54 protein-coding genes (1 of these 54 running past the window's edge) are annotated in these 57,671 nt (G+C 35.2%); 30 read left to right on the top strand and 24 right to left on the bottom strand.

Features of this window, described 5'->3' with window-relative positions; all coding sequences use genetic code 11:
* Nucleotides 1-337: 337 nt before the first annotated feature.
* The gene (locus tag A9G11_RS03230; protein WP_081298390.1) at nucleotides 338-601 is read right to left on the bottom strand and encodes a SemiSWEET family transporter; all 264 of its coding nucleotides are present in this window, start codon (nucleotides 599-601) and stop codon (nucleotides 338-340) included.
* A 345-nt stretch (nucleotides 602-946) separates the two neighbouring features.
* Nucleotides 947-2,350: an aminotransferase-like domain-containing protein gene (locus tag A9G11_RS03235; RefSeq protein ID WP_065618100.1), complete on the bottom strand. Its 1,404-nt coding sequence runs from the start codon at nucleotides 2,348-2,350 to the stop codon at nucleotides 947-949.
* A 793-nt stretch (nucleotides 2,351-3,143) separates the two neighbouring features.
* Here A9G11_RS03235 and pdxS point away from each other — a divergent pair.
* Both pdxS and pdxT read left to right on the top strand, forming a co-directional pair.
* On the top strand, nucleotides 3,144-4,031 hold the full coding sequence (gene pdxS, locus A9G11_RS03240; RefSeq protein WP_065618101.1) for a pyridoxal 5'-phosphate synthase lyase subunit PdxS: 888 nt from the start codon (nucleotides 3,144-3,146) through the stop codon (nucleotides 4,029-4,031).
* A complete protein-coding gene (gene pdxT / locus A9G11_RS03245; protein ID WP_065618102.1) occupies nucleotides 4,031-4,624 on the top strand; it encodes a pyridoxal 5'-phosphate synthase glutaminase subunit PdxT in 594 nt (197 codons plus the stop codon). The genes pdxS and pdxT overlap by 1 nt, the downstream gene beginning before the upstream one ends.
* 138 nt (nucleotides 4,625-4,762) lie before the next feature.
* Here pdxT and A9G11_RS03250 read toward each other — a convergent pair whose 3' ends face one another.
* The 6 genes from A9G11_RS03250 to nlpD all read right to left on the bottom strand — a co-directional run bounded on the left by A9G11_RS03250 (nucleotide 4,763) and on the right by nlpD (nucleotide 10,606).
* Nucleotides 4,763-5,179 (bottom strand): hypothetical protein, encoded by a 417-nt coding sequence (locus A9G11_RS03250; RefSeq protein WP_141674336.1) that lies wholly within the window; start codon nucleotides 5,177-5,179, stop codon nucleotides 4,763-4,765.
* Nucleotides 5,180-5,220: 41 nt separating this feature from the next.
* Nucleotides 5,221-5,808: a UbiX family flavin prenyltransferase gene (locus tag A9G11_RS03255; RefSeq protein WP_065618104.1), complete on the bottom strand. Its 588-nt coding sequence runs from the start codon at nucleotides 5,806-5,808 to the stop codon at nucleotides 5,221-5,223.
* A gap of 871 nt (nucleotides 5,809-6,679) precedes the next feature.
* The gene (locus A9G11_RS03260; RefSeq protein WP_065618105.1) at nucleotides 6,680-7,888 is read right to left on the bottom strand and encodes an aldose 1-epimerase family protein; all 1,209 of its coding nucleotides are present in this window, start codon (nucleotides 7,886-7,888) and stop codon (nucleotides 6,680-6,682) included.
* A gap of 187 nt (nucleotides 7,889-8,075) precedes the next feature.
* Complete coding sequence (locus A9G11_RS03265) at nucleotides 8,076-8,651, bottom strand: thymidine kinase (RefSeq protein WP_065618106.1); 576 nt, start codon at nucleotides 8,649-8,651, stop codon at nucleotides 8,076-8,078.
* Nucleotides 8,652-8,732: 81 nt separating this feature from the next.
* Nucleotides 8,733-9,485 carry a 2,3-diphosphoglycerate-dependent phosphoglycerate mutase gene (gene gpmA, locus A9G11_RS03270; RefSeq protein ID WP_065618107.1) on the bottom strand — a complete coding sequence of 251 codons (753 nt, stop codon included), beginning with the start codon at nucleotides 9,483-9,485 and terminating at the stop codon, nucleotides 8,733-8,735.
* Between the two features lie 122 nt (nucleotides 9,486-9,607).
* Entirely contained in the window at nucleotides 9,608-10,606 is a 999-nt protein-coding gene (gene nlpD / locus A9G11_RS03275) for a murein hydrolase activator NlpD (protein ID WP_081298399.1), read from the bottom strand.
* 406 nt (nucleotides 10,607-11,012) lie between these two features.
* Between nlpD and rsmI the strand changes: the two genes are divergently transcribed.
* The 3 genes from rsmI (at nucleotide 11,013) to moeA (ending at nucleotide 14,552) form a co-directional block, all read left to right on the top strand.
* Nucleotides 11,013-11,840 carry a 16S rRNA (cytidine(1402)-2'-O)-methyltransferase gene (gene rsmI, locus A9G11_RS03280; RefSeq protein WP_065618109.1) on the top strand — a complete coding sequence of 276 codons (828 nt, stop codon included), beginning with the start codon at nucleotides 11,013-11,015 and terminating at the stop codon, nucleotides 11,838-11,840.
* A gap of 195 nt (nucleotides 11,841-12,035) precedes the next feature.
* Nucleotides 12,036-13,127: a redox-regulated ATPase YchF gene (gene ychF / locus A9G11_RS03285; RefSeq protein ID WP_065618110.1), complete on the top strand. Its 1,092-nt coding sequence runs from the start codon at nucleotides 12,036-12,038 to the stop codon at nucleotides 13,125-13,127.
* 195 nt (nucleotides 13,128-13,322) lie between these two features.
* Nucleotides 13,323-14,552 carry a molybdopterin molybdotransferase MoeA gene (gene moeA / locus A9G11_RS03290; protein WP_065618111.1) on the top strand — a complete coding sequence of 410 codons (1,230 nt, stop codon included), beginning with the start codon at nucleotides 13,323-13,325 and terminating at the stop codon, nucleotides 14,550-14,552.
* On the opposite strand, the gene A9G11_RS03295 is transcribed toward moeA, so the two are convergent.
* Genes A9G11_RS03295 through folB form a run of 4 tightly spaced genes read right to left on the bottom strand, consistent with a single transcriptional unit; the run spans nucleotide 14,544 to nucleotide 16,631 of the window.
* Nucleotides 14,544-14,972 (bottom strand): EamA family transporter, encoded by a 429-nt coding sequence (locus tag A9G11_RS03295; protein WP_065618112.1) that lies wholly within the window; start codon nucleotides 14,970-14,972, stop codon nucleotides 14,544-14,546. The genes moeA and A9G11_RS03295 overlap by 9 nt on opposite strands.
* 2 nt (nucleotides 14,973-14,974) lie before the next feature.
* Nucleotides 14,975-15,181, bottom strand: a complete 207-nt coding sequence (locus A9G11_RS03300; RefSeq protein ID WP_065618113.1) for a hypothetical protein — start codon at nucleotides 15,179-15,181, stop codon at nucleotides 14,975-14,977.
* A gap of 60 nt (nucleotides 15,182-15,241) precedes the next feature.
* Complete coding sequence (locus A9G11_RS03305; RefSeq protein ID WP_065618114.1) at nucleotides 15,242-16,240, bottom strand: MBL fold metallo-hydrolase; 999 nt, start codon at nucleotides 16,238-16,240, stop codon at nucleotides 15,242-15,244.
* Nucleotides 16,241-16,262: 22 nt separating this feature from the next.
* Nucleotides 16,263-16,631 carry a dihydroneopterin aldolase gene (gene folB / locus A9G11_RS03310; RefSeq protein WP_065618115.1) on the bottom strand — a complete coding sequence of 123 codons (369 nt, stop codon included), beginning with the start codon at nucleotides 16,629-16,631 and terminating at the stop codon, nucleotides 16,263-16,265.
* 97 nt (nucleotides 16,632-16,728) lie between these two features.
* On the opposite strand from folB, the gene rsmE reads away from it, so the two are divergent.
* The 8 genes from rsmE to A9G11_RS03350 all read left to right on the top strand — a co-directional run bounded on the left by rsmE (nucleotide 16,729) and on the right by A9G11_RS03350 (nucleotide 26,663).
* The gene (gene rsmE, locus A9G11_RS03315) at nucleotides 16,729-17,454 is read left to right on the top strand and encodes a 16S rRNA (uracil(1498)-N(3))-methyltransferase (protein WP_065618116.1); all 726 of its coding nucleotides are present in this window, start codon (nucleotides 16,729-16,731) and stop codon (nucleotides 17,452-17,454) included.
* Between the two features lie 200 nt (nucleotides 17,455-17,654).
* Nucleotides 17,655-18,605 carry a glutathione synthase gene (gene gshB / locus A9G11_RS03320; protein ID WP_065618117.1) on the top strand — a complete coding sequence of 317 codons (951 nt, stop codon included), beginning with the start codon at nucleotides 17,655-17,657 and terminating at the stop codon, nucleotides 18,603-18,605.
* A gap of 10 nt (nucleotides 18,606-18,615) precedes the next feature.
* Nucleotides 18,616-19,068, top strand: a complete 453-nt coding sequence (locus A9G11_RS03325) for a GNAT family N-acetyltransferase (RefSeq protein ID WP_065618118.1) — start codon at nucleotides 18,616-18,618, stop codon at nucleotides 19,066-19,068.
* A 35-nt stretch (nucleotides 19,069-19,103) separates the two neighbouring features.
* Nucleotides 19,104-19,661 carry a YqgE/AlgH family protein gene (locus A9G11_RS03330; RefSeq protein ID WP_065618119.1) on the top strand — a complete coding sequence of 186 codons (558 nt, stop codon included), beginning with the start codon at nucleotides 19,104-19,106 and terminating at the stop codon, nucleotides 19,659-19,661.
* A 3-nt stretch (nucleotides 19,662-19,664) separates the two neighbouring features.
* On the top strand, nucleotides 19,665-20,075 hold the full coding sequence (ruvX, locus tag A9G11_RS03335) for a Holliday junction resolvase RuvX (protein ID WP_065618120.1): 411 nt from the start codon (nucleotides 19,665-19,667) through the stop codon (nucleotides 20,073-20,075).
* Between the two features lie 99 nt (nucleotides 20,076-20,174).
* Entirely contained in the window at nucleotides 20,175-21,212 is a 1,038-nt protein-coding gene (gene purM / locus A9G11_RS03340; RefSeq protein WP_065618121.1) for a phosphoribosylformylglycinamidine cyclo-ligase, read from the top strand.
* A 452-nt stretch (nucleotides 21,213-21,664) separates the two neighbouring features.
* A complete protein-coding gene (nifJ, locus tag A9G11_RS03345) occupies nucleotides 21,665-25,207 on the top strand; it encodes a pyruvate:ferredoxin (flavodoxin) oxidoreductase (RefSeq protein WP_065618122.1) in 3,543 nt (1,180 codons plus the stop codon).
* 268 nt (nucleotides 25,208-25,475) lie between these two features.
* Entirely contained in the window at nucleotides 25,476-26,663 is a 1,188-nt protein-coding gene (locus A9G11_RS03350; RefSeq protein ID WP_065618123.1) for a pyridoxal phosphate-dependent aminotransferase, read from the top strand.
* Between the two features lie 115 nt (nucleotides 26,664-26,778).
* Here the strand turns inward: A9G11_RS03350 and A9G11_RS03355 are convergent, their stop codons facing one another.
* The 4 genes from A9G11_RS03355 to zapB form a co-directional block, all read right to left on the bottom strand.
* The gene (locus A9G11_RS03355) at nucleotides 26,779-27,144 is read right to left on the bottom strand and encodes a C40 family peptidase (RefSeq protein ID WP_218056029.1); all 366 of its coding nucleotides are present in this window, start codon (nucleotides 27,142-27,144) and stop codon (nucleotides 26,779-26,781) included.
* A gap of 112 nt (nucleotides 27,145-27,256) precedes the next feature.
* A complete protein-coding gene (locus tag A9G11_RS03360) occupies nucleotides 27,257-28,615 on the bottom strand; it encodes a GTPase/DUF3482 domain-containing protein (RefSeq protein ID WP_065618124.1) in 1,359 nt (452 codons plus the stop codon).
* 1 nt (nucleotide 28,616) lies between these two features.
* A complete protein-coding gene (locus A9G11_RS03365) occupies nucleotides 28,617-29,921 on the bottom strand; it encodes a DUF2868 domain-containing protein (RefSeq protein ID WP_065618125.1) in 1,305 nt (434 codons plus the stop codon).
* 78 nt (nucleotides 29,922-29,999) lie between these two features.
* Nucleotides 30,000-30,245, bottom strand: a complete 246-nt coding sequence (gene zapB, locus A9G11_RS03370) for a cell division protein ZapB (protein ID WP_065618126.1) — start codon at nucleotides 30,243-30,245, stop codon at nucleotides 30,000-30,002.
* A gap of 100 nt (nucleotides 30,246-30,345) precedes the next feature.
* Here zapB and tpiA point away from each other — a divergent pair, with 100 nt between their 5' ends.
* Entirely contained in the window at nucleotides 30,346-31,116 is a 771-nt protein-coding gene (gene tpiA, locus A9G11_RS03375) for a triose-phosphate isomerase (RefSeq protein WP_065618127.1), read from the top strand.
* Nucleotides 31,117-31,186: 70 nt separating this feature from the next.
* Here the strand turns inward: tpiA and A9G11_RS03380 are convergent, their stop codons facing one another.
* Entirely contained in the window at nucleotides 31,187-31,414 is a 228-nt protein-coding gene (locus tag A9G11_RS03380; protein WP_065618128.1) for a helix-turn-helix domain-containing protein, read from the bottom strand.
* 153 nt (nucleotides 31,415-31,567) lie between these two features.
* Here A9G11_RS03380 and A9G11_RS03385 point away from each other — a divergent pair, with 153 nt between their 5' ends.
* From A9G11_RS03385 to A9G11_RS03420, 8 genes are all read left to right on the top strand, one after another.
* Complete coding sequence (locus A9G11_RS03385) at nucleotides 31,568-32,257, top strand: LexA family transcriptional regulator (RefSeq protein WP_065618129.1); 690 nt, start codon at nucleotides 31,568-31,570, stop codon at nucleotides 32,255-32,257.
* 331 nt (nucleotides 32,258-32,588) lie between these two features.
* Complete coding sequence (gene mnmA / locus A9G11_RS03390; protein ID WP_065618130.1) at nucleotides 32,589-33,716, top strand: tRNA 2-thiouridine(34) synthase MnmA; 1,128 nt, start codon at nucleotides 32,589-32,591, stop codon at nucleotides 33,714-33,716.
* Nucleotides 33,709-34,356 (top strand): high frequency lysogenization protein HflD, encoded by a 648-nt coding sequence (gene hflD, locus A9G11_RS03395; protein ID WP_081298396.1) that lies wholly within the window; start codon nucleotides 33,709-33,711, stop codon nucleotides 34,354-34,356. The genes mnmA and hflD overlap by 8 nt, the downstream gene beginning before the upstream one ends.
* A gap of 43 nt (nucleotides 34,357-34,399) precedes the next feature.
* Entirely contained in the window at nucleotides 34,400-35,767 is a 1,368-nt protein-coding gene (gene purB, locus A9G11_RS03400; RefSeq protein ID WP_065618131.1) for an adenylosuccinate lyase, read from the top strand.
* Between the two features lie 154 nt (nucleotides 35,768-35,921).
* Nucleotides 35,922-36,842, top strand: a complete 921-nt coding sequence (gene hemC, locus A9G11_RS03405; protein WP_065618132.1) for a hydroxymethylbilane synthase — start codon at nucleotides 35,922-35,924, stop codon at nucleotides 36,840-36,842.
* Complete coding sequence (locus tag A9G11_RS03410; RefSeq protein WP_065618133.1) at nucleotides 36,839-37,582, top strand: uroporphyrinogen-III synthase; 744 nt, start codon at nucleotides 36,839-36,841, stop codon at nucleotides 37,580-37,582. Before hemC ends, A9G11_RS03410 begins: the two co-directional genes overlap by 4 nt.
* Nucleotides 37,583-37,746: 164 nt before the next feature.
* Nucleotides 37,747-39,195, top strand: coding sequence for a uroporphyrinogen-III C-methyltransferase (locus A9G11_RS03415; protein ID WP_065618134.1), 1,449 nt, complete (start codon nucleotides 37,747-37,749; stop codon nucleotides 39,193-39,195).
* A gap of 10 nt (nucleotides 39,196-39,205) precedes the next feature.
* The gene (locus A9G11_RS03420) at nucleotides 39,206-40,105 is read left to right on the top strand and encodes a heme biosynthesis HemY N-terminal domain-containing protein (RefSeq protein WP_065618135.1); all 900 of its coding nucleotides are present in this window, start codon (nucleotides 39,206-39,208) and stop codon (nucleotides 40,103-40,105) included.
* A gap of 48 nt (nucleotides 40,106-40,153) precedes the next feature.
* Here A9G11_RS03420 and A9G11_RS03425 read toward each other — a convergent pair whose 3' ends face one another.
* The gene (locus tag A9G11_RS03425) at nucleotides 40,154-40,477 is read right to left on the bottom strand and encodes an AzlD domain-containing protein (RefSeq protein WP_065618136.1); all 324 of its coding nucleotides are present in this window, start codon (nucleotides 40,475-40,477) and stop codon (nucleotides 40,154-40,156) included.
* On the bottom strand, nucleotides 40,474-41,169 hold the full coding sequence (locus tag A9G11_RS03430) for an AzlC family ABC transporter permease (protein WP_065618137.1): 696 nt from the start codon (nucleotides 41,167-41,169) through the stop codon (nucleotides 40,474-40,476). Before A9G11_RS03430 ends, A9G11_RS03425 begins: the two co-directional genes overlap by 4 nt.
* Nucleotides 41,170-41,425: 256 nt before the next feature.
* Here A9G11_RS03430 and gmk point away from each other — a divergent pair, with 256 nt between their 5' ends.
* A complete protein-coding gene (gene gmk / locus A9G11_RS03435; protein ID WP_065618138.1) occupies nucleotides 41,426-42,055 on the top strand; it encodes a guanylate kinase in 630 nt (209 codons plus the stop codon).
* A 156-nt stretch (nucleotides 42,056-42,211) separates the two neighbouring features.
* Here gmk and gloA read toward each other — a convergent pair whose 3' ends face one another.
* A complete protein-coding gene (gene gloA / locus A9G11_RS03440; RefSeq protein WP_065618139.1) occupies nucleotides 42,212-42,616 on the bottom strand; it encodes a lactoylglutathione lyase in 405 nt (134 codons plus the stop codon).
* A 271-nt stretch (nucleotides 42,617-42,887) separates the two neighbouring features.
* Entirely contained in the window at nucleotides 42,888-43,388 is a 501-nt protein-coding gene (locus A9G11_RS03445) for a glycine zipper 2TM domain-containing protein (RefSeq protein ID WP_065618140.1), read from the bottom strand.
* Between the two features lie 384 nt (nucleotides 43,389-43,772).
* On the opposite strand from A9G11_RS03445, the gene A9G11_RS03450 reads away from it, so the two are divergent.
* Both A9G11_RS03450 and pgm read left to right on the top strand, forming a co-directional pair.
* Nucleotides 43,773-44,285, top strand: coding sequence for a hypothetical protein (locus tag A9G11_RS03450; protein ID WP_065618141.1), 513 nt, complete (start codon nucleotides 43,773-43,775; stop codon nucleotides 44,283-44,285).
* 78 nt (nucleotides 44,286-44,363) lie between these two features.
* Nucleotides 44,364-46,001 (top strand): phosphoglucomutase (alpha-D-glucose-1,6-bisphosphate-dependent), encoded by a 1,638-nt coding sequence (gene pgm / locus A9G11_RS03455; RefSeq protein ID WP_065618142.1) that lies wholly within the window; start codon nucleotides 44,364-44,366, stop codon nucleotides 45,999-46,001.
* Nucleotides 46,002-46,165: 164 nt separating this feature from the next.
* On the opposite strand, the gene guaB is transcribed toward pgm, so the two are convergent.
* The 3 genes from guaB to ubiG form a co-directional block, all read right to left on the bottom strand.
* Entirely contained in the window at nucleotides 46,166-47,632 is a 1,467-nt protein-coding gene (gene guaB / locus A9G11_RS03460; protein WP_065618143.1) for an IMP dehydrogenase, read from the bottom strand.
* A gap of 228 nt (nucleotides 47,633-47,860) precedes the next feature.
* Nucleotides 47,861-49,183: a gluconate transporter gene (gntT, locus tag A9G11_RS03465; RefSeq protein WP_065618144.1), complete on the bottom strand. Its 1,323-nt coding sequence runs from the start codon at nucleotides 49,181-49,183 to the stop codon at nucleotides 47,861-47,863.
* Between the two features lie 250 nt (nucleotides 49,184-49,433).
* The gene (gene ubiG, locus A9G11_RS03470; protein WP_065618145.1) at nucleotides 49,434-50,144 is read right to left on the bottom strand and encodes a bifunctional 2-polyprenyl-6-hydroxyphenol methylase/3-demethylubiquinol 3-O-methyltransferase UbiG; all 711 of its coding nucleotides are present in this window, start codon (nucleotides 50,142-50,144) and stop codon (nucleotides 49,434-49,436) included.
* A 614-nt stretch (nucleotides 50,145-50,758) separates the two neighbouring features.
* On the opposite strand from ubiG, the gene A9G11_RS03475 reads away from it, so the two are divergent.
* From A9G11_RS03475 to A9G11_RS03495, 5 genes are all read left to right on the top strand, one after another.
* Nucleotides 50,759-52,126 carry a sodium-dependent transporter gene (locus tag A9G11_RS03475; RefSeq protein WP_218056030.1) on the top strand — a complete coding sequence of 456 codons (1,368 nt, stop codon included), beginning with the start codon at nucleotides 50,759-50,761 and terminating at the stop codon, nucleotides 52,124-52,126.
* Between the two features lie 351 nt (nucleotides 52,127-52,477).
* Nucleotides 52,478-54,352, top strand: coding sequence for a molecular chaperone HtpG (gene htpG / locus A9G11_RS03480; protein WP_065618146.1), 1,875 nt, complete (start codon nucleotides 52,478-52,480; stop codon nucleotides 54,350-54,352).
* A 178-nt stretch (nucleotides 54,353-54,530) separates the two neighbouring features.
* Nucleotides 54,531-55,397 (top strand): BglG family transcription antiterminator LicT, encoded by an 867-nt coding sequence (gene licT, locus A9G11_RS03485; RefSeq protein ID WP_065618147.1) that lies wholly within the window; start codon nucleotides 54,531-54,533, stop codon nucleotides 55,395-55,397.
* A gap of 171 nt (nucleotides 55,398-55,568) precedes the next feature.
* Entirely contained in the window at nucleotides 55,569-57,464 is a 1,896-nt protein-coding gene (locus tag A9G11_RS03490) for a beta-glucoside-specific PTS transporter subunit IIABC (RefSeq protein WP_065618148.1), read from the top strand.
* A gap of 10 nt (nucleotides 57,465-57,474) precedes the next feature.
* Nucleotides 57,475-57,671, top strand: partial view of a glycoside hydrolase family 1 protein gene (locus A9G11_RS03495; RefSeq protein ID WP_065618149.1) — the start only. Its footprint extends 1,198 nt past the window's final position; 197 of the gene's 1,395 nt are visible here — the first part of the coding sequence; the start codon lies at nucleotides 57,475-57,477; its stop codon lies beyond the right edge, outside the window.

Raw genomic sequence — 57,671 nt, forward strand, 5'->3', positions numbered from 1 at the left:
CACTATAATATGATATTAGCGCTATTACAATGGAGGAAATGCTCATCTCAATCGGTAATGTTGTGATGATGAATAAAATAAATTATTCACTGCATTATTTGATAACTATTTAACAAACCTGTTGATAACTTTCTATCAATTTGATTATTAACATAATTATCACAAGATTAAATATTAAACTCCCTTTGTGGTTATTTTATTCTTTTGAAATTTCACGCCAAAATATAACCGTAAAACAGTATTGGAAGATTTAAATAATTATAGCGATAAGTAAGAATGATTAACTATAAGGGGGAGTTAATTCTACCCCTTTATAGCTAAAATAACGTTAATTAAATTATAAAGCGGTAAAAAATGCTATTAATCCAAAAATAACACCGGGAGAATTGGCAATAGCGATTGGCCAATCCTTTTTTTCACGTAAAAGGCCATAACTGACCCAAAGAGAACAATTAATTGCAGCTGCTAATGGTTGTGTCGGATTTGATTTAAATCCCTGTAGATTATCGATAATTTGTGGAATATAAGAGACATACATCCCTAATGAAGCTATAGTCGCGACAATTCCTAAATAATGAAACGCTCTTGTTGAAAGATGCAAAAAATCGCCTCCTGATTAAATATTGAACTGTTTTTCAATTATAAGCATTGACGATGTTCATTACAAGAAACCTGCAATGCATGGTAAGTGATTGTGTCGACTTAACACCTTAGTATTTAACCTATCTTAGATATGAAGCACCTCCTAAAATCTATTTAAATCATATGATTAGTTATCATAGACTTAAACTCAACCTTTAAATACTTCAACGTGACTAATTACAATAATTGGCTAATTATATTAGTTTTATAAGTCATCCAATGACTATTTCAATTGAGTCTACGTATTTTTAGATCACAAGTAATAGTAATCATCTCGAATAGAAAATAGCGATTTTAATTACGGTTATGCGATCAAATCCACATTGAAATGTCCATAACTTAATCGGATTGTACCTCGTTTATCGCCAAAATCAGTGCCTTGAGCCACAATAATACCATTTGATAAAAGTTGGTTTAAAAGTACTGTTTCTTGCTGTAGTGTTGTCACAGGTAAATGAACATAAAGATGAAAACCCCCTAAGGGCTTTTGATAAGTTACTGCCCCGGAAAAATAATTGTCGAGCCAATTGATAAGTTGGTTGGCTTTTATTTGTAACTTCTCACGCAGAAATTTTTGATGGGTGAGTTGATGATTTTTCAAATATTCTTGGGCTAACAACTGAGGTAAAATGCTTAAACCTGAATCGATATGTTGACGAATTTCCGCCAAATTTTGAATAATTTCACGAGGAGCAATCATCCAACCGATACGGATATTACGTCCAATATATTTAGAAAGTGATCCTAGATAGATCACTTGGTTATCTCGATCAAACTTTTTAATCGGTGATAAGGGCAAATTATCGCTAAACGCTAAACCGCTATATGCATCATCTTCAACCATACCGATACAATGCGATCGACAAAAAGCTAATACCGCTTGCTTTCGTTCGTCACTCATCACAAATCCCGTTGGATTTTGAAAAATTGGATTTAAAAATAACCATTTGATGTTATGTTGTGATACGGCATTTTGTAAACTCTCAATTTTTATCCCTTGATTGTCACACTCAATGCCGTAAAGACGTAAACCCGCTGCTTGGAAAAGTGGAAGCGAGTAAAAGTAGGACGGAGATTCAATCCCTATAGCATCGCCGGGTTTGAGTAGCCCTTGACTAATAAGAAATAATGACTGTTGGGTACCTGAAGTTATAAGAATTTCATCGGGATCAATTGTCATGCCAAACCATGTTTGCATAGACTGGGCAATTTGCTGTTTAAGTGACGGTAAGCCTAATTGTAATTTATCACTATTCTTTTCATGCATAATTAGTTCATGGGATGAGATATCTGGTAGCAGAAGTTTTGGTATCATTTTGGTTGGTAAATCACCATTAGCTAAATCGCAAACGATATGTTGTTGTAGTCGAATCTGTTCAACCTTTTGTTGATAAAAGGATTTTTTGTTTTGATAAAAATGGGCAGGTAAACGCCAATTGATGGTAGAACAGGCTTGAACGCCCCACTTCTGATCATTAACAAACGTTCCACTACCTTGCCGGCGAACTAATAAGCCCCGTTCTGTTAGAATATCTAACGCATGCACAACCGTTGAGCGATTCATCTGCAAATTTTTGGCTAAATCACGCTCAGACGGTAATCGTTCACCGGAAATCAAGACCCCTTGCTCAATATATTGTTCAATTAGGGACGATAATTGTGTAAACAACGAACCGCCAAATGGTATTAATTTTTGCCTATTCCACATATTTCCTGCTCTTTATATACTAAAACATATAGTTAACCTGAAACTTCTTTACAACCAGCCAAATTGGGTGATGTTTTATAGTCCAATTCGTTAGCTATCAAGGGATTGAAATTGAATGGACAAATAAGCAATATATAAAGCGTTGTTTGTTACCATTCTAAAAAACGGTTAGCTTAAAATAATAGCTCATGTGTTATTCAGTATTCCATTAGGCATAGATAATTAGGTAAACGGCAAACCCTTAAATGGTATTAATTTCTGCTTATTTCATAAAATTACTACTTTTTATACTCAAACATATAGCTAACCTAAAACATTTTTACATCCAACTAACTAAAAAGCGTTAGCTTAAAATAATACCTCATGTGTTATTTAGTATTCCATTCGGTATAGATAATTAAGTAAACGGCAAACCCTTAAATGGTATTAATTTCTGCTTATTTCATAAAATTACTACTTTTTATACTCAAACATATAGCTAACCTGAAACATTTTTACATTCAACTAACTAAAAAAGCGTTAGCTTAAAATAATACCTCATGTGTTATTTAGTATTCCATTCGGCATAGATAATTAGATAAACGGCAAACCCTTAAATGGTATTAATTTCTGCTTATTTCATAAAATTACTGCTTTTTTATACTCAAACATATAGCTAACCTGAAACATCTTTACATTCAAGTAAATTGGATGGTTTTATTATAGTCCAATTGGCTGTTTATCAGTGCAATTTATTTCTGAATAATAGTGATCACTCAATTTCAGTATCACTATTTCAATCAGGAGTAAAAAAATGAATCAAGTAACAGGAACCCAAACTGTTAAACGAGGTATGGCACAAATGCAAAAAGGCGGCGTCATTATGGACGTGGTTAATGCGGAACAAGCTAAGATTGCTGAGCAAGCTGGTGCTGTAGCAGTAATGGCGTTAGAGCGAGTCCCGTCTGATATTCGTACAGCTGGTGGCGTAGCCAGAATGGCAGATCCAACAATCGTCGAACAAGTTATGCAAGCGGTAACCATTCCTGTTATGGCTAAAGCGCGTATTGGACATATCGTTGAAGCACGTATTTTAGAAGCAATGGGCGTTGATTATATTGATGAAAGTGAAGTCCTAACCCCGGCGGATGAACAGTATCATTTGCTTAAAGATGAATTTATCGTCCCTTTTGTGTGTGGTTGCCGTGATTTGGGTGAAGCTTTACGTCGCATTGGTGAAGGAGCTTCAATGCTTCGAACCAAAGGGGAACCGGGTACAGGCAATATTGTTGAAGCAGTTCGTCATATGCGAAAAGTCAATGAACAAATCCGTCTTGTAGTGAGTAAATCAAAAGATGAATTGATGACTTTGGCTAGGGAGATCGGCGCACCTTATGAATTAGTTTTACAAGTTAAACAATTGGGTAAATTACCGGTAGTTAATTTTGCTGCTGGGGGCGTTGCAACCCCTGCTGATGCTGCGCTTATGATGCAACTTGGTGCCGACGGAGTGTTCGTTGGTTCGGGGATCTTTAAATCGCAACAACCAGAAAAGTTTGCAAAAGCAATTGTCCAAGCAACCACTTATTTTGATGATTATCCACGCTTAGCAGAATTATCTAAAGGACTTGGTCAAGCAATGAAAGGAATTGAAATTAACAAGCTTACTGAGTCAGAAAGAATGCAAGAAAGAGGTTGGTAATGACACAGTTAACCAAACTTGCCGCTTTAAAAAAAATTGGTGTCCTAAACTTACAAGGTGCAATAAGTGAACATCTTTCAGTACTACAACATATTGAGAATGTACAAGCTATTGCAGTTAAAAAAGCTGAGCAACTTGATGAATTAGCGGGCTTAATTATTCCCGGTGGTGAATCAACGGCGATTAGTCGTTTAATCAGGCAAAATCATCTTTTTGATCCAATTATTCAATTTGCTAAACAAGGTAAAGGGATCTTTGGTACATGTGCTGGATTAGTATTGTGTGGTAAAACAACCACACATAATGAAGTTGAACAGCTTAAACTCATTGATATTGAGGTAGAGCGTAATGGTTTTGGACGACAAATTGCTAGTTTTGAAACAGTATTAGATATTGAAACAATTGGTCAACAAATTCCTGCAGTTTTTATTCGCGCACCTTATATAACTAAAGTTGGTAGTCAAGTTAAGCCATTAGCTTTTGTTAATCATCATTGTGTTATGGCGCAGAAAGACAATATCCTTGTTTGCTCTTTCCACCCAGAATTAACATCAGATGATCGAATTATCAAATATTTTGTGCAGTTGTGTTGAGGTTACTTAGCAAGTGAGTTTCTATCATTCCGTCTATTTATTCGGACGCAATAGATAGTGACTGTTTACAAAGAACCTCGTGCTAATATTTATGATGACTAAAATAGCTTTTCTAATAAGATACCAAGATTTTGTCATTTAACACTCTTCACGCACCCAATGTGTTTTATGGGCAAATCCTAATAAATTGTTGGTCATTTTAAGTTGTTGTAACTGTAACGACCAAATCGGTGCTTTGATGACTCTGGCAAAGGGAAATGCTTGATAATAATATTTATAAGCATGATCTGCTTTGCTATTGGTTAGAAGTGTTGCAATGGCTTGAAATTGGATCCCTTGAATTTGTGCTATCGTTTTGGGTGTGATGCAAATAGTGCCGGCAACTTTTGGGTTAATTATCATCGCTTTTGCATGTTCAGTCTTTAATTCGGAAAGTATATAGAAACAGAGTAATTCTTCATCAAAAACATAAAAAGCATTGCATGCCCAAGGTTGATTATTTTGCGATAAAACACTCAGGGAAAGTACATGTTGCTCTTTAATGAATTTAATCATTTTGTGATTGGGTTGCATAGTTTGTCGGATTGGTAGTTTGCTTATTTTTGGTGTAAATGCATATCTTCTCCCCAACGAGGTAAGGAAGGTATATCAATATCAAACAGATCCAATGCCCTTGCTACACTATGAGTTATCATATCATCAATGGTTTCAATATGTTGGTATAAAGCAGGAACCGGCGGTAAAATAACGCCGCCCATTAACGTTACTGCTTCCATATTTTTAATATGGGCTAAATTTAAAGGTGTTTCTCTTACCATTAAGACCAATCGGCGTCGCTCTTTTAATACTACATCGGCAGCCCGAGTCAAAAGATTATCGGATAAACTATTGGCTATAGCTGCCAAAGATCGCATAGAGCAAGGCGCTACCAGCATTCCCATTGTTTTAAATGACCCGCTCGCGATTGATGCACCAATATCTTTAATAGAATGAACTTTGTCCGCTAATGATTCGATTTGTACTAAGCTGACTTTAGGTTGTTCATACGCTTTAGTTATCTGAGCTGCTTGGGAAATAACAAGATGAGTTTCAATATCTAGGGGTTGCAAAAGTTCTAATGCCTTTAAGCCATAAGCAAAGCCCGTTGCTCCACTGATACCAATCACTATGCGTCTTACTGTCATGTTAGTTCCTATTGTTTATCAAAATCCGGCAAAAGCATGTTTCATTATGTTATTTAAAACAAGCCTATATAACACTGTTTTAATCGTTAGAGTTATAGTGATTAAATTAACTCAATTAATCAATATAATAGCCAATTGAAATGTTATTACTTATCTTAAATCCGCCAATCAAAATAACCTTAATTAACAAAAAATTGTTGTGATGAGAAGGTTTTTCTTACTTACCATTTGATCTAAAATTAGCTTAAATTGTCTTTAGTTGCATAGTGATCTTACTGCTTGATGTTTTGGCACATGGTTACTGTGTTGTTTTATCTAGTATAGAGCAATTATCACTTAAACTGCATTAGCTAATTTTGTTACCAATAATACTCATATCAGTATGACCTTTCAAGCGAGTATCAAATTATGATAGCGAATTGAGAGTGAGTTGATAAAAGATAACCTATTTAATTAATAAAGTTATTAATAAATTGGTAGCGCAAATGTAGTTTAGCACAGCAAAAATGTGATTAAACATAAACAAGGTATTCGGGATTAACTTGCTTTTTAAGATCTGAGTTAACCAAAATTTGGCATTTTAATCGTTTAACTATTTAAATTGATCGATCCGATAACCGCTTATTGGGACTAAAAGCAGATTATTCCATTTTGTCGTTTGTAAAGATGTTTCAGGTTAGCTATATGTTTAAGTATAAAAATGGTGCTGAATTCAAAGTTCAATTTATTTAGCAAAATCAAAATTGATGCTATGTACTATTTGCTTGTTATAAATAAGCAATTTTTATTAAACTTCATATAAAAAAGTACAAAAGAACTTTAAAACTCGTTTTCTACTACCAACCGCTAAGTTGGTAGTAATTGAGCAAATTTACTCTTTCGCCATTGGTTGATTGACAACTTTAGTTTCTTGTTCACCTTGTATGGTTTTGATTTTATTTGCATACTCTGCTACTGCGTCTTTACCTGACAGTAAACTATAAGTTAGAGTAAATTCAGTACTTTGTCCCGGCGCTAATTGACGTACGCGTTTTTGTTCACGTTCTATGGTAACAGGATAAGCAAAACTTGTTCCTGGCTCTAATCCAGTTACATAACCTTGTTTTAAGGTATCTGTATTTTTCCATAATGACAATACCGGTAATTGCTTGGTATCAAAAGCAATACCTGCACCTTTATCACCCGTTTTATTAGCTACCATAACTTGTGTTTTACCGTTTTCATCCGCGTAAGGATAGACATTAAAAACCATTTCATCAAAATTCTTAGTTGGACCTAAATAGGTTCGCCAATCATCTAACCCATTTATAGCGTAATCATTAAAAGGAGAGATCTCTTTAACCGGTGCGACAAATTTTGCACCTTCTTCAAGAATTGGCGTACCGAAATTGCTATGATAAATAATTTGATAATCGCGGGTATAATCACTCTTATTGGTAAGGACATCATGGATAGTAAAATCTTTTGTTCCCGGAACATAGCTTAAAGAAACCCAAGTTTCTAAGTTACTTTTTTTGAATGTGTTCTCTTTAATTAAGCCTTTTATGGTAATGGTGTAAGGAGCTTTATCTAACACATCAACAATTAGTTTAGATACAGGTGTATTTTCAGCTCGACCATGCAAAGTGTACATCATTCCGTCGGCTTGCACGGCATGCCCTGTCCACTCGAAACCGCAACGAACCATCATTTCATTAAAACCGTCTAACCAACCAATTCCTCCGCGACTTTCTAAATTGATATATCGCGGGTTAACCACTTCATTGACTGGTGAATCCCACCCCATACGAATACCGTCACCCATTACAGATAAAATGCCTAAACCACGGGTTGGACTTAATTTGATTGTCAAATTATCGCTGGTAATGGTCAACAGTTCACTACCTTCTTGTTTACCACCTTTAAGAACAGTATTTTGAATAGTAAATTTTTCACTTTTTATCCCTAAGTCTTTGCTTGAGATAGACCAGTCCCCTTTAGCAATCCCTTTTTCATTATCGATTAATACAAACTCTTTTGCACTGGCAGCAAATGAAGTCAAACTTAATGCTACAGCTAATGGAACAATTTTACTTTTCATATAGAACCCTTTTTAGTTAGTGAAATGAAAACCTGAATCGCTTCAGCTAATATGGCATAAAAAGTTACGAATAAACAAAAAGAAAATATCAAATTTGCGAACTCATTCACACTTTTTATCAAAGTGTGAACTACCTTATGAAGGTTACTGAGTTTCATTTATTAATTGTTGAGTGATTAGTATTTTATCAATCGGCTTTGATCTTCCCTTCCTTCCAATGTTTACGACAAACTGAGTGAAACTCGCTATCACCCAGACGGAAAGAATTACCAGATTTAACAATTTGTCCATCTTGACCTTCTAATAGGTTCATTGTGGCTTTCCTACCACACCAACAGACGGTTTTAAGTTCTCTGAAATTATCAGCAATCTCTAATAAAGTTTTAGAGCCTTCAAACAGATGTCCCATATAATCTGTTTTTAAACCAAAAAACATCATAGGTACACCATATTCATCACAAGCATCGGATAATTTCAATATTGTGTTTTTGGTTAAAAAGTGCGTTTCATCAATAAGTACGCAAGCATAATTACTTTGTTTGATATGTTCAATGATCGCATCAACACTGTCATCATCTAATAACATCGCCTTTTTGCGTAATCCTAATCGTGAAGTAATTTCAACATCGGAAAAACGAGTATCGAACGAGGATTTAAGTAATAGCGTTGGCAAATTATTACTTAAATAGTTGTGGTCGATTTGCAATAGCTCAGTAGATTTCCCAGCATTCATTACTGCATAGATAAAATATATTTTAGACAAAATAAAACTCTCAAAAAAATTAGATAATAAAAAAGGTAAGTTAATAAATAACCTACCTTTTTTGTAAAGGTCAAACGGTAATTATTTAGCTTTACCTTGATTTGCAACTGCGGCTTGTTTTGCTGCGATTTCTTCAGCATTACCTAAATAATAGTGTTTGATTACTTTCATATTATCATCAAATTCATATACCAAAGGTACACCTGTTGGAATATTAAGTTCGATAATATCATCATCACTAATATTATCTAAATGTTTAACTAATGCACGAAGTGAATTACCATGAGCAGCAATAATAACTCGTTCACCTTTGGCAACACGAGGCGCAATAGAGGATTCCCAATAAGGAAGAACACGTTTAATGGTTAAAGCTAAACTTTCAGTTACTGGCAGCTCTGATTCAGGTAATTTACTATAACGTGAATCATGTCCAGGGAAACGTTCATCAGATTTTTCTAAAGCTGGAGGAGTAATAGCAAAACCACGACGCCATAATTTAACTTGTTCATCGCCATATTTAGCAGCTGTTTCTGCTTTATTTAAACCTTGTAATGCGCCATAATGACGTTCATTTAATTTCCAGCATTTTTCAACCGGTAACCATGCTTGATCAACCGCATCTAAAACATGCCATAAGGTGTGAATAGCACGTTTTAAAACGGATGTGTAAGCAAAATCAAATTGAAAACCTTCTTGTTTTAGTAATTGACCTGCTTCAGCTGCTTCTTTATTACCTTTGTCAGATAAATCAACATCAGTCCAACCACAAAAACGATTTTCTTGATTCCAAACACTTTCTCCGTGTCGAATAAGAACTAATTTTTTTACTGCCATGAATATAACTCCTTTGTTACGTAGAATAAAAACGGTTTTTTATATTTTGTAAATATAGGAATACACGTTAAGTTCGTGCAAGTCCGTTATTTTGAGCGAACTTGAGTCGCTCAAAACACACATTAATTTGATAAGTATTTTAATGGATCTACTGATTGCGCTTTATAACGAATTTCAAAATGTAATCTTACTGATGAAGTACCTGTCGCTCCCATAGTTGCGATTTGTTCACCTGCGCGTACAGATTGTTGCTCTTTTACTAAAATAGATTGGTTATGTGCATAAGCGGTTAAGTAGTCATCATTATGTTTTACAATAATTAAATTACCATAACCCGGCAAAGCGTTACCAGAATACACCACCCGACCATCAGCGGCAGCCATTACTTTATCACCTAATGATCCTGAAATATCGATACCTTTACTTGCACTAGAGAATTTTTCAATAATCTTACCTTTAGCTGGCCAATGCCACGATATATTAGCAGAATTGGTACGAGGTGTATTATCAATCTGACCCGGATCAGTGATTACTGTTTCTGTGGTTTCAGTAGTTTTTGACGCTTGATTTTTACCTTCCAACGTGGTGGTAGTCGTTGTGGTGGTCGTCATAACTGGTTTAGTATTCGTGTGGGCTGTTGAACTTGAATCTGTTGCATTTTTGGCAGTTGAACTATGACTGGTGGTTGTTTTTTGTGTCACAACCACTGTTCCACCACTTACATCTAATACTTGACCAACATTTACGGCGAAAGGTTCTTTAATATTATTTTTCGCTGCTAATGAACGGTAATCATTACCTGTTACCCAAGCAATATAAAATAGTGTGTCGCCTCGCTTAACAGTATAAGTGTCACCTTTATACCCGCCTTTTGGAATATCTTCATAGTTACGATTATAAACAATACGTTCGTTAGTCGTAACCGTTCCATTATTGTTAGTGCTACTAACCGTTGACGATCCTGTCGATGGGGTGGAATAAGTCGTTGATGAAGTATTATTCATTCCACCTGTTGAAATATTTGAAGGCGGTCGAGTATAAGCTGATGTTCTTGAACCACCAGAAGAATCAGAGATATCTTCAATCTCAGCCGAGTCAGTTTGAGTACATGCAACTATCATCAAACTTAAACAACTTAATGTTAAAATTTTTTTCAAAGCAACACCTTTAATTAGTAAACATTGTCCCTAAATGCACATTTTATCGCTTTTAAAAGATAAAGGCATTATATTAATTTCAGTTTTTTAAACCAATTAAAAGCACTGAAAATAGCGTGTTCTCAGTGCAAATTATCATTAATAATCAGTATAATTGTGTCCATTATACCTTAAAAAACACATTGAGCATAAATATACACTCATTGGGGTTACAATAAAATAAAAAGGACAGAAAAATTACATTTTAAAACGATTATTACTGTCTTATTAACACTAGTTAATAGGATTTATTTTGAATGTGATGAGTATATACAATAAAATACTAGTTCGTATAGTATATTCTATGAAATTTTAATGTGATTTAAAAATAATGAGCCTATATATCGTTGCCACACCAATCGGAAATTTAGATGACATCACACTTAGAGCTATTGAGACACTAAAAACTGTTGATCTTATTGCCGCAGAAGACACTCGCTATAGTGGTCTACTTTTACAACATCTTGGTATTAAAGCTAAACTCTTTGCTTTACATGATCATAATGAGCAAGAAAAATCTCAACTCTTAATCGAAAAACTCAAATCAGGACAATCAATTGCTTTAATTTCAGATGCAGGAACACCATTAATTAACGATCCCGGATTCCATTTAGTTAAAGCGTGTCGAGAAAATCAAATCAAAGTAATACCAATTCCCGGTGCTTGTGCTGCAATCACGGCGTTATCGGTTGCTGGTTTACCTTCCGATAAATTTAGTTATGAAGGTTTTTTACCTGCTAAAAGTAAAGCCCGTCAAGATTGCCTCTCAAAGTTAATCGACGAAACTCGCACAATGATTTTTTATGAATCAACTCACCGTTTATTAGATACACTCAATGATATGCAGACAATCTTCGGCAGCGATAAACAAATTGTACTGGCTAAAGAATTAACTAAAACTTGGGAAACGATTGTTAGCTATCGAGTGAATGAACTTATAACATGGCTCAAAGAGGATCCAAACAGACAAAAAGGAGAATTTGTTCTGATTGTTGAAGGGCATACTAAAAATGATAGTGATATCGATCCCAATGCACTTAATACCCTTAAATTATTACTAAAAGAGTTACCATTAAAAAAAGCAGCAGCAATAACTGCTGAAATTTATGGACTTAAAAAAAACCTCCTATACCAATTGGGATTATCCATGGAGAATTAAAGAAAGAGTCAATTTCATTATTCAGACTATATTCAGATTATTTTTTACCTTAATTTCAACATTAAATTGGTCAATATGATCACTTTATTAATACAAAACGAAAACAGAGTAAGAACATTGGCACAAACATTGCGATTTAGTATATAATTACTCCTTATTTTTAAGATATTTTAATTAGAAAAGGTAACAAACAATATGGGATTTAAATGTGGGATCGTCGGACTACCAAATGTTGGGAAGTCTACGCTTTTTAACGCGCTAACTAAAGCAGGCATTGAGGCAGCTAACTTTCCGTTTTGTACAATTGAACCAAATACTGGCGTTGTACCAATGCCAGATCCACGTTTAGATCAGCTTGCTGAAATTGTCAAACCACAACGCATTTTGCCTACAACAATGGAGTTTGTCGATATTGCTGGATTAGTAAAAGGCGCATCGAAAGGAGAAGGTCTTGGCAATCAATTTTTAGCCAACATCCGCGAAACTGAAGCGATCGGTCATGTTGTCCGCTGTTTTGAAAATGAAAATATCATTCATGTGGCAGGTAAAATCGATCCTGCGGAAGATATCGAAATTATTAATACTGAACTGGCATTAGCAGATCTTGAGGCTTGTGAACGCGCTATCAATCGTGTGCAGAAAAAAGCTAAAGGTGGAGACAAAGAGGCAAAATTTGAATTAGAGATCCTCGAAAAGTGTTTACCTCATTTAGAACAAGGTAAAAAACTATTGTTATTGGATCTAAGTAAAGAAGAATTAGAAGCCATTAAATATCTTAGCTTTTTAACCTTAAAACCAACCATGTATATCGCTAATGTTAACGAAGATGGTTTTGAAAATAACCCTTATCTGGATAAAGTCAAAGCGATTGCCGAACAAGAAAAATCGGTTGTTGTGCCGGTTTGTGCTGCAATCGAAGCTGAATTAGCTGAACTTGACGATAATGATCGTGATGAGTTTATGCAAGATTTAGGTTTAACTGAACCGGGATTAAACCGGGTAATTCGCGCCGGTTATAGCTTGCTTAATCTTCAAACATATTTTACAGCAGGCGTTAAAGAAGTCCGAGCTTGGACAATTTCAGTGGGTGATACCGCACCGCAAGCTGCTGGAAAAATTCATACGGATTTTGAGAAAGGATTTATCCGAGCGCAAACTATTGCTTTTGATGATTTTATTAAATATGGCGGTGAGCAAGGAGCCAAAGAAGCAGGTAAAATGCGTTCAGAAGGTAAAGACTATGTTGTTCAAGATGGCGACATTATGAACTTCTTATTTAATGTATAGCAGTTTTAATGTATAGCAGTAAACTGGCTATCTTTACGCCACCAGCTTAGGTGGCGTTATTAATGTCGATCATAATTTTAACTATCAACGAAAGGATTCAAACTTTCGTTTATTTATACTAAAACATATAGTTGACCTGAAACTTCTTGACACTTAATTATTAATGGATTGATAACAATAAGGAAAGAATATTCTATGTTACTGACTTTTGAGCAAGCAAAACAGAAAATACTTCAAGAAGCATTAACCGCAAAACCACTAGCGCGTGAAAAAGTTTCCTTACATGATGCGCTTAAACGGATCTCTGCTGAACCTATTATTTCACCAATCAATGTTCCTGGTTTTAATAATTCAGCTATGGATGGTTATGCAGTTAGATTATCTGATATTCCAACTTCTAAAGTGTTACCTCAAGCAGGAACTGTTTTGGCTGGTGATGATATTTCCGACCTTAACTGGCCAAATGGTACGTGTTTACGAATTATGACTGGTGCGCCTGTCCCTGCTGAAGCTGATGCGGTTGTTATGCAAGAAGAGACTGAAAAAACCCCAGCAGGAATACTTTTTTTGAATGATATCAAAATGGGGAATAATATTCGTCGTGTAGGTGAAGATGTTAAAAAAGATTCAGTTGTGTTTCCACAAGGAAAACAGCTAACTATACCAACCTTATCGACACTTGCAACACTAGGAATTAGCGAGCTGGTTGTATTTAAAAAATTGCGCGTCGCCCTCTTTTCAACCGGAAATGAATTAACACCTATTGGTCAACCAATAGCCAATAGTGGCGCAATTTATGACAGTAATCGTTTTACATTAATATTATTGTTAACACAACTTAATTGTGAAATTATTGATTTAGGTATTATCCCTGATGACCCAATGAAAATCAAACAAGCACTTGAAACTGCCGCTTCACAAGCTGATTTAATCATAACTAGTGGCGGGGTTTCTGTCGGAGATGCTGATTATACTAAAACAGCCTTGGAAGAGCTTGGTGAGATCAATTTTTGGAAAATCGCAATGAAACCAGGTAAACCGTTTGCATTTGGGAAAATCGGCCATGCGCTATTTTGTGGTTTACCCGGTAATCCGGTTTCAACATTAGTCACATTTTATCAACTCGTTCAACCTTTAATTTTAGCACTTTCAACACATAACCAAGCCACTTTAATACCGTTATCTTTCAAAGTTAAAACGGCAACGCCGTTAAAGAAAAGCATTGGTCGGTTAGATTTTCAGCGAGGTATACTGCAAACTGATATTAATGGAGAACTTGAAGTAGCAACCACGGGCAAACAAGGATCGCATATTACGCAATCATTTAATTATGCCAACTGTTTTATCGTGTTAGAACAACATCGAGGTGACATTAAAAAAGGGGAACTGGTTACGGTTGAACCGTTTAACGCACTATTAAAATAGTGCGACTAGCACCGCACCAGCAGCTATCATTACCACACCAATTCCTGAAAGGAAAGAGATCTTTTCACCAAATAAGATAGCTGCAAATACTACTGCAAAAACTACACTGAGTTTATCAATAGGGGCGACTTGTGATACTTTGCCCTCTTTAATGGCCATAAAATAAAAAAGCCAAGACATTGCCCCCGCAATACCACTTAGGGCAATAATAAATAATGCTTTTTTATCATTTAAAAAAGAATTGATTAAATTCAATTTACCTTGTACGACCACTACGCCTACTAAAAAAATGGCCATGACAATGGCGCGAATTGCTGTTGCGGTATTGGCATCTAATTGCTGTAACCCTATTTTTCCTAAAATTGCCACAAAGGCTGCAGAAATAGCTGAAAGTAACGCATAAATGAGCCAAGTACTCATCGCTAATTCCTGTCAATTTGAATCATATACTGCTGATTATTCATATTTTTTTCACATTGTTGTGAATTACTCATCACTCCTTGACACCCTTCTAATACACCATGTGCTTTTGACCAACGATACTCTTTTCCTTCGTCATTTTTACCGCCACAGCCACTTAAACCTAAACCAAGTGTAATGCATGCTAATGCAATCATCATCATTTTCATGATTGTTCTCCTTTTTTCAATACAGGATCAAATAAATTTTCAATATAATCTAAATAATATCTATTTTAATCCATTCTGCAAGTGATTGATAGCTAGAGAATGACCTATTTTTAACAGGTGAAAACTACGTTCTCCTTTTAATTCATTTAATAATTCGGGTGGCTCATCTATTGGCTCATCAGCTAATTCAAATACGCCCCAATGAATTGCAATCGCGGACTGGCAGTGTAATTCATCATACAATTGTACTGCTTGCTTTGGATCGATGTGTTGTGAGTGCATAAACCAACGAGGTGCATAGGCACCTATAGGAATCAATGCCAAATCAATAGAGAAACGTTCACCAATCTCCTGCAAACGAGGACTATAGCCGGTATCACCCATAAAATAAATTGTCTTTCCAGTAGTTTGACTATTGCCAGCTGATTGGATCACCCAACCACACCACAACGATTTATTTTCATCAAATATACCACGTTTACTCCAATGCTTAGCGGGTACTGCTGAAAAGGTAATGCCTTCATGAGTCGTACAATCCCACCAATCTAACTCAATAACCCGCTTTACTCCCCATTTTGATAACGTTGCTTTTAAACCTAAAGGAACAACAACCAACAGCTGAGGAAAACGAGCAACTAACTTACATATACTCTGGTAATCGAGGTGATCATAATGATTATGCGAAATGACAATAAAATCAATTTGTGGTAGTTGATCTATCTCTAAAGCTGGCGGTGTTCGACGTTTAGGTCCAAACCACTGTGTAGGAGATACACGTTTAGAAAATACAGGATCAGTTAATATAAATTTATCCGCTAATCGAATTAAGGTGGTTGCATGACCTATCCACCAAACTCTATCGTCTGGTAATGTTAAATCAATTTTATCAAACCAAGTTTGTTTAAATGAGTCATAACCAGCTTTTGGGGGAAGTATTTTTCGGGAAAAATACCAACGAAAAATATCACGAAATTGAAATTTACTCGGTTCATAACTTTCAAATTTTTTGGTAATTTGTTGCGTTTTGGTAGGGATCAAATCCTTTTTATTTTTAGTCATCTTTGCAAACTTCCATTTTTTATCAAACCTTACTTCGTTCTATCACAACTGCTACATTACTTGCATTAACAATCGCGCTTGGTTTTGACACTTTAACTTTAAGCCAATCGACCGAAAATTGTTGAATAATAAGTTCAGCAACTTGCTCTGCGACACTTTCAATTAATTCAAATTGGCTATTTTCAATAAATGTGGTTATGGCTTGGCTTACTAAAAAATAATCCAAACAAAGCGATACATCATCACTACTACCGGCGGGCTGATTATCCCATGCCATTTCAAGATCAACAATCAACTTTTGTTTTATCGTCTTTTCCCAATCATAAACGCCAATTGTCGTTAAAACAGTCAATCCTTCAATCAATACTCTGTCTTTGCTCGCTTTTTTCATATATTATTCCAAACTATTATTTGTATTAACTAGAGATTACCGAATCTGGATAAATTACGCTATAATTTATTTCAATTTATGTACAAAAGTAGCTACTATGACTCGAATTTTTCAACCTTTTACCATTAATCAAAACAGTCTGATCACATTAGATGATAATGCCTTTAATCACCTAATTCGTGTGCTACGCATGAAAGTTGGTGAACAGATTATCTTATTCAATGGTACGAATCAAATCACACCAGCTGTAATACAGCAAATCGATAAAAAAAGCGTCATAGTAAAAACGTCTACCACAATATTCGACAACCGTGAATCACCTTTAAATATTCATTTAGGTCAAGTGATTTCACGAGGCGAAAAAATGGAATTTACTATTCAAAAATCAGTAGAATTAGGTGTGACAAATATCACGCCACTACTCTCTGAACGGTGTGGCGTCAAACTTGATGAGACAAGGCTTGATAAAAAGGTGCAGCAATGGCAAAAAATCGTCATTTCAGCATGTGAACAGTGTGGGCGAAATGTCATTCCAATTATCAATCCAGTAACTAAGTTAGAAAACTGGTGTGCTAATTTAACAGACAGCTTAAAACTTAATTTACACCCTAAAGCGAGGCATGGTATCAATCAGCTGTCCACCACTCATCATAATATTAGTTTATTGGTGGGGCCAGAGGGTGGATTGTCCGAAGATGAAATCAATATGACCAGTAACTATGATTTTACCGATATACTATTAGGTCCACGAGTGTTACGCACCGAAACAGCAGCCCTTACGGCATTAACCGCACTACAACTTCGTTTTGGAGATTTAGGCTAGTGTAATTAAAATCATTTGTTAAGCAATGTTTGCTTTGCATCTTAACCAGTAACGAGTATGATAGTGCCAGCATCATTTAATAGTGAATTAAACCACTACCTGTCAAAAGATATCAGACAAAATACAAAAGCAGGTATAGGATATACAACTTGTCTACACGTATTTCAATATAACCATATAAAAGTCAGTAAGGAGTTACCATGATCAAACTTGGTATTGTTATGGATCCGATTAATCATATCAAAATAAAAAAAGACACAAGTTTTGCTATGCTACTTGAAGCACAAAAACGTGGTTATCAACTCTTTTATATGGAGATGAATGATCTTTTCTTACGTAATGGCCAAGCTTATGCAACTACGCGTACTTTAACGGTTCACCAAGACCAAACCCATTGGTTTGATTTGGCGGATGAACAAACCCTTCCTCTTTGTGAACTTGATGCAATATTGATGCGTAAAGATCCGCCATTTGATACCGAATATATTTATGCAACCTATATTTTGGAACGTGCGGAAGCTAGTGGTGTTCTCGTAGTAAATAAACCACAAAGTTTACGTGATTGTAACGAAAAACTTTTCACTGCTTGGTTTGCAAAATTTACACCGGACACACTAGTCACTCGCCAAACGCAACAGATTAAAGCCTTTTATCAAGAACATGGTGATATTATCTTAAAACCACTTGATGGTATGGGTGGATCATCTATTTTCCGAATTAAACAAGATGATCCTAATGTTTCAGTTATTATAGAAACGTTAACCGAACATAACACCCGATATTGCATGGCACAAAATTTCATCCCTGCAATAAAAGAGGGTGACAAACGCGTTTTAGTGGTGGACGGTGAACCCGTACCTTATTGTTTAGCAAGGATACCGCCAAAAGGAGAAACTCGAGGAAATCTTGCCGCTGGTGGTCATGGTGAAGTTAGGCCTCTAAGTGAAAGTGATTGGAACATCGCCAGAAGTATTGCTCCTACCCTGAAACAAAAGGGTCTATTATTTGTAGGTTTAGATATTATTGGTGATAAATTGACTGAAATTAATGTCACCAGTCCAACCTGTGTTCGTGAAATTGAAGCACAAAACCCAGAACTATCCATTACAGGTATGTTAATGGATGCGATTGAACGTCGAATTAACAAATAGAGTAAAAACAATGATTAGAGAATATCAAGCTAAAGATCTCGATAAGATCATGGAAATATGGTTACAAGGTAATGAACAAGCGCATAGTTTTATTGATCCTCAATATTTCAAACAAAATTATGAAATGGTTAAAATGCTCATACCTATGTCAACGGTATATGTACAAGATCTTGATGGTGTAAAAGGCTTTATCGGTCTAACTGAAAATTACATTTCAGGACTCTTTGTTGACCAAAATTTCCGTCGCCAAGGAACCGGTAAAGCACTTGTTGAAAAGGCAAAACAACGGCATGATGAATTACTTGTTCAGGTATATAAAAAAAATACTTCTGCCATTGATTTTTACCTTGCTCAACATTTTGACATTGTTTCGGAATCAATCAATGAAGAAACTAATGAACATGAATTATTAATGCGCTGTAATGTAGAACATAAAGTTAAAATCGGTAAATGTGCATTATAATCAATAAAAGTCGTCAAATATAAAACTGTAAACATATGAATTTAAAAAATCATTTTATTATTGCTATGCCAACTATGAACGATGCAATTTTTAGTCGTTCGGTTGTCTATATTTGTGAACATAATCGTGATGGTGCTATGGGTATCGTCATCAATAAACCTATTTTTGAACTTAATGTTGCCGCTGTTTTAGCTCGTTTGGAAATCACTGCGACCAAAAATTGTGCTGAACTTGAACATCCCGTTTTTGCTGGAGGACCACTTGCGGAAGAACAAGGATTTATTCTACATACTCCACAAGCAGGCTTTTCATCTAGCATAAATATTTCGGACGACGTGATGATAACCACATCCCTCGATCTGCTCAAAGCAATCGGAACACCTGAACAACCTAAAGATATGTTTCTGGCGTTAGGTTATTCAAGCTGGCAATCACTTCAACTTGAAGCTGAAGTTGCACATAATGATTGGCTGGTAACAGAGGCTGATCCCCGAATTATATTTGAAGTCGCGATAGAAGATCGTTGGCGGAAAGCCGCTGAATCACTGGGCATTAATATTAACAATATTTCACACCAGATGGGTAATGCATAATTCATGGCAACAATTATTGCATTTGATTATGGTACAGCTAGCATTGGTGCTGCTATTGGTCAGGATATTACCAAAACAGCCAATCCACTTTGTTCATTTAAAGCACGAGATGGCATTCCAAATTGGCAAGCAATTGAAAAAGTACTAAATGAATGGAAACCAGATTTATTAGTAGTTGGTTTACCGTTAAATATGGACGGAACAGAACAGCCACTGACCGTCCGAGCGCGTAAATTTGCCAATCGATTACATGGTATGTTTGGTTATCAAGTTCAGTTACAAGACGAACGATTATCGACAGTTGAAGCTAAATCTCATATTTTTGCTTCACGAGGTTATCGCGCACTTGAAAAAGGTCATGTAGACGCTACCTCGGCAATCATTATTTTGGAAAGCTGGTTTGAAAATAATTGATGACTTTAATTTATTGGTTATTTTACAAATAATTCATCGCAAAAAATTTTAACCTTGCTAAAATAACCAGCATCTTTTTTATTGTAAGGATCCCCCCCTGTGTCAAACCAAAACTCCCTCAGTTATAAAGATGCTGGTGTCGATATTGATGCCGGTAATGAACTTGTTAATCGCATTAAATCAGTAGTAAAAGAGACCAAAAGACCCGAAGTTATGGGTGGTCTTGGTGGGTTTGGTGCATTATGTGCTATACCACAAAAATATAAAGAGCCGATTTTAGTCTCTGGTACCGACGGTGTAGGAACTAAACTTCGCCTTGCTATGGATTTGCATCGCCATGAATCAATTGGGATTGATTTGGTGGCAATGTGTGTTAATGATCTCATTGTGCAAGGTGCTGAACCTCTATTCTTCCTTGATTATTACGCAACCGGCAAACTTAACGTCGATGTTGCAACGACTGTTGTCACCGGAATCGCCGAAGGTTGTAAACAATCGGGTTGTGCATTAGTTGGAGGTGAAACTGCCGAAATGCCGGGCATGTATCATGGTAATGATTACGATCTAGCTGGATTTTGTGTAGGCGTCGTTGAAAAGTCTGCAATGATAGACGGAAGTAAAGTGCAAAATGGTGATGCATTAATCGCTTTAGCATCCAGTGGCGCTCATTCAAATGGTTATTCGTTAGTACGCAAAATTATTGAAGTAAGTGGTGTAAATCCAGCCATTGAGCAGCTTGATGGTAAATCACTTGCCGATCATTTACTTGCACCAACAAAAATCTATGTCAAATCAGTACTCAATTTAATATCACAAATTGAAGTTCATGCCATAGCGCATATTACCGGTGGAGGTTTTTGGGAAAACATTCCGCGAGTACTACCAGATAATACACAAGCTATTATTGATGAAGCAAGTTGGCAATGGCCTGCGATATTTAACTGGTTACAACAAGCAGGTAATGTCAGTCGTCATGAAATGTACCGAACTTTCAATTGTGGTGTAGGGCTAATTATTGCGTTACCTAAATCCTTAGCAAGTAAAGCGATTACATTACTCAATAATCATGGTGAAACCGCTTGGCTATTAGGTGAAATTAAACAATCAACCTCAACAGATCGCGTTATTATTGAATAATTTTCTGTTTTTATTTATTATCCATTCCAATGCCATATTGGGTGGATAATATACAAACTGATATCAATACATAACCAAATTAATCTATTGAATTATTTATAGTTAAATTTAATCATTAATTTTAAACTGATAACCTATTTAAGAAATAGTTAAAAACTAGAAAATAGTTTCTCCTTTCTTCAATTCATTGTTTTTCCTTTGGTTATACTAGGGCCTTGTTCTTTAATAATTAAATTTTGATAAAGGTAAATTTTTTAACTCATTAAAGATATTTAATTTTTTTAATTTATAACCATTTATTGTCTGAATTACCAAATTAGTTAATTAACAAACCTATATCATGTAGAAAATTAAACACAAAAATAACTAAAAGCTATGCTACTTTCTGGTACAATAGCGCAAATTATTATAACTAAGTAATGTCGTAACACTTTAGAATACAAGGTTTTTTAATGATCATATCAGATGCTAATAGTGCGGTTTCATCCGTCGCTTATCGTGCAAACGAAGTCATTGCTATCTATCCAATTACACCTAGCTCTACCATGGCTGAGCAGGCCAGTACATGGGCTGAATTTAACAAACCAAATGTTTTTGGTGATGTACCCAAAGTTGTGGAAATGCAGTCAGAAGCTGGAGCTATTTCAACCGTTCATGGTTCACTAATGACTGGCGCACTTGCTACCTCTTTTACATCTTCACAAGGTTTACTGTTAATGATCCCTTCGCTATATAAAATAGCTGGAGAATTAACCCCTTTTGTTTTACATGTTGCTGCAAGAACTGTGGCAACACATGCTTTATCTATTTTTGGCGATCATTCTGACGTAATGGCGATTAGACAAACCGGTTTTGCAATGCTGTGTTCAAGTTCTGTACAAGAAGCACAGGATTTTGCATTAATTGCACAAATTGCATCACTTAATAGTCGAGTGCCTTTTGTCCATTTTTTTGACGGGTTTAGAACTTCTCATGAAGTGAATAAAATCCACCCAATAAGTGATGAGCAGATTCATAATCTATTACCGCAAGAAGCCATTCATGCTTATCGTACCCGCGCATTAACACCCGATAAACCAGTTATACGAGGTACCTCAGCTAATCCAGATACTTTTTTTCAATGTCGGGAAGCCATTAATCCCTACTATGATAATGCTTATCAACATGTGGTTGATGCAATGGATGCTTTTGAAAAAGAGACAGGAAGGAAATACCGACCATTTGAGTATCATGGCGCTTATGATGCTGAGCGAGTTATGATTATTATGGGGTCTGCCGTCAGTACCAGTAAAGAAGTGGTCGATTATTTGCTACAAAAAGAAGAGAAAGTCGGTGTGGTGATTGTTAGATTATACCGCCCTTTTTCCGCTAAACATTTACTTGAAGTCATACCTGATACAGTTAAAAAAATAGCTGTATTAGATAGAACCAAAGAGCCTGGCGCACAAGCTGAACCGCTTTATTTAGATGTAATGACTGCTTTTGCTGAAAGTTTCTCACGAGGTGAACGAACCTATTTTCCGCAAATCATTGGCGGTCGTTATGGCTTATCATCTAAAGAGTTTGACCCGCGCTGTGTACTTGCAATTTTTGCAGAATTAGCACTTTCAGCTCCTCGTCCACGTTTTACTGTTGGAATTTATGATGATATCACAGGCTTATCTTTACCATTACCAGAAAAATCCATTCCACAAAAATCTGAACTTGAGGCTTTATTCTATGGTCTTGGTAGCGACGGTACGGTTTCAGCTACCAAAAATAATATTAAAATTATTGGCGATGGCTCCCCTTTCTATGTTCAGGGATTTTTTGTCTATGATTCCAAAAAGGCCGGTGGTTTAACCACCTCCCATTTACGAGTAAGTCTAGAGCCTATTGATTCAGCTTATTTAATTACTAGCGCTCATTTTATTGGTTGTCACCAAGATCAATTTATCGATAAATATCAAATTGTCGAAAAACTCAAAGACGACGGGATCTTCTTACTTAATACACCTTATAATAAAGATGAAATTTGGCATCGACTGCCAAAAGAAGTACAAGTCCAATTAATTAAGAAACGCGCTCATTTTTATATTATTAATGCGGCTAAAATTGCTCGTGAATGTAATTTAGGTGCAAGAATTAATACGGTGATGCAAGCCGCATTTTTCCACCTGTCTGAAATATTTAAAAATGACTTCAGTATAACCCAGTTAAAAGAAGTAATCGCTAAAAGCTATAGTAGCAAAGGTCAAGATTTAGTCGAAAACAACTGGAAAGCGCTTGACTTAGCGATCACTTCACTTGAACAGATCCCATTGACTTGTGTTGATCAAAGTAGTGTTTCCAGACCTCCTGTTGTACCTAATAATGCTCCAGATTTTGTCAAAATGGTTACTGCTACTATGTTAGCTGGATTAGGTGATAGTTTACCTGTATCAGCCTTTCCACCTGACGGTACTTGGCCTACTGGAACAACGAAATGGGAAAAGCGTAACATTGCCGAAGCGATCCCTATCTGGCAACCAGAACTGTGTACTCAATGTAATCACTGTGTTGTGGCTTGTCCCCATGCAGCTATTCGAGCCAAAGTAGTTGAACCTGATGAAATGCTTAATGCTCCAGATTCATTAAGTTCACTTGAAGTAAAAGCTCGCGATATGAAAGGTCAACGCTATGTATTACAAGTTGCACCTGAAGATTGTACCGGCTGCAAATTATGTGTTGAGGTTTGTCCGTCTCGCGATCGTAATAACTTTGATATTAAAGCAATTAATATGCAACCTCGTATTGATAACCTTAATACTCAACGCGCGAATTATGAATATTTTACGGCTTTACCAGATCGTGATATCAAAACTCTTGAACGTATTGATATTCGAACTTCACAGTTATTAACACCACTCTTTGAATATTCTGGTGCATGTGCTGGTTGTGGAGAAACACCTTATATTAAATTATTGACACAGCTTTATGGTGACCATTTAGCCATTGCTAACGCTACTGGCTGTTCATCAATTTATGGTGGTAATCTTCCTTCAACACCTTATACCACAGATCGTAACGGTCGTGGCCCAGCTTGGGCAAACTCGCTGTTTGAAAATAATGCTGAATTTGCCTTAGGTTATCGTATTACATACAATCAACATAAGAAACGTGTTTTACGGCTACTTGAACATGTAGCTGGTGAAATCTCACCTGAAATCGTTCTTTGTTTACAATCAACTGAAACCTCAATTGATGAAAAACGTACCAATGTTGCACTGTTACGTCAGCAGTTAGAACATATTAATTCACCAGAAGCCAATGAGTTAATGCAAGATGCAGATTACTTAATCGATAAATCAGTTTGGGCTATTGGCGGTGATGGTTGGGCTTATGATATTGGGTTTGGTGGACTCGATCATGTTATGAGTTTAACCGATAACGTCAATATATTAGTGTTAGATACCCAATGCTATTCAAATACTGGTGGTCAACAATCAAAAGCGACACCAATGGGTGCTGTGTCTAAATTTGCCGATTTAGGTAAACATAAAGCGCGTAAAGATTTAGGTGTTAGTGTGATGATGTATGGTCATGTTTATGTAGCACAAGTTGCTTTAGGTTCACAACTTAATCAAACACTTAAAGCTTTACAAGAAGCAGAAGCGTATGACGGGCCATCATTGGTGATTGCTTATAGCCCTTGTGAAGAACATGGCTATGATCTTTCTAAATCACATGAACAGATGAAAGATTTAGTCAAATCAGGATTCTGGCCTCTTTACCGTTATGATCCTCGTCGTATGAGTGAAGGTAAACCAGGTTTAGTATTAGATTCTAAATCTCCAAATAGTGAGACCTTATCAGGTATATTACTAAAAGAACAACGATTCCGCCGTTTAGAAACATTAGAGCCAGTGATTGCCAATACTTTGCATGAACGTTCTACAAAAATGGTCGATTCTAAGTATAAATTTTTACAGATGTTATCAACTTTTTCGGATATCGAAACGCCAGCAGATAGTTAACATCGTTAAATAGTATTATCTGTAATGTGATGATAGTTAAAAAAGATCGGCTTTGATTAATTACTTATCAAGGCTGATCTTTTTTTGCGCAAAAAGCACTGAAAAAGTGCATGTTAGAACCAAAAAGATCTTACCTTGAAACCTTACTTGGTTAATTCATTTTTTACCTAATTGATCTATATAACCTTTTTAACTTTTTTAGATTGGTACATTTTTTGCAAAATCAATAATTAACCTGATAAGCGTTAACTAAATTGTGAGGTGAATAATGGTATCTAATCTAAATATAAGTCGGAGAAAATTATTAACAGTTTCTAGCGTAGCTTTAGCAGGTTTATCAGTTAATCAACTGCTCTCTAAAGCTCATGCCCAAGAAATACAAAAATCGGTTGCATTTTCACTGCCAATGATTGATACGGTAGTGACACCGGATCAAGGAAACCCAATTAGGCTCAATTTTAACGAAAATGCACTTGGTATGTCCCCTTCAGCTAAACAAGTGGCAATTGACGCTATCCCAAAAGCCAATCGATATGCTAAAGCCGAAATGCCACTTTTAAATAAGCGGTTAGGCCAACATCACAGTGTGAATGAAGATCAGATTTTATTAACTGCCGGATCATCAGAAGGTATTCGTAGTGCAATTGCTGCATTTGTTAAACCTGATACTCAATTCGTAATACCTGAACTTACTTATGGAGACGGTGAACACTTTGCCAAAATCTTTAATTTAAAAATTAACAAAGTACCTTGTTTACCTGACTGGCAAATTGATCTCAATGGTATTAAAAAAGCGGTTGAAAGTCATCAAGGCTTTTCTATTGTCTATCTGGTTAATCCTAATAATCCAACATCAACCGTATTTAAAACCAATGAGCTTGAATTATGGGTAACGAGTAAACCGAAAAATACCATTTTTATCATTGATGAGGCTTACGCAGAATTTGTGAATAATCCCGAATTCTATTCGGTTGATAGTTTCATCAATAAAGGCTGTGATAATGTTATCTTGCTTAAAACGTTCTCAAAGATTCATGCAATGGCTGGTTTACGTGTCGGTTATGTAGTGAGTTCACCGGATAATATTAAAAATATTGCTCAATATGTTGCCGGTGAAAAACTGAACTATTGTGGCGTCTGTGCTGCGCTCACTTCAATGAATGATACTCACTTTTTAGCTTACTCAAAAAAAGCGGTAGATGTTTCACGCAATATTATGGAACAAGCTCTATCAGAACTTGGATTACATTATTTAAAATCAGAAACTAATTTTATGTTTCATAAAAGTCCGATTGATTTGAAACAGTACAGAGAATTGATGAAGCAAAACTTTATCTTGATAGGGCGAGATTTTGAACCTGCAACAGAGTGGTGCAGAATATCACTAGGTACGCCGGGTGAAATGCTTTATGTTGCTAATGTAATGCGAGAATTACGCCAGAAATCAGCTATTTAAAATAAAAACAAAACGAATTTTAAAATAAAAACAGAACGAATTAACTAAAAATAACTTGACTCTCTACATTGATGAAATATAGAGAGTCACATTTTTAACTAAAATCTATTTAGTATTATTTAGTAAGGCGTCGGGTCATCCAGTAGTGTTTTTTCCAATAATCTTCATTTAAATTGGAATAAATTACACCTTTGGATGTTGAAGCATGTAAAAATTTACCGTCAGCATAATAAATACCTACGTGTAAACCATTTCCACCACGACCTGTTTTGAAAAATACTAAATCACCTGCTTTTGGTTGGGTTACTTTATAACCTAATTGTGCTTGAGCGGCGGTACTTCTTGGAAGGGTTTGAGATAATTTACTTTTGAAGAAATTCATTACCAGCCCAGAACAATCACTTCCAGCTAAAGTCGTTCCACCATAACGATATGGTGTTTTTTGCCATTTTTTATAATGTGCATCAATTTTAGCTATCATGTGTGGATCTGCTTTAGATTTTTTAACCGCTAGCTGCCCTTGACTGTTACTACAACCATACAACATAAAGAAGGAAATGAGCAATGTAGTTATTAAAAAACGCTTCCTTATATTAATATAATTGTTCAGCAACTTCCCTAATAGCCGATTGTCTTTTTTTGTCATGCCTTTTTGTTCCTTTATTTAAAGTCGACCACTGCGAATAACGTCTTGCCACTTTAAGACTTTTGGGTAACACGCCCGTTTGCCATTTATTTTTATCCAGTTTAGATAACCTTATAGGACTGGTATTCGCATGGCTCCGATGATTTAAACTTTCTTTAAGACACATTAATCGTAAAGAAAGAAAACAAATAACAACATCATCAACGCTTAATTTACTATATCCAGAAAGCCGATATCGCATTCTAGAACCATAATGTTTTGCTGTTTGCATCAAACTACCAACCGCAGCACCTATTAATGCTGCTGAGCCTAATGAAATCCCACCAGTAGCAAGATCTATACTTGCTCCAATAGTTGCACCAGACACAAAACCTTTAGTCAAATGTACTCCCATCATTTTTAATGCATCTACATTAAAAAGATCGGACTTATAACGCCCTTCGATTAAAGGTAAACTTTCCTCACTTTCTTGAGCAAAGTTGAACTGGTAAAGCCTTAATAATTCATTTATCGCTTTTTGCTCGCGTTTTCTAACATTATTTTGCATATCGGTAATGGCTTGTTTGTCATCAGGCTTTGCCATTTCATAATATGCAGTAACATCAACCAATGTTTCAGCAATAATTAAGTTAGCTGTATGGTTGCGATATTCTCTTAATTCGGTTATTTTAGTTAACCACTCATCTAATATCGCTTTCGCAGGCTCAATCAATAAAGCAAGACTTTGATACAATCGCTCCTCACCATCAACGGGGGGGAACACAGCATCGAAGTGTATGATAGCATGAATTCCGACACGTGAAAGCAATCTTTTCCAATTTTTTTCATTTTCCCCCTCTTGTGCTGTAAAATTTAATACCGCTAGCATCGGTTTATCACTACTTGCCAAGATAGCCAATTCATCATGATACTTATCCAAAACCGGCTCTCTAACGTCTATTACATAGATTCCAGCATCACTATTTATTAATTGCTTTATCACTTTTGCTTCCTGATTAAACACATTTTCTGCTTCAGGGCTTTGTAAAAAAATCGTTAATTTATCGATGCCGTCAAGTTTACTTTTGGATAAGGTCAACTGATTTATATAATCATACAAGGCTAAGCTATCTTCTAAACCTGGGGTATCATAAAAGATAATCGACTTTTGTTGAGCTAACGGCAACGTAATTGATTCTACATGTCTGGTTGTACCGGGTTTATCTAATACTGTACCAAAATCACTGTTGCGAATTAGTGTACGTAATAATGAAGTTTTACCCACATTTGTATGACCAACTACTGCTAATTTTAATGTTGTTAGCATGTTAAAGGTCCTCATTTAACCATTTGGGTTGCGCCAATTGTAAAGATAAGGCTTGCCAGTTATCAAATTGTTTCCCATGATTAATAAACCAGATACGATGTTGTTGTGATTTATTCATTAATTGATTAAGTAAATTCAATACACCTCTATCCGGTGTTCTATCGGTATCGATAGCAATTAACAATTTTTTAGCGGGCGTTAATTGCAAATAATCTAAAATTTTTCGTCTCTGTTCACGGGTATTTAAAAACCCCAAAAAAGTGATTGAATCAGGGGGAGTCCACTCTTCTGAAATTTCAACTGCAACCATAAATGCATCTTTGCTATCACCATTGATTGGAACAGGTGAACGCCATTGTGTATGATTTTGTTGTTTATCTGCATCTTCAATATTAACTAATAAAGGTTGTAACTCATTAATTAATATTTGGTATTCAGGTTGTTTTAGATTAAGTTTGACTTGGCGAGAGCTGATTTGCCAATTAACGCCACAAATTACCATACATAAAAATCGAATACCTAAACCGTAAACAATAAATATACCTAATAACCAAATAGCCCACGATGCTCTCACTTCTCCTGCATTTAACGCTTGTTCACTAAATCTAATAACATCATCATTAGGCATTGGAAATCCAAGCTGAGCCGGTAGAACGCCTAAATAATGCGTTAAGTGGATAATGGTATCTGAACTTAATAATGTGGTTTTCCATTTAAAGCTATAATGTTGGGTAGAAAAAAGCACAACTAATACTAACAAAGCGGTGCTAAGTATTACTGTCCAAAAAAGATTAAGTACAAATCCGATTAACCACCGAATACGCCCACCCAAAAGCTCAACAAAAGCAGGGATAAGTTGTTGTACCGTCTTTTTTTGGGAAAACTTTTTAGCTAACCATAACCAACAATAGACTAATATACTGCCACCTAAATTGCCGAAAAAAAAGAACGAACCTAACCAAATGGTTAATGTAATTAAATGAACACCTAATAAACTAAAAAGAGCCCAATACAGATTAACTGGATTTTGGCTTAATGCACCAATTGCTAAGCTAGCACCAAGGAAAATAGAAAGTAAAATCAATAAAAGAAAAGAGAGTTTAATCGCATTTAATAATATTTTTTGTGCAGATAAAAGTCCGTTTTCACGGGATAAAATAGTTGCACGCATAATAATACGCGCGCTTGGTGAAGATTGAGTTGCTCTGACTTGTCGATTAATATCTTGATCAGCAAACCGCCCAGAATCGTTTTCAATAAGACGAATGGTTTCAGTAAGCCATAGTGATTTTAACTCTTCTCGCATTATACTTATCTTCAAATTTAATTTAATAAAGCATAAAAGAAACGCGACATAAGTCGCGTCTACAATAAGTTAAAGAATTTATTGCGTTATTTCGCCAATTTTACTTAATAAGGTTTGGATTCGTTGTTGCCATACTTGTTGTTCTTGCTTCAACTTTTCATTTTCTTCGCGTAGTGCTTTCATCTCATCAGAACTATCATTAATCAATTGCTCCAACTCTTGATTACCTAACTTTAAAGTCGCGATCTCTTGTTGTAACGTAGTGATAGTATTAACGGTATGTTGGATTCTACTTTCTAATTGATTCAATATTTCTAATGACATATTATTCCTCTAGCTAAAATTATTTGGTGTATAATCTTTACTATTATAACCAATTCATTCTAAAATCAACACAATTTTAAATCTTAAGTTGGAGAAAATTATGCGTAAACCTCTCGTTATGGGTAACTGGAAACTCAATGGTAGTATTGATATGGCAAAAAACTTAGTTGCAGGGCTAAGAAATGAGCTATCAACAGATGTTGCATGTGATATTGCTATTGCACCTCCGGTAGTTTATTTAGATTTTGTTAAACATCAATTAGGTGGGTCAAATATTATTTTAGGCGCTCAGGATGTTGGTATTAACCTCTCTGGAGCTTATACCGGTGAAGTCTCAGTAGACATGTTGAAAGAAGTGGGTGTTACTCATATCATCATTGGTCATTCAGAACGTCGAACTTATCATAAAGAATCAGATGAGTTTATCGCAAAAAAATTCGGTGTAATTAAAGAAGCAGGCTTAGTACCAGTGCTTTGTATTGGTGAAACCGAAGCAGAAAACGAAGCAGGTCAAACCCAAGCTGTATGCGCTCGTCAAATTGATGCGGTAATTAATGCATTAGGAGTACAAGCATTTAATCATGCAGTTATTGCTTACGAACCAGTTTGGGCAATTGGTACAGGAAAATCTGCAACCCCAGCGCAAGCACAAGCTGTACACAAATTCATCCGCGATCATATTGCACAAAAAGATGCTAAAGTGGCAGAACAAGTTATTATCCAGTACGGTGGTTCAGTCAACGATAAAAATGCAGCTGAATTATTCACACAACCAGATATTGACGGAGCTTTGGTTGGTGGAGCATCATTAAAAGCTGATGCATTTGCTGTAATTGTAAAAGCAGCAGAAAAAGCTAAAGCTAAAAAATAAATAAAAAAAGGACGCCTGTTTAGGCGTCTTTTTTAACGTTTGTTTCATTTAAATTTAACTAAATAAAATGTTATTTTTTAGCTTTTAAAAGGTAACGTGTTGGCCAAATTTTTTCTACAGATACTTGTAAATATTCAGAAATAATTCTTTCATACTTAGGACAGTGACGATACAAGGCATTTCTTAAAGTATCAGCTTGTAGCCCACTTGATCGCGATAAAGCTCTCAAGTTTCCGCCTCTAATTTTTATTTCTCCTACAACTCTTGATGGAGACCAGTCTTGATCTTGTTCGCTCATTATGAGATCCTCTACTTGGTTAAATTTTTTACTATTGTAAAGATTATCGGTATTACAATGTTAAAAATGTAAGACATTTATAGTAAAGAATACCACATAAAAAAACGAAATAAAACTATAAAAATAAAAAAATTATATAAAATGGAATTAAAAATGACAGAAAACAAAATAAAAACGCTTGACGAGCAAGAAAAAACGCGAATTTTAATTAGCACAGGTGTAATCGATTTCAAAAATAGATTAACCCTTGTGCTAGAAGGTATGTCAGGTAATGCTTTTGCAAAAAAAGTCGGAATGTCTGAAGCTGTAATTCGCGATTATTTATCAGGAAAAACCTATCCTTCACTTAATCGATTAGCTATTATTGCATTAAAATGTGATGTCCCTATTGAATGGTTAGCAACCGGGAAAGGTGAATGCAGGTTATTACCAGAAAGTGTTATTAAAGGATCTATCAATATCCCATTTCATCGCTTAGATGATACAGGAAAACCTTTTGCCAAAATTGAATCAATCCCCTTTAATATTAATTTGATTAAAAATCAGGGATTAAATTGTGATGATTTAACAGCGGTATGGGCTAGTGGCGATAGTATGGAGCCTACCATTTCCAATCATGATATTTTAATTATCAATAAGGTACATGCCAAACCACTTGACGGTTACCTTTATGCGGTACAATATGATGATCAAATCAGTATTAAAAGAATTCAAAATCAGGGATCTAACCTCGCATTACTTTGTGATAACCCTAAATATCCTACTATTATGATTGATAAAAATACTCCACAAGATTTTGCAATTATTGGTCATGTAGTTTTTCTCTTAAAGGATCTCTATTAACGTATTAACAATCGTTTTATCATTTATCACAACGATATTCCGTCGATGTTTATCGACGGAAGTTGGGTCGTTTTTTAAACGTTGCTTGTCTTCTCTATTGATACTTATATCCTCAAAAAATAAATAATAGACGAATATTTTTGATAAAGATCAGCAATCAATTTTTTCAAAATAGTAAAAAACGATTATATTAACGATTTAATAGACTCATACTCACAACCTAACACAATTTTTCATAGTCTGGTCAAGATCCCTATGGGTATAACTTTATGCTTTTTTTGCCCAGATATGCTAAAATTAACCTTTATTTTTAGTCTATTATTTAGTGATTATGCCAAATATAAATACTTCAAAAAAAGTGGTTGTCGGTATGTCGGGTGGTGTTGATTCTTCTGTTTCTGCTTATTTATTACAACAACAAGGTTATCATGTTGTTGGATTATTTATGAAAAATTGGGAAGAAGATGATAACGAAGAGTACTGTTCAGCTGCAGTCGATTTAGCTGATGCAAAAGCAGTTTGTGATAAATTAAACATTGAATTATTTACCATTAATTTCGCAGCTGAATATTGGGATAATGTGTTTGAACATTTTTTGTCTGAATATAAAGCCGGCAGAACACCAAACCCCGATATTTTATGCAATAAAGAGATCAAATTTAAGGCCTTTTTAGAATACGCAGCCGAAGATCTTGGTGCTGATTATATTGCAACTGGTCATTATGTCCGCAAACGAGAAACCAATAACAAGGTTGAGTTATTGCGTGGTATTGATAACAATAAAGATCAGAGCTATTTTTTATATACGCTTAGTGAACAACAACTACGCCAAAGTCTATTCCCGGTTGGTGAACTTGAAAAACCCAAAGTACGAGAAATTGCTCAGCAATTAGGATTAGCAACTGCCGCCAAAAAAGATTCTACTGGTATCTGTTTCATTGGAGAACGAAAATTTAGCGATTTTTTAGCTCGCTATTTACCGGCTCAATCAGGTGCTATTCGTACTGTTGACGGCGAGGTAATTGGACAACATCAAGGTCTTATGTACCATACATTAGGGCAACGCAAAGGACTTGGTATTGGAGGACTGAAGCAGGCTGAAGATACACCGTGGTATGTGGTGGACAAAGATATCAAAAATAATGAATTAATTGTTGCGCAAGGGCATAATCACCCTGCTCTATTTTCTGATGGACTTATTGCACAACAGTTACATTGGGTTAATCGTCAAGTTATTACCAAACCATTTAGTTGTACTGTCAAAACACGCTATCGTCAACAAGATATTGCTTGTCAAGTAAATCCATTGTCAGAAGATAAAATTGAAGTCATTTTTGAAAGTCCGGTTGCTGCCGTGACACCTGGTCAATCTGCGGTTTTTTATCAAGGTGAAGTATGCCTTGGTGGAGGTATAATAGAACAACGTATTATACGCAGTAAGGAGTCTTTTTGTGAATAATAAATATCATCATATAGCTATTGCACTCGCTGGCGTGGCTCAGAGTGCAATGTTAATTCCTCAGCTTGCCAATACTGGAAGTTGTAGCATGTCACTTTATGAGCGATCGATAAACAGTGTTTTCAAAACTTCACCAAAAACCACTGCAGATGTTTATGACGGCATAAAAAATGTTGTTACTGGTTTGCAAACGTTGATACAACTACTTTCTTCTGGTCAAAAAGAGCAAATAGATATGATTCGCTATTTATTTGGCACTTTAAGTATCACAAGTAAATTGCTCAAAAACAATGATGCATTAAATAAGATTGATCAACGACTAACACGCATTTCTAGTCTTTATTCCGATCTAAGTGATGAAACAATCCATGAACATGTTGATGATCTTTCTTACTCATTGGCGGGGATCTATTCTGATATAGTTAGCCCGTTATCAACTAAAATTAAGGTCGTTGGTAAAGTAGAATTTTTACAAAATTCATTAATACAAGCTAAAGTAAGAACGGCTCTTTTTGGAAGTGTTCGTTCTGCGATCTTGTGGTATCAAGTTGGTGGTGGGCGATTACAGATCATCTTTTCACGTAAACGAATCTGTAATGCTGCGCGAGATTTACTGCAAGAGATTAATAACGCCAATTAATTTATACTTTTTAAATATTTAAAATAGCAACGGAGTTAAACTGATGGAATTATCCGTACTTACTGCCCTTTCACCAATTGATGGTCGCTATGGTGATAAAACAACTGAATTACGCGCTATTTTTAGCGAATTTGGTTTGATAAAATACCGTGTTCAAGTTGAAATTCGCTGGTTACAAAAATTAGCCTCACAACCAGAAATCCTTGAAGTACCCGCTTTAAGCGACTTAGCTATCAAACATCTTAATCAAATTGTCGAACAATTTAGTGAACAAGATGCACAGCGGATTAAAGAGATTGAAAAAACTACTAATCATGATGTCAAAGCGGTTGAGTATTTTTTGAAAGAAAAAGTCAAAACGAATGAAGAATTGCATGCAATTAATGAATTTATTCATTTTGCTTGCACATCAGAAGATATCAACAATTTATCCTACGCTTTAATGTTAAAAACTGCGAGAGATACAGTTTTAATCCCTTATTGGCACAAACTTATTGAACAAATTACCTCACAAGCTAGAACCTATCGCGAACTACCTTTACTGGCAAGAACACACGGTCAACCGGCTACTCCATCAACTATAGGTAAAGAGTTTGCAAATGTTGCTTATCGACTACAGCGTCAATTAAAGCAACTGCAATCCGTTGAAATATTAGGTAAAATCAATGGCGCTACGGGTAATTATAATGCTCATTTAGTCGCTTATCCTGAAATTAATTGGCATCAGTTCAGTGAAGAGTTTGTCTGTTCATTGGGATTAAAATGGAATCCTTATACTACACAAATTGAACCACATGACTATATCGCTGAGTTTTTTGATTGTGTGGCCCGATTTAATACCATTATGATCGATTTCGATCGCGATGTGTGGGGGTACATTTCACTAAATCATTTTAAACAAAAAACGATTGAAGGTGAAATTGGCTCATCTACTATGCCTCACAAAGTCAATCCAATTGATTTTGAAAATTCAGAAGGCAATTTAGGCATCGCAAATGCAGTTATGAATCATTTAGGTAGCAAATTACCTATATCTCGTTTTCAACGTGATTTAACTGATTCTACCGTCTTACGTAATCTTGGTGTTGGAATTGGTTATGCAATTATTGCTTATCAATCAACGTTAAAAGGATTGAATAAACTTGAAGTTAATCAAGCTTATCTTTTAGAAGAACTCAATCGTAACTGGGAAGTTTTAGCCGAACCAATTCAAACGGTTATGCGTCGTTATGGTATTGAAAAGCCATATGAAAAATTGAAAGAATTAACACGTGGTAAGCGTGTTGACGCTGAAGGTATAAAACGTTTTATTGATTCATTAGCTTTACCTGAAAGTGAAAAAACACGATTAAAACAGTTAACCCCAGCCAACTACATAGGCTATGCGGTAAATTTTGTTGATGAGCTTTAATCACAATTGAAATTAATATCGCCTAAAAGATTAAGTAATTTCCTTAGGCGATATTGATACTGCCCAAGTTCATGTGACTAAATTGGTAACGCAAAAATCAATAAAAAGTAATGACAAAAAGCATGATTGATTACCAATAAAATAGGAAAAACAATTGAAAATTCGCATTGCAACACGGAAAAGCCCTTTAGCTCTTTGGCAAGCTAATTTTGTCAAAGATCAACTATTAGCCATACATAAACATCTCTCCGTTGAGCTTGTACCAATGGTGACACAAGGTGATGTGTTATTAGATAGTCCATTAGCAAAAATAGGCGGTAAAGGGCTTTTTGTTAAACAGCTGGAACAAGCTATGTTAAATAACCAAGCAGATATAGCCGTTCATTCTATCAAAGATATTCCCGCTCAGTTTCCTGAAGGATTAATGCTAGCAACAATTTGTCAACGTGATGAAGTTCGTGATGCGTTTATTTCTAATAAGTATGATAATCTTGATACCTTACCTGATGGTGCAGTCATTGGTACATCAAGTTTACGCAGGCAATGCCAATTACGTGCCAAATATCCACATATTCAAATTAAAGATCTACGTGGTAATGTCAGTACTCGCCTAGCTAAACTAGATAATAATGAGTATGACGCAATTATTCTTGCCTCAGTCGGTTTAAAGCGTTTAGGTTTGAATAATAGGATCAAGCAGTTTATTGAAACCGACTTAATACTTCCGGCAGTTGGTCAAGGTGCTGTGGGTATTGAAACCAGAGTTGATGATAAAGCGATAATGGATCTACTTGCACCTCTTGATGATAAAAATAGTCGAATCTGTATTTTAGCTGAAAGAGCGATGAACCAATATTTACAAGGTGGTTGCCAAGTGCCTATTGCCTGTTACAGCCAATTAAATAATGGTGTATTGACTTTACAAGGACTGGTTGGTCGGGTAGACGGCAGTAAAGTCATTAAATCAATGCTACAAGGCAATGCCAGTCAAGCTGAAGAGTTAGGGTGCAAATTAGCTAAGCAGTTACTTGAACAAGGTGCTGCAGAAATTTTACAGGAATTAAATGACCAATGATTGTGGTGACAAGACCTTCGCCCGAGGGCGAAATTTTGACACAACGCCTAATTCAAGCCAATTTACCGGCTATGCATCTTCCTTTTTTTAATATATCAATCGGTGATGGTTTATTACATTTACAAACTGAACTCAATCAGCTAACTCCATTAGATATCGTCATCGTTGTTTCTCCTCAAGTTAGCCATATTATTAAAACTAACTTGCCAAATTTATTATTTCCTGCGCATATTAGTTATTTTGCGATAGGTTATAAATCCGCTGAGTTATTTAAACAATTAAGTCAAAAAAATGTCAGCTATCCGAAACAGGAAAACAGTGAAGGTCTATTACAATTACTTGATCTGCAACCCGTAAAAAATCGCACTATTTTAATTTTACGTGGTGATTTTGGGCGTCAATTATTAACCGAAGAGTTGACCCAAAAAGGTGCAAAAGTAAGGTTATTACAATGTTATCGTCGAAAAGCAATTCACTACCCTGCTAACATTTTAAATGATTATATTAATAAACAAATAATTGTTATTACCAGTGTTGAACATCTTTTACAACTTGATGTGTACTGCCATATTGAACATAAACAGCATGCTTATTTAATGGTTACTAGTCTACGAATTTTTGCTAAAGCAACACAGCTACAATGGCAAAAGGTTTTATTAGTAGATAATGCTAACAATCAAACGCTATTTGAAGCTTTGATAGCATTATCACATCAACCAACAACTAATCTAAAAAACTAGTAGAAATATAAACTGAATTACTGTCAATTAGATTAAGTAATAATCACAATTAAAAAGCAAAATAAAGTCGGTTGGTTGTAAAATAATCAAATTTTATTTAAAACAATGATAACTCTATGTCATAATGCCACTATATTTTAACAAAATGCTAAATGAGGTTCTTCATGCCATTACGATATTATGGTGCCAATGCAACACTTTCAACAATAAGTACGACTTCATTTAGTCAAACATCCACGATAAATATCAAAAATGAAGCGAAAAAGACTATGAAAGAAGAGAAAGAAACTCAAATAAACACCCAATCTAGTCCCGAAGTAGATATAAAAGTTACCCCATCATCCATAACTAAAAATGTTAATAAAGTACCTGTCTCTAAACTCTCTATTGTTGCAATTGCTTTATCTTTCTGCCTTAGTGGCATCATTTATTATTATGGGCATAAACAAATCCAAAATCAGAAAAAAACCATAGCTACACTGCAAACGCAAATAACTAACTTAAAGCAAACCACCAGACAAAGCATTATCAATGACTTGCAAACTAACATTACTGAGACAGTCAATCAACAAAATCAACAATTTACTTCATTAGAACAACGTATTGATCGCCAACTTACTGAACAGCAAAAAGTACAACAACAGTTGATAACACAAGTAAATGATGCATCAAAAAGTACTGAGCAAAACTTACACAGCATCAATGAACGTTTATCCGCTATGTCTATTACCGATAATAATGTGTGGTTGATTTCACAAGCTAATTATCTTGTTCATTTAGCTGGTAGAAAAATCTGGAACGATCAAGATTACACCACTGCGCGTCTATTACTAAAAAATGCTGATGATAGTTTAGCTCAGGCTAACGATCCAAGTTTATTACCTGCCAGACAAGCAATTAATAAAGATATTACTTCGTTATCACAAGTTAGCTTTATAGATACTGATGGTATTATTCTGAAATTAATCGGATTATCTGAAACATTAACTGAACTTCCTCTGGTGGGTAATTATAAAGACGTCGATCTTGGTATGACGCAATATGATGATCTTGCTTTAGACGGTGATAGTGCCGATAAAAAAGAGTCAGCAAATGGCGTGGGTAAGGTAGACAATAATCAAAATAGTGAGGATAGCGAAGTTTCTTCATCTATTACCGATTGGTCAAGTAATTTATTAACTAATACTAAGTCCTTCATGCAAAAATTCATTACTGTCGAAAAACTGGATGAAAATGAAAATAACTTTGCTACTTGCTTATCTCAAGCTGGAGCAGATGAAAAACAGATCGTTAAATGCAACATTCTTAAAACGCCAATCACTTTAGAACAATCACTTTATTTACGCGAAAATATCCGTTTCCGTTTATTGATTGCAGCACAAGCCGTCCCTCGACATCAAGATCTTGTTTACCTACGAGCGCTAGATGATGCGTCTATTTGGGTTAACGCTTACTTTGACGGTAATTCACCAGCAGTAAAAGCATTTTTAAGTGATCTAGGAGAATTACAAAGCCAATCAATAAGTAACCAAGATGTGCCAGAAAAGCTTGAAAGTATTTCGGAACTGGAAAAGTTAATGCAAACTCGTGTTCGTTCAATGATGGCTAAATAGGAGAATAATAATGTTTAAAATATTGATTATTTTCTTAGTGTTAGTCGGTGGATTTTTCCTCGGTCCATTACTACAAGGACATCAAGGTTCAGCCGTATTTGTAGTGGCCAATTATAAAATCACTATGTCCTTTAATTCATTTGTTATTTTATTATTATTAGCCCTACTTTGTCTTTATGTGATCTACTGGATATTTAAGAAGATCTTTAATTCCAAAACAGCTTTAGGGAATTGGTTACGTTTAAAATCACCTCGTAAAGCTGAAAAACGTATTGAGCAAGCACAAATTTTCCTATTAGAAGGGGATTATCAACAAGCAGCTAAACTCTTTATGAAAAGTGCTAAAGGTGCAAATAATAGCACCTTATCCTATCTGCTTGCCGCGCAAACACAAATTGAAAATGACCAATTAATTCCTGCCAGTCAATTACTTGAGCAAGCAGCTAAAAGCTGTCAGCCAAGAGAAAAGCTAGCATTTCAATTGATACAAATCCGTTTACAAATTAAAAATCGTGAATATGAAACTGCTCGCACAACAATTGAACAGCTATTGAATGAGAAACCTCGTAATCCCGAAATTATAAGATTAGCCGATCAAATCTACTATGAAATGGGTGATTACCAAGCCGTTATCGACTTAATGCCGGTAATGTATAAAGCAAAAACCTATAGTGAATCTCAGTTGGATCAATTTAAACAAGCTGCCTATATTAGTCGAATTAAGCAATTATCTTCTGATAGTGATCCACTAGCATTAATAAAATGGTGGAAATCGCAACCCAAAGCAATTCTTAATAATATTTCTTATCAAAAATCTATGGCTAATTACCTAAAACAGCTGGGGCAAACGGCAGAAGCTGATAAATTGTTAGTATCAATTAGCAAAATTGAATCAAAAGAAAATAGTTAGTAAATCAGGGCTTAGGCCCTGCTTTATTATCAGTTCGCTATATATCATTTAAATTAAAAAATAGCGAATTAGTGCCATAAATGCCATTCCTGACACAACTATCCACATTAAATTTTTGGTTAATACCGCAACAATGATTGTTGGAATAGTTGCTAAGCAGTATTCAATATTGATATCAGGAAATTGTCCTTGTTTAATAACGAATAAGTTCTGTACAAATAGTGCAGTTAAAATACAGATAGGAACATAGGATAAAAAGCGAATAACAATATCAGGTAATTGTAATTTACGAACTAAAATAAACGGGATCACTCTTGGTAACCAAGTAACAATGCCTGAGCCAAGAATAATGAGTAAACTGTAAGTTGTCATACTTTGCGCTCCATCGCCATTCCCATGAAACAACCCGCAAAAGTGCTTAATAAGATTGCCATTTCAGAGGATAAAAAACGCATCAACAAAATTAACATAACCGCTACAGTTAACATCGCAATTAAACGATTTTTTAGACTTTTACTCTTATCACCAATAAGTTGCAGGTAAAGTAACCCAATAAACATAGCAACTAAAGCATAATCTAAGCCAAACAACGCCGGATTGGGTAACCATTCACCAATTAATGCACCAATCAAACAAGATAAAACCCAGACTATATAAGCTGTTAAATTGAGTCCATGCATCCATGCTGCATTAACTGGCACTTTATTAGCAATCGCATTCATCACTACCGCAAAGCTTTCATCAGTTAATAAACTACCAATACCAATATTATTCAATAAAGAAAAGCGACGAAACGTGGGAGCAGTTGCCATACTCATAAGAAAATGACGAGAATTCACCAAAAAAACGGTAAAAATAATAGCTGAAATGGGCGTTGCGACAATCATCAATCCTGTAATAATAAACTGCGAAGCACCTGCATAAATAATTAAGGCCAACAAAGTGACTTCAATAACTGATAAATTAGCTGCTTTTCCAACTACACCGGCGGCAATACCTATTCCTATATAACCCAATAAAGTTGGAATACAAGCTCGTACCCCATCTTTAAATGTCAATTCCATATCTCGTCCTCACACATAAAAATTGTCCTATCATACCATGTAAAACAGCGTCATTAGATGATAAAAAATCTAATTTGTAAAGATGTTTCAGGTTAGCTATATGTTTGAGTATATTTTTATTCTTTTTGCTGATTAAATATCTTTATTACCCAAGACAGATTCAAAGACAATCTACGATGAAATTTTGCTATAATAAGTCACATTATCTGTTTTAATTATCAAGGCAACTTTTTAAATAAAGAGTAATAAACAATTTATGTATACAGGAACCCTATTTATTATTTCTGCGCCAAGTGGCGCGGGTAAATCAAGCCTAATCCGCGCTTATTTACAGCAACAAGATCACCAACCGGCTAAAGTGTCGATTTCTCATACTACTCGTGATCCAAGACCCGGTGAACAACATGGAGAACATTACTATTTTGTCGATCACAGTCAATTTGAATCATTAATTGAAGATAACGCTTTTGTTGAATATGCGCATGTGTTTGATCACTATTATGGTACCTCAAAAGCTGAAATAGAACAGAGCCTTTCACAAGGTTTTAATGTATTTTTAGACATTGATTGGCAAGGTGCACAACAAGTAAGAGCAAAAATGCCAATCTCAAAAAGCATCTTTATTTTACCCCCTTCACTTGCCGAACTGGAAAATCGGTTAATAAAACGTGGACAAGATAATCAACAAGTAATTCAAAAAAGAATGCAAAAGGCTAAAGCTGAAATCTCACATTACCAAGAATATGACTATATCATTATTAATGATGATTTTAATACGTCATTAACCGCCTTAAATGCTATTATTACCGCAGCAGGTTTAGAGCAACAAAAGCAAGCGACCCTTCATAAACAACTACTTGCACAACTTTTGCAGGATAATAATTGATTGGTATTAAAGCAATATATCTATTAAATGGTTAAAATTGATGTATACCTAAAATTAAACGTCGGTAAATAATACAATTCATCATGAAGGATTTGATAGGATAGAAAAATTATCGCCGATTCACTCGGCGATATTTATTAAAAGTAGCGGTTAAAATTAACCAAGCGCTTTATCAGCCTGATCGTTTTGAATAAGTTCTATTTTATAACCATCCGGATCTTCAACAAAAGCAATAATGGTTGTACCTCCTTTAACTGGACCAGCCTCCCGAGTTACTTTACCACCAGCCTGTTTAACTTGATGACACATTTTTGCCACATCATCAACACCAATGGCAATATGACCAAACGCTGTACCATGTTCATATTTATCTGTTCCCCAATTATAGGTCAGTTCTATAACTGAACCACTTGACTCATCTTCATAACCAACAAAAGCTAATGAATATTGATATTCGGGATTTTCACTGGTTCTTAACACATGCATGCCCATTACACGAGTATAAAAATCAATTGAACGCTTCAAATCACCTACACGGATCATAGTATGTAACATACGCATCGATTCACAGTTCCTTTTTCGATTAAAAAATTTAATTGAGTTTATACTTAAGTTTTACTAAAGGCAATTTTAGTTAGATCAATTAAGGATTTTTTACCATTAAAATACGATTATTTAAACTTAAATTAATGGTCAATGATATCTTTAAAGTTGCAGGAAATAGAAATGAAGTACGGGAAGGTTAATGAATAATACTTCCGTTCACACTGCTGTGAACGAAAGCTTTTAAACAAGCTAATAACCCAAAAATAAATAAATGAATATTATTAATTTATTTACTTGTAGCTTCGCCTGTATAACGAGGTGAGGCACTAATTTGTTTACCGTTAGTCACTAAACGAACATTTTGACCAACATAAAATTGTTTTACTGAACCTTTTTGAATTAAAATAATATTACCACCGTCTTCTTGTTTTATTTCCAATTCGACAGCATTTGCTTGGCTCGCTTTATCTTCTATTTCACCACCTAATATTGCACCACCGATTGCGCCTGTCGCGATAGCTATTATTTTACCTGTTCCATTGCCTATACTGTTACCAATCACACCACCGAGAGCTGCACCACCTAATGAACCTATCACATTTTGACTTTTACCATCTGAGGTATTAGCTTGAATTTTAACAGCTCTTACGGAAACAACAGTACCATAGCTAACTTGTTGTACTTGCTTTGCTTGATCAGCAGTATAAACATCACCTGAGTAAATATCACTATTGCTACATCCGGAAATAAAGGTTACTAACATAGCTAATGTAACAAATTTTTTCATATTTTTTTATTCCTCATATAAATTTGCGTATAAGCTACCTTATACTATGTTGTAGAATAATATTCTTTTACAATAACAACAATAACTTTTTCATTATTTTATCAATAGATAATATAATTTATTACTAAGTTGAGTTATACTCAGTTCAATAGTATATCTACCATACAATAAGTATATGAAACGGTTATTTTTTCTATTAGTATTATCAGTTATGATATCTGCCTGTATTGATGCAAATCAGAAAGCGAATACTACAGAAGTAACAACGACTGGATAACAAAAGATTGGCTGTTTAACTAATGAGACATCTAACAATTTGCATCAAATCGATAATAGTACGCAACGTTATCCAGTGAAATTAAATTAATAGGCTAAGATAATATAATGAAAACTATCGAAATCGACGAAGAATTATACCAATATATTGCAGGACAAACCAAACATATTGGAGAAGATGCATCCAGTATTCTTCGACGTTTGTTACGTATTGATCACCCAACTCCAGCTAAAGCCAACGAAAAATACCAACCTGAAAACCATTATTCTGTATTCACTGATTTATTAAACAGTGAAACTTTTACTAGCGAAAAATCAATTATTAGTCGCTTCATATTACTGTTAAGTACACTTTATAATTACAATCCAGCTCTTTTTTCTATTGCTGCTACTTCTTTACATGGCAGTAAAAGACAATATTTAGCTAAGGATAAACAATCTTTAGAAATATCAGGTAAAAATACCAAGCCTAGAGAAATTATTGGTACACCTTATTGGGTTATTAGCAATACCAATACGGCTCGAAAAGTTTATATTATTGAATCTATGATGAGTGATATGGGTATATCAGAAGGTATGATCAACCAAGTTATTCATATTTTTTCGCCAACGACAAATTAAACTAAAAACAGTCAGCTAAGAAACACTGATGGTTTTTAGTACATTATAAAAAGAATTTTATGAAAGAGGAGTAAAAAAATGGGAAACCATAGCCGAGCAGGATTATTAGCTGAACCTTCCGATCTTATTAATGTTGAAACCTTACGCAATAACTATTATCAGATCAAACCCGATACAGATAATGTTAGTCAATTAGTGATTTTTGGCACTTCAGGACATCGAGGAAGTTCGAACAAAGGGACTTTTAATGAATCACACATTTTAGCTGTTGCACAGGCAATCGCTGAATATCGTAAAGCCAATAATATCACTGGACCTTGTTTTATAGGCCAAGATACACATGCCCTATCTGAACTCGCCCTAAAAACCGTACTTGAAGTTTTTGTTGCCAATGAACAAACCATTGTTATGGCACGTGATTGGGGATATACCCCCACTCCAGTTATTTCACATGCAATTTTAACTTATAACGAAGGTAAACAAACTCAACTTTCAGATGGTATTGTTATCACTCCGTCTCATAATCCACCCGAAGACGGTGGCATCAAATATAATCCCACTAATGGTGGACCTGCTGACACCGATATAACAAAACTCATTGAAACAAGAGCTAACGAGTTACTTAAAAATCAACTTAATGGTGTTAAACGTGTCAGTTTAGAAAAAGCACTTAATTCAAATTATATCCATACTCGTGAATATGAAACCGATTATATTAACGATCTAGAAAATATTTTAGATCTGGCTTTAATTAGATCCTCTTCTCTAAAAATTGGTGTTGATCCTTTAGGTGGTGCAGGCATTACCTATTGGCCTCGTATTGCCGAAAAATATGGTATTAAACTTGATATTGTAAATAATAAAGTCGATCCAACATTTAGCTTTATGCATCTTGATCATGATGAAGTGATTAGAATGGATTGCTCTAGTCGTTGGGCTATGGCTGGTTTATTAAAATTAAAAGATAAATTCGATCTAGCATTTGGTAATGACACTGATTTTGACCGACACGGAATTGTTACACCCAAAGGTTTGATGAATCCAAATGCTTACTTATCTACTTGTGTTAATTATTTGTTCCAACATCGTCCGCAATGGCATAAAGATATCGCGATTGGTAAAACACTTGTTACCAGTTCGATGATCGACCGCGTAGCCAACAGCCTTAATAAGAAATTCTTAGAATTTCCTGTAGGATTCAAATGGTATGCAGAAGGTCTGTATAATGGCAATTTAGGTTTCGCTGGTGAAGAGAGTGCTGGTGCATCATTCTTAAGAACGAATGGTAAAGTTTGGACAACAGATAAAGACGGTATTATTTTATGTCTATTAGCTGCGGAGATGACCGCCAAAATTGGTAAAAATCCACAAGAGCAATACCAAGAGCTTGAAGCAAAATTTGGCGTTTCATATTATGGACGTTTACAAGCTGCAGCTTCTTTTACTGAAAAACAAAAACTCTCTAAACTAAATGCAAGTCAATTAACTACCGACAAACTTGCAGGAGAAAAAATTACTCAGTGTCTAACTACTGCGCCAGCAAATAATGCTCCAATTGGTGGATTAAAGGTCATTACTGAAAATGGTTGGTTTGCTGCTCGTCCGTCAGGTACAGAAGATGCCTATAAAATCTATGCGGAAAGCTTTATTAGTAATGAGCATTTAACTCAACTACAACAAGAGGCGCAAGAAATTGTAGCGAAAGCAATTAAATAAATTAAGATGTAATTGTTAACATGTTGAATTCAGGCTTAGATTTATACTGAAACGTATACTTAACCTGAAACATTTTTACAGTATTCTTAAAGAGAATAAACTAAGCTAGCAGATCAGAAGAACAATAGATCTGCTAGTTATTTTTTTTAATTAGGTCAATCGAATTAAGATCCAGCTCGATAATTAGGTGGTTCTTTGGTGATCAGAACATCATGTACATGGCTCTCTTTCATACCGGCACCAGTAATACGATAAAATTGAGATCTAGTACGTAACTCTTCAATAGTTGCACATCCAGTCAACCCCATACAAGATCGTAATCCACCCATTTGTTGATGAATAATTTCTTTTAAAGGGCCTTTATAAGCAATTCGACCCTCAATACCTTCAGGAACTAACTTATCTGCTGCATTATCAGTTTGGAAATAACGATCAGAAGATCCCTTCGCCATTGCTCCCAATGACCCCATTCCTCGGTAGGATTTATAAGCTCGACCTTGATATAATTCAATTTCACCCGGAGCTTCTTCAGTTCCTGCAAACATTGAACCGACCATGACACAAGATGCTCCAGCAGCAATAGCTTTTGCTATATCACCAGAATAACGAATACCACCATCAGCAATAACCGGAATATTATGTTTTTCAGCAACTTCTACCGCATCCATAATTGCACTAATTTGTGGAACACCTACGCCAGTTACAATTCGAGTTGTACAGATTGAACCTGGACCAATACCAATTTTAACTGCACTTACACCCGCATCAATAAGCGCTTTTGCCCCTTCGGCTGTTGCAACATTACCACCAATAATTTGTAAATCCGGATAAGCTTGACGAGCTTGACGAATACGCTGTAAAACGCCTTCCGAGTGACCGTGAGAAGAGTCGATTAATAGTACATCAATACCTGCCTCGACTAATGCTGCAATTCGTTCTTCATTACCGGGAGCTGCACCCACCGCTGCACCAACGCGTAAACGCCCTTTTTCATCTTTACAAGCATTAGGTTTTTGTTCAGCTTTGTTATAATCTTTAACTGTGATCATGCCTTTTAAATGAAATCTTGAATCGACGACAAGGACCTTCTCAACTCGATATTCATGCATCTTTTTAAGAACAATTTCTCGTTTTTCACCTTCTTTCACCGTTACCAAACGCTCTTTAGGTGTCATGACCGCTGTCACTGGTAAGGATAAATCTGTTGCAAATCGAACATCACGTGCAGTAATAATACCAACTAATTCTTGTGATTCTGTAACAACCGGAAAACCAGCAAAACCATACTCTTTCGCCAAATTAATAACTTGCTGAATGGTTGCATTAGGTAAAACAGATACAGGATCTTGAACAATACCACTTTCATGCTTTTTAACACGTTTTACATGATTTGCTTGACTTTCAATTGACATATTTTTATGAATAAAACCAATGCCACCTTCTTGTGCAAGTGCAATAGCTAAATCTGATTCGGTTACAGTATCCATTGCAGCAGATAACATGGGTATATTTAATTTAATTGTTTGTGTGAGTTGCGAGCTTATATCTGCGGTGTTGGGTAATACAGTGGAATGAGCTGGAACTAATAACACATCATCAAATGTGAGGGCTTCTTTTACTATACGAGACATGACAATATTCACCATAAAGTTAGATGTTGATAAAATATTGCCGATGTATTCTACCTACTTAAATCTTAAAAAACTAGAGAAATTTAAACTTTTTCAAAGTTAACTCACTTTTTGCTCATAAAATAGGGAAAAATTAGCGAAAACTTAATAGTGATGACATGATAACAACTTAAGGTCACACCTCATCGATTAAAATTCAATGAGGTGCCGAGAGATAAAACGTGATAACTAAATAAACATGTTAATCACCAAACAACCAATCAATCCACATAATGAAATGACTGTTTCTAACAATGACCATGATTTCATCGTTTCAATAATACTTAAATTAAAATACTCTTTAAATAACCAAAAACCCGGATCGTTAACATGAGAAAAGATGACACTACCCGATCCGGTAGCAATAACCATTAGTTCAGGGCTAACACCTGTTGAAGCAATTAAAGGAAATACAATGCCCCCAGCGGTTAATGCTGCAACCGTTGCCGATCCTAATGCCAAACGTAGTAAAGCAGCAATTAACCATGCCATGACTAACGGGGAAACATTTGAAGCATGCATCATCTCTTCAATATAGACTTTTACACCGCTATCAACCAAGACTTGTTTAAAGGCGCCACCACCGCCAATAATCAATAACATCATCGCAATAATTTTAATCGAATCGCCTAGAGTACTATTGATTTCTGTCATAGAACGACCACGAAAAATCCCGAAGGTAAATACCGCAATCAACACTGAAATTAACGTGGCTATGACAGGATCACCAAAAAACTCAACATAAGGTAATACAAAATGACTTTTTGCTAATGTCATTTCACAAACCGCACGAATAGACATTAAAATTACTGGGATTAACGCAGTAAAAACACTTACAGCAAAGCTTGGCATTTGCTCTTCACTGAATTGTTTAGAATTGTATAACCCATCTTCAATCGGACGATTAATCGCACGAATAAAGGGTAATTTTGCCAACATCGGACCCGCTAAAATAACAGTTGGAATACCAATAATAGTCCCATAAAGTAATGTTCTGCCCATATCTGCTTTGAAGATCTCTGCAATCGCAGTAGGACCTGGATGAGGGGGTAAAAAACCATGCGTCACAGACAATGCAGCAGCCATAGGAATACCAATATACAGAGGTGATATACGTAATGTTGCCGCGATGGTTAACACTAAAGGCAATAATAGAACAAAACCCACTTCATAAAAAAGAGCAAAACCCACAATAAATCCTGTCAGAGTCACTGCCCATTGAATTTTTTTATCGCCGAATGTCGCAATAAGTGTTGTTGCAATACGTTGCGCGCCTCCACAATCTGCCAGTAATTTTCCAAGCATTGCCCCAAAGCCCATAATTAAGGCTAAGCTACCTAACGTACCACCTACGCCATTTTTGATTGATGTAACGACATTCATGATAGGCATACCTTCCATAACACCGACACTGAGTGCCACCAAAATCAAAGCAATAAAACCATTGACTCTTAGTGGTAACATCAAAATAAGTAATAACGCCACACCGATAGCAATTATAATTAACGGCATAAATAATTCCTCTAAATAAACAATAAATAGTTTCCGGTAACAAGATAATAAATAGGATTGATGCTAATGCATCAATACGATAAGTAATAATAACGATTTAAATAGTATTAACACAGTAAGGTATTTTCACATTTGATTTGCGTTTAAATTCAGATTTACAAAACCGATGTTATCGGTAACGCAGGCGATTATAGAGGAAAATAATAAAAATATGTGAAAGTTTATCTAAAGTGTGAATTAGATCACATTTTTACAATTCAACGCTTTTTTGTGCCAGTAAAATATAATTGACATCAATATTTGCACCTAATTTGAACTGATTATTCAATAAATGATACTCCATACCTATTACATCTTTCACATCCAGTCCGGAATGTTCTACCCACGTCATTAATTCCGATGGACGAATAAATCGATTAAAATCATGAGTGCCTTTAGGTATAAGTTTAGCGATGTACTCAGCGCCAAAAATTAATAATAACCTCGCTTTATGATTTCGATTTATCGTAGATAAAAATAATTTGCCATTAGGTTTAAGTAATTTTGCGCATGCATTGATAATTGAAGTAGGATCGGGTACATGCTCTAAAAGTTCCATGCATGTTATCACATCAAAGTATGCCGGAGTTTGTTGAGCAAGATCTTCAACCGTTTGTTTTTTATAGTCGATCGTCAAACCATTTTGACTAGCATGTAATTTAGCTATCTCTAATGATTCTTGTGCTAAATCGATAGCTGTTACATTAGCCCCTAATTTAGCTAAACTTTCGGATAAGATGCCACCACCGCATCCTACATCTAATACTTCTTTATCTTCTAATGAGCTACATTGTTGTTGAATATAGTCAACCCGTAAAGGATTGATAATATGCAAAGGCTTACACTTGCCATTAGGATCCCACCACTGTGAAGCAAGCTGTGAAAATTTGTTTATTTCATTAAAATCAATATTTTGTGTCATAATTTCTCTTCAATTATTGTGGCGATTCAAGTAGTATTATTGCAATCTATTCTATGCCATGCCTGTTATTAACAAAAGCATCAATTGCTGTTTTAATCATTCTTTTTATAAAAAAGAGTCATTGGTATCAAAAGTGGGTAAAACAGCTGCATAAAAGTTATTAATACTCATCATTATGATTTTTATACCGTCATATCCTCTGCGATAAATGCTCTGCTCGTTTATGTACCTAAAACATATTTCCCATAATCCTGAGATAATATTACTTAGTTGTAGTTGAGATCTCTGTTTAATTATCCAACTTAATAGTGTTGATATAACTTATAAATTAATATGTCTGGGTAATCAAAGACAGATCGTTAATATTTCATCCTAAACACTATTGGCGATTTTTACTTTGCTATATTCATCATGAGTTAACTTCAATTTAACTAAAAATTGATCTCTTATTAAACATCATTCTAATTGAGCTAAATTTATAAACAGATATAACTATTGATTCTAATGATTTCTTGTCTCCATGCTTATTTTATGACATGATTACGGATCACTTTTTTTAAAAGAGTTGTATTTACACAAGAATTAAACAATTAAGATTCAAGGGAAAAATATTCATGAGTACAAGTACTATGAAAAAAAATCATTCTCAGTGGAGCTCGCGCATAGGATTTATGCTTGCTGCGGCTGGTTCTGCTGTAGGTTTGGGTAACATCTGGAAGTTCCCCTATATGGCAGGCGAAATGGGAGGATCAGCATTTGTTCTCACTTATTTAATTTTTATGTTCGTCATTGGCTTACCTATTTTAGTCATGGAATGGTTAATTGGTCGTCGTGGCCAAAAAAATCCAATTCATACCATGGAAGATGTAGCTGTGTCAGAAGGTCGTTCACGATCTTGGTGTTGGGTTGGTATTATTGGTGTACTCGGTTCATTTTTAATACTCTCTTTCTATAGTGTAATTGGTGGTTGGGCTACTGATTATATCTTCTTAGCAGGAAAAGGGGTTTTCCTTAATGCGAATGGCGAGGTTACAGGAAAAATATTCACCGACTTCTTAGGCAATGTAAATCATCTATTGACATGGCATACAGTATTTATGGGCGCAACTGCATTTATTGTGGCAATGGGAGTGGGTGCTGGTTTAGAACGAGCCTGTAAAGTTATGATGCCTGGTTTAGGGATCTTATTACTCGTTTTAGTTGGCTATGCTGCTTATGTCAGTGGACCGTACTTTGGTGAAGCGTTCCGATTTTTATTTACACCTAACTGGTCAGCAATCAATGGTACGGCCGTTCTTGCCGCTTTAGGTCATGCTTTCTTTAGCTTATCATTAGGTATGGGGATCATGATGGCCTATGGTTCTTATCTTGGTAAAGATGTGAACTTATTATCGACCGCACGTACAGTGGTCATTTTAGATGTATTAGTGGCTATGTTATCTGGTTTGGCGATCTTCCCTCTCGTATTTGCCAACGGTTTACAACCAGGTTCTGGACCGGGATTGATTTTTGTAACCTTACCAATTGCTTTTGGTAACATGGCTGGAGGCACCATTTTAGGCGTACTATTTTTTATTTTCTTAACCTTTGCCGCACTAACTTCTTCTATTTCCTTACTCGAACCAACGGTCGAGTTATTGGAAGAAAAAACACCTATGGGACGCAAAACGGCAACAATAGTCAGTAGTGTAATTATTTGGGCTATAGGTATCGCCTGTTTACTAGCGTTTAATGAATGGTCGGATATAAAATTATTTGATAAAAATATCTTTGATTTGTTGGATTATCTGACCAGTAAAATCATGTTACCTGTTACCGGTCTTGGAACCATCATCTTTGGTGGTTGGATGATGAGACAAACTCTCATTCGTCAAGAGCTTAATTTAAGCAAATCTTGGTTTGCAATCTGGACTTTCTTAACTCGTTTTGTTATTCCAATTGCTGTTATATTAATTCTTATTTACGGTTTTATGCCTGAATAATAAACATACTGAATAATATTCATTTAGTTATCAATCAGCCTTGATGTAAATCAAGGCTTTTTTTTGTTCAATTGATTATTAGATATTGCTCTTCTCAATAATGAAAATCGCTTATCTTATAAATGGTTAAGTTAATGATCATCAATTGATAACCAATAAAATTCATCATTTCTCTTGAAATTCTTTTTTTTATTCCCATATAGCAATACAACAATTAATCAAACCATTAAGCATTTAAACTCAATTAACATAAAGATGCAGATAGATAATAAGCTATCAACATGAGGATCTATCTTCTCCTTCTATTTTTATGCTATTTGAGTTTGTTAATTATATTTGAGGTATTAGTCAATGAGTAAACAAGGAACTGAAACTCGTGGATTCCAATCTGAAGTTAAACAAATTCTTCATTTAATGATCCACTCTCTATATTCAAATAAAGAGATATTTTTAAGAGAACTCATTTCCAATGCATCTGATGCAGCCGATAAACTACGTTTTAAAGCACTGGAAAATCCAGATCTATACGCAGGTGATGCAGAACTTGGCGTAAAAATATCAACCAACAAAGAAGCCGGAACAATAACCATTGCGGATAACGGAATCGGTATGACCCGTGATGAAGTTATTGAAAACTTAGGTACTATTGCCAAATCAGGCACAAAAGCATTTCTAGAATCTATTGGCAGTGATCAGGCAAAAGATAGTCAATTAATCGGTCAATTTGGTGTTGGCTTTTATTCAGCCTTCATTGTTGCTGACAAAGTAAGCGTTAAAACTCGTGCTGCGAGCGCTAAAGCAGATGAAGCAGTAATGTGGGAATCAACTGGTGAAGGTGAATATACTATCTCTGATGATAACAAAGAGACTCGCGGTACAGAAATTACCTTACACTTAAAAGAGGATGAAAAAGAGTTTTTAGATGATTGGCGTTTACGTTCTATCATTAGTAAATATTCTGACCACATTTCGCTACCAGTTGAAGTACAAACTACTGACGAAGAAAGCAAAGAAGTTAAATGGGAAAAAGTCAATAAAGCCCAAGCCCTTTGGACTCGCAGTAAAAATGAAATTAGTGATGAAGAGTATAAAGAATTTTATAAACACATTTCACACGATTTTGCCGATCCACTGAGTTGGAGTCACAATCGAGTTGAAGGTAAACAAGAGTACACAAGTTTACTTTATATTCCGTCAAAAGCACCTTGGGATATGTGGAACCGTGATAACAAACATGGATTAAAACTTTATGTACAACGTGTCTTTATTATGGATGATGCAGAACAATTTATGCCAAATTACTTACGATTTGTAAAAGGTTTAATTGATTCCAATGATCTACCATTAAATGTATCACGTGAAATCTTACAAGATAATAAAGTCACACAAAATCTACGTAATGCTTGTACTAAACGAGTTTTACAGATGTTAGATAAATTATCTAAAGATGATAAAGAACAGTATCAACAATTCTGGACAGAATTTGGCTTAGTGCTAAAAGAAGGTACAGGTGAAGATTTTGCTAATCGTGAAGCGATTGCTAAGTTATTACGTTTCAGCACTACCCAAAATGATAGTGAAGCACAAACTGTATCACTAGATGACTATATTAGTCGTATGCAGGAAGGTCAGGAAAAGATCTATTACATAACAGCTGATAGCTATGGTGCTGCAAAAAATAGCCCTCATCTTGAATTATTCCGCAAAAAAGGAATTGAAGTATTATTATTATCTGATCGTATTGACGAATGGATGATGAGTAATTTAACTGAGTTTGAAGGCAAACAATTCCAATCTGTAAGTAAGTCAGATGAATCGATTGAAAAACTAGCCGATCAAGATAACGAAGAACAGAAACAAACTGAAAAAGAACTTGAACCATTTATTGAACGAGTTAAAAAAGTTTTAGGTGACAAAGTTAAAGAAGTGAAATTAACTCATCGTCTAACAGATACGCCTGCCATTGTAACTACTGCTGCTGATGAAATGAGTACGCAAATGGCAAAACTATTTGCAGCTGCAGGACAAAAGGCACCTGAAATCAAATATACATTTGAAATTAATCCCGATCATAAACTGGTTAAACGCATCGCAGATACTCAAGATGAGTCAGCCTTTAATGATTGGATTGAACTACTATTAGATCAAGCATTACTTGCAGAAAAAGGGTCATTATCAGATCCAAGTAAATTTATACAAACCATGAATAAATTATTAGCTCAATAATTTATCAATCTTTAAACCCGATATTGACTACAATATCGGGTTTTTAATCAATGAACATTAAAAATAGCAAATGGTTTTTTCAAAAAAATGATACTTATCACACTTTTTTATTTTTCCACTTCCTATTTTTTATTAGCAATTCATAATATCTACACCGAAGAATGAGCTAGTAACACACATGAAAATTCATAAAATACTTAATAATAATGTTGTTGTTACCCTTGACCCCAAAGGCAATGAATTAATTATTACCGGCCGAGGCGTTGGATTCAAAAAACGTGAAGGTGATTTAATTGATAGCAAACTTATCGAAAAAAAATTTTCTTTAACTAACAAAGAGACGTTACCAAAATTCGCTGAATTACTTTCTGAAATCCCATTAAACGTACTCACCACTTCTGAAATTATCATCAATTATGCCAAACAAAAATTAGAGGGTAAATTACAAGACAGTATTTATATCTCGCTTACTGACCATATCCATTTTGCGATAGAGCGTCATAAACAAGGATTTGATATCCCTAATAATTTTCTGTGGGAAATCAAAAAGTTTTATCCTAAAGAGTTCCAAATAGCTCTTTATGCCCTATCGATAATCAAAGAGCGATTATCGATCGAACTACCTGAAGATGAAGCTGGTTTCATCACCTTTCATATTATCAATGCCGAACTCAACGATACGATGCCTAATATCGTCAACATGACGAAAATTATCCGTGAAATCCTTAATATCGTAAAATACCATTTTAATATTGAATACAATGAAGAAAGCCTATCTTATCAACGTTTTGTCACTCATTTAAAATTCTTTTCCCAGCGAATTTTAAATCCTGGTAAATCAATCCAACAAGATGATTCATTGTACCAATTAATTCGACAAAAATACCAACAAGCCTATTATTGTACTAAACAGATAGATCTACATTTAATTCAACAGTATCAACATCCACTTACTGATGATGAAAGTATGTATTTAACTATTCATATTGAGCGACTACGTAATGAATTACAACAAACGCCAAAAACTGAAAAAAATGAGAGTTAGATCACAAATTTAACTTTCTAATCAATTAGCTACTTTTCACACTGTTACAAATAGTGATAATCTAATTACATATTTTCGGATTGTTACTGTTGATATTGACAGGCAAAACCTAAGTTCTCAAACCCAAAAGAGAATTTAGGTTTTTTTTTGGCTTAAATTTAGGATTTTTTTATGAAAAATAAAGAACTTGCTGAATCAATTATTAAATATGTCGGTGGTAAAGATAATATTTCTAGTTTAGTCCATTGTGCCACAAGATTAAGATTTGTGCTTAAAGACAATCACAAAGCAGATGCTGAATCTCTCAAAAAACAAACCGGGGTTATTACAGTGGTGCAAAGTGGTGGGCAATTTCAAGTTGTCATTGGTAACCATGTCAATGATGTATTTAATGACATCATGCAGTTAACCCAACTCAATGAACAAAATATGACACAAGAGACGCCTAAAAATACCAATATTTTGTCGAAATTCATTGACCTTATTTCCGGTATATTTATTCCAACATTAGTTGTGATTGTACCGGCCGGTATTTTAAAAGGGGTGATCTCTTTTTTATTGGTTATTAATGTTATTCAGAATAAAACTCCTAACTATAATTTCCTCTGGGCTATTGCCGATGCGCCTTTTTACTATTTACCGATTATTTTAGGTTTTTGTGCTGTTAAAAAATTTGGCGGAAATCCGTTTGTTGGTATGGCATTAGGCGCAAGCTTAGTTCATCCCAATATTGTAGGTATGATGGGTGATTCCTTACAAGTGACAACTGAATTTTTCCATGTTCCAATCCAACTCATTCCTTACGCATCATCCGTTTTCCCAATAATAATTGCTAGTTGGTTCTACTCACTTTTAGAAAAAGGTTTTAATCAAATAATGCATGATTCTTTCAAAAGATTCATTGCACCACTATTTGGAATCATTATAACTATCCCATTAACCTTTGCTGTTATTGGTCCAGTCGTCACCTTTTTAAGTAATGCAATTGCTGCAGGGATCATCTATATTTATCACCTTAACACGATTATTGCCTCAATGATCCTCGCTGCTTTTTGGCAAGTAATGGTTATCTTTGGTATTCATTGGGGCTTAGTGCCGCTTGCAATGAACAATTTAACCACAGGTAGTCAGGAAGATTTTATGTTGCCGATTCTCTTACCTGCTGTGTTTGCTCAGGTTGGTGCTGTACTAGCTGTTATGTTACGCAGTAAAGATAAACAGTTTAAAGCCTTAGCCAGTTCATCGGTTTTATCCGGTATATTTGGCGTAACCGAACCTGCTATCTATGGAGTAAATCTACCATTAAGAAAACCATTTATCATTGGTTGTATCTCGGCAACGATTGGCGGTGCAATCATCGGTTATTACCACACAATGATCTACTCTTTTGGCTTAATTAGTATCTTTTCTTTTTTGCAAATCATTCCTAATAATGGAATTGATGAACGATTCTTTGCTGCTATCATTGGTACGCTAGTTTCATTTTCACTTGCAACTATCGTCACTTACTTTTTTGGTATACCTAAAGAAAAGAATCAAACCAATACACAACCAGCAACCACTACTGAGCCATTAACAGAAAAAGTAACAAATGATACTGGACATGCTATTGTCACTCTTTCAAGCCCTATGCAAGGTAAGGTTATTCCACTAAACCAAGTTAACGATCAAACCTTTGCAAGTGAATTAATGGGTAAAGGTATTGCCATTATCCCAACTGTCGGTGAAGCCGTAGCCCCTGAAGATGGCGAAGTTGTTTCATTATTTCGAACTAAACATGCAATTGGTTTTTTAACCAACTCTGGTGCTGAAATATTAATTCATATCGGTATTGATACTGTTAAACTCGATGGTCAACATTTTCAAGCTCATGTTGAAGCAGGAAGTAAAGTGAAAAAAGGTGACTTATTAGTCAGTTTCGATATTCAAGCTATTAAACAAGCTGGTTACGAAGTAACAACACCTATTATTATCACCAATAGTGATGACTATCAACATATACAATGTATTTTTGAACAAGAAGATATTGAATTTGGTCAAGAGCTATTAGCATTATCTAAAAAATAAGGAGCAAACTATGTCTATAAAATTTCCTAAAAATTTCCTGTGGGGTGGTGCTATTGCAGCCAACCAAGTAGAAGGTGCTTATCGAGAAGACGGTAAAGGTTTATCAACATCAGATTGTACGCCTAATGGCATTTTTGGTGACATCATTAATCGTGATGAAAAACAAATTCAAAGTCTCAAAGATGTAGCCATAGATTTTTATCACCG

The sequence above is a fragment of the Gilliamella sp. wkB108 genome (assembly GCF_001690195.1).
Classification (GTDB): domain Bacteria; phylum Pseudomonadota; class Gammaproteobacteria; order Enterobacterales; family Orbaceae; genus Gilliamella; species Gilliamella apicola_L.

What these genes read in the sequence shown, in the direction of transcription:
- A9G11_RS03255 (WP_065618104.1), bottom strand. Translation starts at nt 5,808, where the DNA reads ATGACAGTAAGACGCATAGTGATTGGTATCAGTGGAGCAACGGGCTTT.
- A9G11_RS03365 (WP_065618125.1), bottom strand. Translation starts at nt 29,921, where the DNA reads ATGCGAGAAGAGTTAAAATCACTATGGCTTACTGAAACCATTCGTCTT.
- A9G11_RS03425 (WP_065618136.1), bottom strand. Translation starts at nt 40,477, where the DNA reads ATGACAACTTACAGTTTACTCATTATTCTTGGCTCAGGCATTGTTACT.
- nifJ (WP_065618122.1), top strand. Translation starts at nt 21,665, where the DNA reads ATGATCATATCAGATGCTAATAGTGCGGTTTCATCCGTCGCTTATCGT.
- htpG (WP_065618146.1), top strand. Translation starts at nt 52,478, where the DNA reads ATGAGTAAACAAGGAACTGAAACTCGTGGATTCCAATCTGAAGTTAAA.
- A9G11_RS03450 (WP_065618141.1), top strand. Translation starts at nt 43,773, where the DNA reads ATGAAAACTATCGAAATCGACGAAGAATTATACCAATATATTGCAGGA.
- tpiA (WP_065618127.1), top strand. Translation starts at nt 30,346, where the DNA reads ATGCGTAAACCTCTCGTTATGGGTAACTGGAAACTCAATGGTAGTATT.
- A9G11_RS03360 (WP_065618124.1), bottom strand. Translation starts at nt 28,615, where the DNA reads ATGCTAACAACATTAAAATTAGCAGTAGTTGGTCATACAAATGTGGGT.
- purB (WP_065618131.1), top strand. Translation starts at nt 34,400, where the DNA reads ATGGAATTATCCGTACTTACTGCCCTTTCACCAATTGATGGTCGCTAT.
- A9G11_RS03305 (WP_065618114.1), bottom strand. Translation starts at nt 16,240, where the DNA reads ATGACTAAAAATAAAAAGGATTTGATCCCTACCAAAACGCAACAAATT.
- pgm (WP_065618142.1), top strand. Translation starts at nt 44,364, where the DNA reads ATGGGAAACCATAGCCGAGCAGGATTATTAGCTGAACCTTCCGATCTT.
- A9G11_RS03420 (WP_065618135.1), top strand. Translation starts at nt 39,206, where the DNA reads ATGTTTAAAATATTGATTATTTTCTTAGTGTTAGTCGGTGGATTTTTC.
- pdxT (WP_065618102.1), top strand. Translation starts at nt 4,031, where the DNA reads ATGACACAGTTAACCAAACTTGCCGCTTTAAAAAAAATTGGTGTCCTA.
- gloA (WP_065618139.1), bottom strand. Translation starts at nt 42,616, where the DNA reads ATGCGTATGTTACATACTATGATCCGTGTAGGTGATTTGAAGCGTTCA.
- A9G11_RS03410 (WP_065618133.1), top strand. Translation starts at nt 36,839, where the DNA reads ATGATTGTGGTGACAAGACCTTCGCCCGAGGGCGAAATTTTGACACAA.
- A9G11_RS03490 (WP_065618148.1), top strand. Translation starts at nt 55,569, where the DNA reads ATGAAAAATAAAGAACTTGCTGAATCAATTATTAAATATGTCGGTGGT.
- rsmE (WP_065618116.1), top strand. Translation starts at nt 16,729, where the DNA reads ATGACTCGAATTTTTCAACCTTTTACCATTAATCAAAACAGTCTGATC.
- ruvX (WP_065618120.1), top strand. Translation starts at nt 19,665, where the DNA reads ATGGCAACAATTATTGCATTTGATTATGGTACAGCTAGCATTGGTGCT.
- gmk (WP_065618138.1), top strand. Translation starts at nt 41,426, where the DNA reads ATGTATACAGGAACCCTATTTATTATTTCTGCGCCAAGTGGCGCGGGT.
- A9G11_RS03250 (WP_141674336.1), bottom strand. Translation starts at nt 5,179, where the DNA reads ATGATTAAATTCATTAAAGAGCAACATGTACTTTCCCTGAGTGTTTTA.
- A9G11_RS03415 (WP_065618134.1), top strand. Translation starts at nt 37,747, where the DNA reads ATGCCATTACGATATTATGGTGCCAATGCAACACTTTCAACAATAAGT.
- A9G11_RS03235 (WP_065618100.1), bottom strand. Translation starts at nt 2,350, where the DNA reads ATGTGGAATAGGCAAAAATTAATACCATTTGGCGGTTCGTTGTTTACA.
- ubiG (WP_065618145.1), bottom strand. Translation starts at nt 50,144, where the DNA reads ATGACACAAAATATTGATTTTAATGAAATAAACAAATTTTCACAGCTT.
- A9G11_RS03260 (WP_065618105.1), bottom strand. Translation starts at nt 7,888, where the DNA reads ATGAAAAGTAAAATTGTTCCATTAGCTGTAGCATTAAGTTTGACTTCA.
- A9G11_RS03330 (WP_065618119.1), top strand. Translation starts at nt 19,104, where the DNA reads ATGAATTTAAAAAATCATTTTATTATTGCTATGCCAACTATGAACGAT.
- moeA (WP_065618111.1), top strand. Translation starts at nt 13,323, where the DNA reads ATGTTACTGACTTTTGAGCAAGCAAAACAGAAAATACTTCAAGAAGCA.
- A9G11_RS03325 (WP_065618118.1), top strand. Translation starts at nt 18,616, where the DNA reads ATGATTAGAGAATATCAAGCTAAAGATCTCGATAAGATCATGGAAATA.
- A9G11_RS03355 (WP_218056029.1), bottom strand. Translation starts at nt 27,144, where the DNA reads ATGATAGCTAAAATTGATGCACATTATAAAAAATGGCAAAAAACACCA.
- rsmI (WP_065618109.1), top strand. Translation starts at nt 11,013, where the DNA reads ATGAGCCTATATATCGTTGCCACACCAATCGGAAATTTAGATGACATC.
- A9G11_RS03430 (WP_065618137.1), bottom strand. Translation starts at nt 41,169, where the DNA reads ATGGAATTGACATTTAAAGATGGGGTACGAGCTTGTATTCCAACTTTA.
- A9G11_RS03445 (WP_065618140.1), bottom strand. Translation starts at nt 43,388, where the DNA reads ATGAAAAAATTTGTTACATTAGCTATGTTAGTAACCTTTATTTCCGGA.
- licT (WP_065618147.1), top strand. Translation starts at nt 54,531, where the DNA reads ATGAAAATTCATAAAATACTTAATAATAATGTTGTTGTTACCCTTGAC.
- zapB (WP_065618126.1), bottom strand. Translation starts at nt 30,245, where the DNA reads ATGTCATTAGAAATATTGAATCAATTAGAAAGTAGAATCCAACATACC.
- A9G11_RS03385 (WP_065618129.1), top strand. Translation starts at nt 31,568, where the DNA reads ATGACAGAAAACAAAATAAAAACGCTTGACGAGCAAGAAAAAACGCGA.
- A9G11_RS03300 (WP_065618113.1), bottom strand. Translation starts at nt 15,181, where the DNA reads ATGAAAATGATGATGATTGCATTAGCATGCATTACACTTGGTTTAGGT.
- A9G11_RS03295 (WP_065618112.1), bottom strand. Translation starts at nt 14,972, where the DNA reads ATGAGTACTTGGCTCATTTATGCGTTACTTTCAGCTATTTCTGCAGCC.
- gntT (WP_065618144.1), bottom strand. Translation starts at nt 49,183, where the DNA reads ATGCCGTTAATTATAATTGCTATCGGTGTGGCGTTATTACTTATTTTG.
- A9G11_RS03475 (WP_218056030.1), top strand. Translation starts at nt 50,759, where the DNA reads ATGAGTACAAGTACTATGAAAAAAAATCATTCTCAGTGGAGCTCGCGC.
- folB (WP_065618115.1), bottom strand. Translation starts at nt 16,631, where the DNA reads ATGAAAAAAGCGAGCAAAGACAGAGTATTGATTGAAGGATTGACTGTT.
- A9G11_RS03380 (WP_065618128.1), bottom strand. Translation starts at nt 31,414, where the DNA reads ATGAGCGAACAAGATCAAGACTGGTCTCCATCAAGAGTTGTAGGAGAA.
- pdxS (WP_065618101.1), top strand. Translation starts at nt 3,144, where the DNA reads ATGAATCAAGTAACAGGAACCCAAACTGTTAAACGAGGTATGGCACAA.
- guaB (WP_065618143.1), bottom strand. Translation starts at nt 47,632, where the DNA reads ATGTCTCGTATAGTAAAAGAAGCCCTCACATTTGATGATGTGTTATTA.
- ychF (WP_065618110.1), top strand. Translation starts at nt 12,036, where the DNA reads ATGGGATTTAAATGTGGGATCGTCGGACTACCAAATGTTGGGAAGTCT.
- A9G11_RS03350 (WP_065618123.1), top strand. Translation starts at nt 25,476, where the DNA reads ATGGTATCTAATCTAAATATAAGTCGGAGAAAATTATTAACAGTTTCT.
- nlpD (WP_081298399.1), bottom strand. Translation starts at nt 10,606, where the DNA reads ATGATAGTTGCATGTACTCAAACTGACTCGGCTGAGATTGAAGATATC.
- gshB (WP_065618117.1), top strand. Translation starts at nt 17,655, where the DNA reads ATGATCAAACTTGGTATTGTTATGGATCCGATTAATCATATCAAAATA.
- gpmA (WP_065618107.1), bottom strand. Translation starts at nt 9,485, where the DNA reads ATGGCAGTAAAAAAATTAGTTCTTATTCGACACGGAGAAAGTGTTTGG.
- mnmA (WP_065618130.1), top strand. Translation starts at nt 32,589, where the DNA reads ATGCCAAATATAAATACTTCAAAAAAAGTGGTTGTCGGTATGTCGGGT.